Genomic DNA, 57,671 nt, shown 5'->3' on the forward strand with positions numbered 1-57,671 from the left:
CTTCTTGGCGTCGGTGTTCTGGTAGAGGAAGGTGCGAGACGCGCCGGCTCGGGGCCGCGACCGCGGGATAGGCGATCGGGGTTCGCTCGCGGCGAATGGTGCGCTGCGTCGTGTCGATGCGACAGCGCGCGCCGTCCACCCTGTTCGCGGCCGGTCCTCGGTCACCTCGTCCGTGCAATAGGCACGTCAGGCCGGGGCGGGCTTCGGACGCGCGCCTGGCCGGCGGTAGCGATCACCGGGTGGTGGGCTGGAAATCTCCGTCGCATCGATGCAGCGGGAGCCTTGCGGCGGCCGCGATGTGCCCGATGGCCCGCTCCATAGGCGATGACTCATCGATGATGTGCTCGCCGTTGACTTCTCGGTGCGCTCGCCACGAGCCCCGCGCTGCTCTCTGCCTATCCAAGGCATCCACTCACAGCAAATCACCAAGCATCCACGACCAGGGCGGGTCCCGAACTCACGCCCGACGAAACCCGCGGGCAGGTACCGGGACCCAAACTCCCGCTCAAACGGGACCGCTACTCGCGCTCAGAACCACGACGCTGTAGGTCCGGTGCCCCGGCCGCCGCTGCTCATGTTCGGCACCCAACCGGCACCAGATAACGAAGAGGGAGCGCCACGCCGCTCCAGAGCTCTTCGCGCCCACCACGCGGCTAGGGAAAGTTCGCGGATTCGTTGGGTCACAGCGGGCCCGCGAGACGCGACGATCAGGCTGCTTCAGCCGACGGCGCTGGACGTCACCAGTTTTCCGAGAGGACGCAATAGATGCGAAGAGTCCTGGCCCTGCTCGCCTCGCTGGCGGTCACCGCGGGCCTGACGGTGGCCGTGGCAGGTCCCGCCCGCGGCGGCACCGAGAACACAGCGGTCCTCGTCCCCGGGGACGTGCCGGTGCGGGCCGCGCCGACGTCGGTGGGCACGTTCCGGGTGACCGGGACGGGCCGGTCCGCACAGGCTCTGGACGAGGCGACGATGCAGGACCTGACCACGTTCGCCAAGCAGAACGGACAGGACCTGTCCGCCGTCGTCGCGGCGCACCAGGGCATCCACGAGTTCAGTGCCTACACCACCAAGCTGGAGGAGACCGCGCCGGACACGTTCGTACGGGCCGGCCTGGGCACCGAGGGCGCCGGCAACTGGGTCCAGTTCACCGCCAAGCCGGGCGCCGACATCGTCGCCGATCTGGCGCGGCTGCCGGTGGACACCGAGGTGCAGTACGGTGCGCCGGCAAGCTCGAAGGAGCTGGCCGACCTGGCCTACACACTCATTACCTCCTTGGCCGCGCGCCCGGACGTCATCCGGTCGGCGGGGACCCGCTACGACCACGAGCGACGCGTGCTGCGTCTGCTGTACGCGCCGGTCGGGGGTGCCCAGCTGAGCAGGCAAGGCTCGGTCGTCCAGGAGGCGCTGACCGCGGGCACCGCCGGGGGACAGCTTCCCCTCGAGGTCGTGCCCGAACTCGACGCCGACCGGACCGCGGTCGCCGAGCGAACCGTCGAAGGCGGCAGGGACCTCAACCTGGGCAACGGCGACGCCCACTGCACCGCCGGTTTCACCGCGATCCGCAACGGCAACCGGGGTGTGCTGACCGCGGCGCACTGCAATAACGCGCTCCGGTATGGCAACGCCTCGGGAGTCATCAGCACCCACCCGGGCCAGAGCTCGAACGACGCGACCGATCTCCAGTTCCACCGGACCCTAACCGAGAACGGCCACTCGACGAACAAGCAGTTCCGGGCGACCGGCCGGCAGGCCAGCGGAGACCGGACGGTGACAGCCGTCGCCAACGCACCGGTGGGCTCGGCCGTGTGCCACTGGGGCCGGAAAACCGGCTACGACTGTAGCTACGTCGAGGACACCGACACCTGCCAGTCGATGCTGGTGAATGGCGTCATCCATCGATACTGCGGTCTGGATGTCACCCGTCAGGACATTTCGGCAGGTGGTGACAGCGGCGGCCCTTGGTACCTCGGGAACACCGCCCGGGGCGTCCACAGCGGAGCCCAGGATTCCGTGGAAAGCTACTTCACCCGGATCGGTCGGGTACGGGTCCAACTCAACGCCACGGTATTGCAGAACTAGCTGAGAACTAGCTGAGTCGTTCGGCACACCGGGTATCACGGATACTCGGTGTGCCGAGCCGCGCCCGGCCGCCACCGACCCGGTCGAGTCCGAAGGCGCGGTTCGCCGGGCCCTGGGCCCGGGGGACGCGCTGTCCCCCGGGGCCTTGCGCCCGAGTCAGGCGGTGCAGGCGAGGCTGCGCGGCGCTGTGGTGTGCTTTTCGGAGGTGTCGAAGATTCCGATTACGTCGGTGTCAGTCACGCTTCGCCACTGGCTGACCAGCACCGTCGTGCAGGTCACCCGCGCTGTGGCGCGCTTGCCGGCCCCGCCCCCCGGTGGGACCGTCACCGAGTCGGCGCTTCCGACGTTCACCCATGAGCCGTTCCGCAAGATCTGCAACTGGGTGGTCACGATAGCGAGTGGGTAGTCACAGTCGATCCAGTACCACCAACCGTGGCCCGACGCCGTCCGGATTCCCGGCGCCGTCGAGATGTGGACGAAGTCGCCATCGGTCCCGAACACGCAGAACGGCCCGGCGGACTGAGCGGACGCCGTCGACACCGTCACGGCATCGCGGGTCTTGGCGGCCGATGCGGGAGTTGCGGCGACGGCCGACAGCGACAGCGCCACAGCGATGCTGAGCACGTACAACGAGGTCTTTCTGAAACGCGACATCGGTGCTCCTTCTTCGTCTTGCGGACAACAGTTTGTGCCAACTTGCCTGTGGCAGATAGCGGATGCCTAATAGCTGCCGTTGAAACTGCCGAGCGTTTTCACTATTGGCAGTCGCGAACGCCGGGTTGACTGGAATTTTTGGCGGCAAAGAGGATCTCAGGAACGAACCGGATGCCACCCAAGGGGTTGCCGCCCATGCCGATCACCTGCTGTCTGCCGGGGCAACTCGCCGTCGCGAGGAATTTGTCGGGCTCGCCCCCGACCGACTGGCATGCGGTCGTGTCAGGTGCAGAGGGCTTGGCCGATTAGCTGCCAGTTCTCCTCGGTGCCGGGCGCGCTCTCGCGGGCAATCATGCCGACTGTGTTCGTCAGCCGGCTGACGCCCACCGAGGTCACGCTGACATTGAAGTCCGCGGTCGTGCCGAACTCCTCTAGGACAGTGAATCCGGCCGTGATGACGGTGCCCGTGGGGCTGAAACACGGCACCGAGACGTTCTTGGCGTTGACGCTGGTCGCGTTGGTGCGGTTGCTGAACTGGCGGACCGAAACCTGAGTCGAGTCCGCGCAGATGCCGATGCCGTTCAGCTCGACCGTTCCGTCGTAGCCGCCGGCGCTGCCGTCGATCCGGTAGGAGGTGGGTACATCGCCGCCATTGTTTGACGCGATGCGGGACAGGCGGGTCCGGGGTAGGTTGGCGCCGAAGTCGAAGCCGGAGCTGATGGAACCACCCATGCCGACGAGGACCTTGTTGTTGGGGCAGACGCGCTCGATGTTGACCCGGACGGTCTCGCCACCATCGAGGACGGTCTGCGTGTCCCCGCCGGTGACCACCGCGTACCCCGGAAGTGACGACTGCGGTGCGCAGACCGCCGTGGCGGAGAACGACCAGGCGGCCGACACGCCCTCGGCCGGCTCGGCCGCGCGGAACCGCACGAACGAGAACTGCGGGTAGATGGCCAGGATGCGCACCTGGTTGTTACCGGTGATCTGCATGTCCCCGCCCAGCGCGGTCGTCCCGTTCGGGCAAGGGACGTCGAGTGTCTTGCTCGAACTGGAATTGCTCGCCGTCTGGCCGGAAGCGGTGGTGAGGCCGACGATGGCAGCCGAGGCGCTGCCAGGGGTGACCACGACCAGCGCTGCGGCTCCGGCGGCCACCAGCGTCGCGGCCAACGCACGGCGGCGAAGGCGCACGGACGGCGAGCCTACCTGGGATCGGTAGGGGATGACGCGTGGAAAGCGCATTTTCGTTGTTCCTTTCTATTCACGGACGACTATCACGGGCCGGTTGTTCACAGCCGGCTGTCTTCGCGGTAGTAGGCGGCGTAAATCGGCGACCCGGGATACATCAGCGTGTTGCCGTCAGGACGCAGCTCAGGGTCCCGGGGTACGTCGCCTGCACGCACCGTACGCAACGGCGTTCACAGAACCTGCATCGCTCCTGCATCCTCGAGCACTCACGATCACACGTTCTGAATAGCGCTCTCGGCGCATGTGGCGCCGATGTCCGATCCGCCGGTCTCGATCTTCACTCGTTCGGATAGCGCAGGAGACAAACCTCAGTGGCACACGGACACGCTTAAGTGGCAATGGACACCTCGCTGGGTGGTTGCGACGAGCGCGGCGAAGCGGATCGGTGGTGCACCGCACGAGGACCTGGCACGGCTGAGGGTGAGTCAGGATCGGTGTACGGGGACCGATGTCTGTCGCTCGGCCGCGCAGATCTGGCGGGACGACCTGCTGGCGGTAGGTGTTCTGTGCGGTGTTGTAGACCGAGGCGGCGGCCAGCAGCCCGCTCCACCCGGTGATGAGCGACCGCATCGTCGGCGGCGAGCCGCCGGACGCGTTGGTCCGCCCAACGGGTCAGTTCTGGGCTGATTTGAGCGGGAGCCGTATCAGTCGTGGTCAGTCGGCCCGGTCGCGACGCCGCCGTGTGGCTGGCCGAGTTCGTCCAGCCGCTGGTGCCTCGATCCCGGGCTCTGTCAGTGGCCGAGGCCCGCGTCGCGGGCTTTGATGATCGCTTCGGCGCGGCTGGCGACTTGGAGTTTGGCGAAGACGCTGGAGATGTGGTTGGCGACCGTGTTGGGTGAAACGCGGAGGCGGGCGGCGATGGCGGTGTTGCCGAGGCCGGCGGCGATCAGGTCGAGTACCTCCCGCTCGCGCGGGGTGAGTGACTCGAATGGGGTGTCCGGCGGGCGGGGTCCGGACAGGTAGGCGATCGCCCGCTGCGCGATGCCCGGGCCGAAGACGGCGTTGCCGGCCGCGACGCCGGAGATCGCTCGGATGATGTCTTCCGGGTCGGCGCCTTTGAGCACGTAGCCGAGCGCGCCGGCCCGCATGGCGGCGAAGACCGAGTCGTCGTCGTCGAACATGGTCAGCATCAGCACCGCCACGCCGGGCGCCTCGCGGGTGACCTTGCGGGCGGCCTCGATGCCCGAGCCGTCCGGCATGTTGATGTCCAGGACCAGGACATCGGGGCGCAGGGTGACGGCGGCGCGGACGGCTTCGCGTCCGGTCGCGGCGGTGCCGACGATGGTGTATCCCTCGACGGCGCCGAGCAGTGCGCGCAGCCCTTCCCGGACCACCGCGTGGTCGTCGGCGACCACCACCCGCACGCTCATCAGCCACCTCCGCGGCCCAGTGGGATTGTCACGTGGACCCGGCCGCCGTCCGCGCCCGGCCCGGCGACGCAGTGGCCGCCGAGCTCGGCGGCGCGCTCGGTCATCGAGGTGAGGCCGACGCCGCGGCGCCAGGCGGCGGTGCCGTCCGCGCCGTTGTCGTCGACCGTCAGCGTGAACGCGGCTGGCTCGGCGCGGAGCGTCACCGTGGCCCGGCTGGCCCGCGAGTGCCGTACGACGTTGGTGAGCGCCTCGGTCGCGATCCGGTACGCGGCCACCTCGACCGCGGCGGGTAGCGGGCCGAGCGGCTCCGCGGCGTCCACGTCTATCCGTAGTGGACGATCGTCGGGCCGGCCGGCGAGAGTGGCGGCGTGCTCGCGTAGCGCGCCGGTCAGGCCGAGCCCGTCGAGGGCCGGCGGGCGCAGCTCGTTGACCAGGCGGCGGATGTCGTCGATCGCGGCGGTGGTCTGGGCCCGCAGGCCGGCGAGAAGGGCCACCGCGCGGTCCGGGTCGGCGGGTACGAGCCGTCGGGCGGCGTCGGCGTTGAGCACCACCCCGGTCAGTGCCGGCCCGAGCCCGTCGTGCAGGTCCCGGCGGAGCCGGCGGCGTTCCTCCTCGCGCGCGGTGACCAGCGCCTCCCGGGCCTGCCCGAGGTCGCGGGCCAGCAGCGTCGCGCGGACGGCCACCGCCAGTGAGGCGCAGAGCAGGTGCAGCAGCCGCTCGTCGGCCGGGTCCAGCCGGCTCTCCCCGGCCCGCAGTCCCACGGTCAGCTCGCCGACCGGCTCCCCGCCCTGTACCAGCGGGATGGCCTGCCGCAGCGACGGCGCCGCACCGTGGGCGGCGAGACGGTGGTCGCCTGCGGTGATCTCGGCGGAGGGCAGGCGCATCACGACGCACAGCGCCCGCAGCGCGCCGTCCAGGCCGCTTCCGCCCGGGTCGCCCAGGCGGGCGCCGACCTCGGCGATCGCGCGCACGGGGTCGCGGCGGGCGCCGTAGAAGATCCGGTCGACGCGGCGCTGCAACCACAGCCGCGCCGGGTGGAACGCGCCCGCGATCAGCAGCGTGGCGAGCACCGAGCTGCCCAGCCCGACCTGCCGGCGCAGCGCTGAGTCGAGGATTGTGACGAGGGCCGCGTACACGGCGATCACGCCGGCGGTCAGCACCAGGTAGAGCACCGACCGGGAGACGACGAGGCGGATGTCCAGCAGCTGGTGGCGCAGGATCGCGACCATGATGGCGAACGGAACCAGCGCGATCGAGTAGATGGACAGCCAGCTGTCGACGTTCAGGAGGTCGGAGACGGCGAACGAGGCCACCATCACCAGCGCGCCGAGTAGCAGCCACAGCAGCTGGCGGCGTACCCGCTCGTCGCCGCGCCGGTACCGGAGGGCGAGCGAGGCGAGCGCCGCCAGGTAGACGGCGGTGCCGGCGAGGGTGGTGACCGCGCCGACCCAGGCCAGCTGGTCGGCGCCGGCGCTGAGGTAGCCGGTGACGCCGTACTCGTCGCTGGTGAGCGTGTGCGCCGGTATCACGGCCATGGCGGCGAAGAGCAGGCCCGCGGCGGTGGCCAGCCCGGCGGCGGCCCGCCATGCCCGGCCCAGCAGCCGCCCGTCCGGGAAGGTCAGCAGCACTACTGGTAGCACGACGGTGACGGTCCAGGTCCAGGCGAGGTTGGTGACCGTGGCCAGCAGCCGCCAGCCCGCGGCGGTCTCCCCGGGCTCGGTGCCGGCGGCGAGCACGGCCGCCCCGGCGGCGCTGGTCGCGTAGCAGATCCCGCCGGCCAGCAGCAGCCAGCCGATCGGGTTGCCGGGGCGGTGGCGGGCGATCGGCCAGCCCGCGACGGCCAGCGCGAGGCCGAGCGTGGCGTTGCTGACCGCGAAGCCGTCCATCAGCGCGCCGAAGCTCAGCTCGGACACCCACCCGGCCACGACGGTGACCGCGACCTCGGCGAACGCCAGCCCGAGCAGCAGCCCGGCGGCGGTCGTGGCGCGGCGGGTGGTCGTCATGCCACTCATCATGCGGCTGCGGCGGGTCCGGCACGTAGTGGCTGGCCACTACGCGGCCCGGGAGAAGCTCCCGGGTGGCCGATGAGTTTGCAACCTCCCAGCTGGTGCCGTCCGGCAGGGATCGTGAGGCCCGTCGTCAAAATCCCGATGGGAGAACCTCAAATGTCCCGTACCTCTTCGGCGGACGTTGCCGTGCTGGCAGACGTGCGCGGCTTCTGGCGGGTGCTGCTCGCGGTCATCGCGCCGCTGCCTATGCTCGCCAAGGGCGTCTACTACCTGATCACCCCGGTCGAGGGCGGTGCGAGCTTCGACGAGACGCTCGCCGCGTTCACCGCGCACGAGCGCCTCGCCGGCGTGCTGATGTGGCTCGACGTGGTGTTCGTAGTCGGGCTCGTCCCGGCCACGTACGCGGTCGCCTGGGTCGCCCGCCGCGGCGCGCCCCGCCTCACCACCGCCGGCGCGCTCATCTCGCTGCTCGGCTTCCTGGCCGGCGTGGCGCTGCTCGGCGGCGTGATCACACCAGCGGCGGCCACCGTACGCCACGACCTCGACCCGGCCGCGATGGCCGCGTTCAGCGACGCCATCGAGGGCGAACCACTGATTGGCATCGCCGGGCTGCTGTTCATCACCGCCGTGGTCATCGGCCTCGGCCTGCTCGGCGGAGCACTCTGGCGCAGCCGGTACGCGCCCGCGTGGGCCGGCATCGCCATCATGGCCGGCGGCATCACCCACCCGTTCCTGCCCGGTTCACTGGCGCAGGGAATCGGGCTGCTGGTCGCGGCGGCCGGCTTCGCCGGCGCGTCGTACGCGCTGCTACGCACGCCGGACGGCGGCTTCGACCTGCCACCGGCCCGCGCGTCCTGACAAGGTGACGGCCGTGGCGATTCATTGACCCTGCGGGGACGGTGTCTCGCCACGGCCGCGCGGGGAGGGTGCGGCGAGAGCGTCGGCGAGCGCCTGTGCCAGCCACCGCTCGTATTCGTGGGGCGACCAGCCACGGTCGTTGACGAGTAGTTCGTAGACCTCGGGCGAGATCAGCATCCAGACGATGTCACGTGCGCGGTCCGGGTCGAGGTCGGTGCGTAGGCCACCGGTGGCGACCAGCTGGCTTACCATGACACCGGCGCCGACGAGCCGCTCACCGTTGACGGTCGTGCGGAATTGGGTCAGCTCGGGGTCGCCGCCCCGGGCAGCGGCGAGCAGCTTGGCGAGCATCGGTCCCACGCGTTCGCCGATCTGGCGGGCCGCGGAGGCGTATCGGGCGAGCTTGTCGCGGGGGTTGGTGGCGGCGACCACGGCCTGGATCTCGGGGCGGTCGATCATCGGGATGGGCTCGTCGTCGCCGGCAAGCGTGACGTCGTACACGGCCTTGATCAGCGCCGTCTTGGTCCCGAAGGCCTTCTTGACGGTCTCGGCCGATACCCCGGCGCGCGCGGCGACGTCGCGCATGGTGACCGCTGCCGGGCCACGTTCGGTGAGCAGGTCGCGGGCAGCGTCCAGGACACCGCGGCGAGTGAGCCGTGCCAGCTCGGCGCGGCGGGTGTTGTCGTATGCCCGACGAGACATTGCATACCATCCACGAGTATTGAATACTTGCTTAGTGCATCTGATATTACAGAGGGGACACCATGCGCACGATCGACAGTGACGTCTGTATTCGATCCATGACGATCTTGGCCTCCGGTGACCTCGACGAGTTGACCCGGGTAGTCCACCCGGAGGCGGTCAACCGCGAGGCGAAAGACGAACCACCAGCCTGCCGCGGGCGAGGTCCGGGCGCGTTCGCGGCCACCGCCCGCTGGCTGCGAGCCGCGTTCGCGGATCTGGCCTTCGACATCCACGACGTCGCGGCCGACGGCGACCTGGTCGTCGTGCACTGCACCATGTCTGGTCGCCAGGTCGGTACGTTCCTGGCCTACGACGAGCACGGCGAGGTCGCCCAGGCCTTTCCGTCGAAGGGCCGCACGCTGGCGGTCACCCAGACACACTGGTTCCGGACCAGAGACGGTCAGGTCGTCGAGCACTGGGCAAACCGCGACGACCTCGGCATGGCCACCCAGCTCGGCTGGGTGCCGCCCACACCGGCATACCTGTGGCGGATGACCCGCGCCAAACGGCACGCGCGTCGCCAGCCGACCCACTAGGTCACGTCTGGGCCAGGACAGCCCAGCCTGCCCATCCCTGTCCGGCCTCGAACGGTTCGACGCCGAAGCCGGCACGCAAGTCGCTCTTCGGTGCGGCGATGCCCAAGACGCGATCCCGGCGTTGGCCCTGAACGCCCTGTCGCCGGCGAGTCGTGCGGACCGCTCAGCCCGATGCCGCGGGCCGCCTTGAGGGCAGCCGGTGCGTCGGCAGTCAGGCGTCCCGGCTGCGGGCAGCCGGGGTTCCCGGCGTCCGGCACACGGCTCGCTCGGCCATGGCCACCAAAGTGCCGATCGCCTCGTCGATCGTGTGGCCGCGGCCGGTCACCAGCAGGTCGAGGCTCTCGAAGCTCGTCAGCACCCACAGCACGTCGACCGCCTCGTCGACGGTGAGCCCCTCGCGCAGCTCACCCTCCCGCTCGAGGTGCTCGGCCAGGCTCTGCATGCCGGCCCGCCGGTCGGTCTCCATGTGGCGAACGGCGCCGCCGGCGGACTCGGGGTCCAGCCGGTCCATTGCGTGCAGCACGCGATAGACCGCCAACTCCTGGCCCTTCATCCGGCTGGCCGCCCGGATACCATCACGCAGGTGGTCGCGCGCGTTCGTGGCCTCCACCGCCCGGCCGAGCGCGGCCAGCCCGGTGCGCTGCCAGAGATCGACCACGAACGCGTCGAACAGCCCCGACCGCGAGCCGAAGTCGGTGTAGATCGTCGACCTCGACACCTTGGCCAGCTCAGCCACCCGCCCCAGGCTGGGCTGCTCGGTAGGCGCCTCACGCAGGCACTGGCCGACCGCGTCCAGGATCCGACGCCTCGTCTCCTCCGCGGCCTCGGCGCGCAGCACCTGCTCGTACTTCCGGGATGCCATGACCCCATCATGGCATATTCATCCGACAGGCAGTCCACTCAACTGCCGCCCGGGAAGCCGGTGCGACGTTTCGAATCAGGTGTAGCGCAGTTTCCACCAGGCGATTCCGTCGGCGAAGTCGGTGGTGTCGTTGGTGAGCCGGCCTGCGGTGACGGCGAGGTCGGGCTGGGGCCGGCGGCGGCCGCGGTGGTGGTCAAGTGACTCGGTGTGTGGTTCAAGGCGCGAACGGGTCGGTGTCGTCGCGGCAGGTGGCGCCTGCCGGTGGCAGGGTGACGCCGTCGGTCAGGTAGGCCAGGGCCGGTCCGACCAGGCACGGGTTTCCGGAGGTGAGGCTGGCGTGGCCGTCGGCCTGGTGGGTGAGCAGCCGCGCGTTGCCGAGGTCGGCGACGAACTGCCGCGCGCCGGCGTACGGTGTCGCGGGGTCGTGTGTGTTGCTGATGACGAGGATTGGTGCGGCCCGGTCGGGGTTGTGGATGCGGCCGCGGAACGCGTCGTCGTCCTCGACCGGCCACAGTGCGAGGTCGAGGGTGACCAGCCCGTTGACCCACCAGAAATGCGGGAACATCCGGTAGGCGTGGACGCTGTCGCGGACGTAACCGGCCACCGGTCCGCGGGGAAACCGCTGGTCGACGGCGAGCACCGCGAACTGCTGGTCGTAGGTGCCGAAGCCGTCCTGCTCGTCCAGAAAGTCGAGCATTGCTGACGGCTGGCCGGCCGTCGCGGCGGTGAGCGCTGTGGCGAAGTCGCGCCACAGCCGCGGCGTGTACATCGCCGCCAGCGCGGCCTGGCGGACGTCGTCTCCGCTCAGCCGGGGGTGTGCCGGGTCTGCGGTGGGCAGCGGCTGGCCGTCCAGCCGTGCCAGCAGCGTGTCGAAGGCGTCCTCGGGGTCGGTGCCGCCGAATCCACACCGCGGTCCGGCGGCCGCGCAGCGGGCGAAGAAGCGGTCGAGCTCGTCTTCGAAGGCGGCTGACTGCTCCTCGCCGCTGTCGATCGGGCGATCGCGTCCGGTCCGTACGTCGTTGGCGCTGGCGAGGACCATGGCCCGGACACGGCCGGGAAACATGCTGGCGTAGGTGGCGCCGATGTCGGTGCCGTACGAGATGCCGATAGCGGTGAGCCTCTGGTCGCCGACGGCCCGGCGCAGCAGGTCGACGTCGCGGGCCACGTTGGCGGTGCTCATGTGCGGCAAGATCGTGCGGTTGTGGCGGAGGCAGGACAGTCCGTACGCGCGTGCCGTGGCGGCGTACATGTCGGGCTCGACGGCGTCTGGACGGGCGAAGAACGAGGGTGGTGTCGCGTGGCAGTCGACGGCGGGTCGGCTCGCGCCGGTGCCGCGCTGGTCGAAGCCGATCACGTCGAAGCGGCCCAGCAGCGCCAGCAGTTGCGGCGGCGAGTTGCGCAGCACCTGTACACCGGACTGGGCGGGCCCGCCGGGCAGTTGGAACAGCGAGCCGATGCGATGCGCGGGGTCGGCGGCCGGCTTGCGGATCAGGGCGATGGTGATTGTCGGTCCGTGCGGGTCGTCGTAGTCCAGCGGCACACGAGCGTCCGCGCATTGGAAGCCGTCGCCGCAGTCGATCCAGCGCAGCACTGGCGCCGCGTGCGCGGCCGTGGTGTGCGTGCCCACGGCGAGCGCGCCGAGCAGGGCCAGGCAGCCGGCGGCGGCGCGGCGCAACAATGCTTTCACGGTAATGCCTTTCCAGGGTTGATTGGGGCGGCCGTCATCGCAACTCCTTGCTGTCGGGGCGTCGGCTTCGCGCGGGGCGTCGGCCATAGGTACGGCCGAGCCGGGCGCCCGCCGAGGACACAGTGGACATCGAGTTCTCTCTACTTAGGACCGTTCAGAACTCCGTCATGTCGTGCCGAGGCCGTACCGTTCGATGACGCCGGCTAGCCAGTCGGGCTCGGCGAACCGCAGCCCGTAGCGCTCGGCGATGGCGGGGCCCTGCGCTGCGGCGCTCTCCGGGTCGCCGACCAACTCGCTCACCTCGCGGAAGAAGTGTTCGAACCCGGCCGGACTGATGATCTCGATCATGCGCGCGGGCACGCTGCCGGCGTTCCACATCGCGTGGTACTCGCCGCGCGGCTTGGTGATGTAGCCGCCGGCGCCGAGGACGACCTCGCGGTCGCCGGAGCGGAATCCGATCTCGCCCTCCAGGACGATCGAGAACTCGTCTTCGAAGGTGTGCAGGTGGGGCGGGACCAGCGCGCCGACCGGGAACGGGTGCTCGACGACCGACAGCGCGCCACCGGTGTCGCGGCCCCAGAGCTTGAACTGCACGCCGATGGCGCCGAGGTCTCCGGTCAGGCCCTCGCCGGGCCGGACGATCGTCAGCGGCGGCGGGTCTGGTGGTGTCATGTGTGAGCCCCTCAATATCATCGAACACGCTGTACGGTGAAATGATGAGGCCGGGCTGACGAGACGTCAACCAAATTGAGCCAACATGGAGTACCGCGAAAATCCGCGACCACCAACTGGCTGCGGATCATCGAGGTGGTCGGTCCATCCCCGGTCGGCCGCATGGCGCGCGTCTCAGGCAAATTGACTTGACAGCATGTCCGACGAACCCGGACACTCGTTTTCACCGTACAAGATGTCTTCTGAAAAGAGTTCAATGACATGGCTCACCGCAACGCCTCGTCGCACGACCACGACGTCGTGGTCGTCGGCGCTGGACCGGCGTTCTTCGCGGCCAACGACACGAACCTCATGGCTGCCGGCAGCTACCTGTCGGCGCTCGACGTCCTGCGGCGCTGTTCTCGCGGGTGGGCTGGCCTCGCTGATGCGCCGCGACTGGCGCGCGCCGCTCGTGCTCGCCACCGGGCTGGGGAACGCCCTCGCCGTCGGCGTGGGCTGGGAGCTGGCCGCGACCCGCGCGGGGGAGGGACTCGACCCCGAGCTGGCCCGGCTGGCCTTCGACCTCGGCAACCTGTCGTTCGCCACGGCCTGGGTAGCCCTCGGAGGGTTCACCGTCGTGACCGGCTGGCCGCCGCGGGCCCGTGTGGAACATCAGCCTCGGCAGGGCGTACTTGCGGGCGTTGCCGTTGGGCCCTCGGCCGTTCGCTGAACAGGCCGTGCCGACAACACTCGACCCAGTGGACTCCGCGAGACTGCGGTGGCGGGCCATACCGCCGGGTGACCCGCAGTGTCAGCCGGAGCCAGGGACGACCGAAAGCTACGGATCACCCAATAGTCCACCATGGACATGAGAAAGGCTCTGATCCGGAACGAAGCACCAGGTCAGAGCCTGATCACTTGTGCGCCGCCGGGGACTCGAACCCCGAACCCGCGGATTAAGAGTCCACAGGGGACGGTCAACTTCGTGATTTCCTTACAGCACAAGGAAAATCCAACGAAGCGCCCGTCAGCTGTCCGTAAGTCCAGCGAGGTATGCGCTGGTCCGGGCCTAGATTGCGAACGATGACCGCGAGGTGAACGGCTGGACCGAAGCAGAATCCAGGTGACGGGCGGCGGATCCGTCCAGTGTCGCGAACGTCCGAGCGACCACGGAGCGACCCACCCCGCCTGGCAATCGCTGCGGCAGCGGCGTGGCGGCTGGTAGTTTCGCCACAATCGCTCCGATGCGGCTGGCTGACGGATCCGGATTGGCCGCCCGCACGGTGTGGCTCGCTGCGTGGCCACGAGGTGCACCGCCTCGGCGGTCATGAGCTACAGGAGCGATGGGGCCCCAAGCCGCAGCAGACGTCCAGCGACGCCTCACCGCCTTCTTCGACGCCCTTGCTACGCGTCAGCGCCCCACCTCACCAACGGCACAGCACGGGGCGAGTGCTGCTCGTATCAGGTCCTTTGTGCGCCCCGGCCCGCGGTGGCCACGGCCAGTTCCCGACCCACACCACCGACCTGGGGGAGGTCAGGGGCGGTCTGTGCTCCAAAGGACTTGCCCCGTCCGCTCGGTCAGCCGCGCGGTCGTAGAGGAGTACCACCTGCCGGGGGGGTGGCGTAGCGAAGCTCACGACGCCGGCGCCGAACCCCTCGTGCAGGCGCACCCTATGCGCGGACACGGTCAAGATCGGCCAAACCGCATGGACCGCTGGCGCAGACGGGGCCCGGGTCAGAAGCGGCGAGCAACGCGATGCAGGCTTGGCCCATTTCAGGGTTGAGGACCGCGGTAGACGGTGGCGATCAAGCCGCAAGGATCTGGTGGAACTGCGAGCAGAACGTGCCGTACGTCTGTTCGGCGGCCGTGGCAGCCGTTTATTTGGCCCGAAGTGAGTTGGGTCCTCACTGACGTTGGAACTGTCCACCGCCGCTGCGCACGGCCTGCCGCAAGAGGTGATGCCTCTGCCAAGCGTTGTGCTGCTGGAACGGATCCAGCGAACAGGCGTTACGCCGACCATGAGGCGTACGCACGAGCCACGGGCTGGCCCTATAAGCGGTTCGGCACGCTACCCATTGGCAATGGCCGACGGCAGCAGGGTGGGCCGCGGTGGTGGAAGAGATGCGATTCGGATCGATGTAGCAGAACAAGGCGCACAGCGCGGTCGTCGACGATGCGATGCACTCACGGCCGGACCGAACACGACCCAAACGAAGCTCAGTCACCGAAAGTATCGAGCTGATCGCGTCAGGTAAGTAGGATGGTCAGTACCGTCAAAGTGGCGGCCACCTATAACGTTAACTGACGGGATCCCGTATTTTCGTGCTCCATTGAAAGACGGTCAAGCAGGCGGGCATGACGAAACTGATAGACGGGCCCGGCGGTCCGGAGCACTCCGCGCCTGTGAGCATCCTCTAGGAACCTCATTAACCGGACCGGCCCATACCCGGCAAGAAAGATCTGAAAGAACGCTAACCGGGCGTCCCAACTACGTACGAATGTCAGGGCTATAGCTATCCCACCCGCCCCTGCGGCGACCAAGCCGATCGTTAATCCGCGGACGACGCCGCTCAACAAGATGAAGACAACGCCAATCAAGATCCCGCCGGCCGCACCAAAGACGATCCCTACTACGACGCCGGTCATTCGATCTCTCCGCCAGCTCGTAATGGGATCCATGGGGTTGCCGGCGTCGGCGTACGGCGCTGACGTCAAGATAGAAACCGCTGTCGCGAGATAGAATGAGATAGTCGTAGAAATTCCACATGAAAAGCCGAGGGCAGCATCACCCGCGACTCCAAACAGAAGACCGACAACTACTCCGTACCCAAGACCTGTAACCCAGCCGATCATCCGCAATCTGCTGTTTCCGGGCGAACCAATCGCGTGCCAGCGGATCGGCGCGAGCCGTACAGGGCGGTCCTCAGGGCGCCACTCGGCGAAGGCACCAACTAGTGTCCCTGTCGCCAACCCAGCCGCGCCGGCGACAGGCGCAAGATCGAGGCCGAAAGCTGACGCAGCCACGACGGCAAAGACCGATGCGGCCAGAAGCCCATTTGCGACGGCTCGAAAAGCTGCCGGCTGCCAGGTGGGAATAGTCCACCACGCGAAATCGTGTGTGCCGTCTCGGCTCATCCGATAGGCAACGTAGCCTAGCCATCGCTTCGCTTGGGAAACGGTGTATGGAGGCTTCGGGCGGCCATGTCGAGCCATGTAGGCAACTGGGATAACTCTATCCAACAGGAAATCTTCAACGGCGTTGCTGCATGAAAAGCGCTCCGGCTCAAGCAACTCTAGTGTCCCGCGCCAGAAATTCGCCTACAAAATCGGGCGAGTGATTCAAGGATCTCTTCGGCGGTCTTGGTCCAGATGAACGGTCGTGGGTTGCTGTTCCAGTCGGCGATCCACGACCGAATGTCGGCCTCGAGTGACTGGACGCTTTTGTGGGCGCCGCGGCGGATCTTCTGCTCGGTGAGAAATCCGAACCAGCGTTCGACCTGGTTGATCCAGGACGAGCCGGTGGGGGGTGAAGTGCATGTGGAAGCGTGGATGGTTGGCCAGCCAGGCCCGGATCGCCGGGGTCTTGTGAGTGCCGTAGTTGTCGCAGACCAGGTGCACATCCAACTCGGTCGGCACGGCCTTGTCGATCGCGGTCAGGAACTTCTTGAACTCGGTGGCCCGGTGCTGGCGGTGCAGTTCGCTGATCACGGTGCCGTCGGCGATGTTGAACGCGGCGAACAGGCTAGTGATCCCGTTGCGGGCATAGTCGTGGGTACGCCGTTCGGGCATGCCCGGCATCATCGGCAGCACCGGCTGCGAGCGGTCCAGGGCCTGCACCTGGCTCTTCTCGTCCACACACAACACCACCGCCCCTTGCGGCGGGTTGTGGTACAGCCCGACCACATCCACCACCTTCTCCACGAACAGCGGGTCGGTGGACAGCTTGAACGTGTCGGTCCGGTGTGGTTTGAGGCCGAAGTCCCGCCAAATCCTGCCGATCGTGGATTTCGACAACCCGGACCGCTCGGCCATCGACGTACGGGACCAGTGCGTGGCGTTACGTGGCGTCTGTTCCAAGGTCGCCACCACCACCTCTTCGACCTGGTCCAGGGTGATCGACGGCGGGCGGCCGGGGCGTTCCTCGTCGATCAGGCCGTCCAGACGCAACTTCAGGAACCGCCGACGCCATTTGCCCACAGTGGACAAATGCACACCCAGAGCGGCGGCCACATCAGTGTTGGAAGCGCCCTCCGCACACGCCAGGATGATCTTCGAACGCATCGCCAGGACCTGCGCCGACTTCGCCCGACGCGACCATCGGGTCAGCGTCCGGCGTTCCTCACCAGTCAATGTCAACGGCGCGGTGGGACGTCCGGTCCTCGGCACACCACCACCCTACTACTTATCAGGCGAATTTCTGGCGCGGGACACTAGTGCACCGTCTCCAGTTCCCGGACCGGTGGTGCCTCGTCCAGCGGCTCGTGGCCGCCGGGCAGCAGGCGGTCCAGCCACTTCGGCAGCCACCAGTTGGCGTTGCCGAGCAGGGTCATGGTCGCCGGTACCAGCACCATGCGCACGATCGTGGCGTCGACGAAGATGGCGGTGGCCAGGCCGAGGCCGAACATCTTCGTCGACGGGTTGTCCGCGACGGCGAAGGACAGGAAGACCGCCACCATGATGAGCGCGGCCGAGGTGATGACCCGGGCGGTGCCGGAGATGCCCCGCACGATCGCGGTGCGGTTCTCCCCGGTGCGCAGGTACTCCTCCCGCACCCGCGACAGCAGGAACACCTCGTAGTCCATGGACAGGCCGAACAGGATCGCGAACATGAACATCGGGATGAACGACACGATCGGCACCGTGGACTCCAGGCCGATCAGCGCGCCGCCCCAGCCCCACTGGAAGACCGCCACCATGATGCCGTAGGACGCGCCGATGCTCAGCAGGTTCAGCAGCACGGCTTTCAGTGGTACCAGCACCGAGCGGAACACCAGCAGCAGCAGCACGAAGGACAGCGCCAGCACGGCGCCGACGAACGCCGGCATGCGGTCACTGGTCCGCTTCCCGACGTCGGACAGGCTCGCCGCGGCACCGCCGACGTGGGCCTTCGCCGGGCCCGCACCGACCGCGCCGGGCAGGACGTCGGCGCGCAGCCGGGCGACGGTGTCCGTGGTGGCCTTCTCCTGTGGCCCGCTGGTCGGGAACAGCACCAGGGTCGCGATCCCGGTCGCCTGATCGACCTGCGTCCCTGCGACCGACGCGATGCCCCGGTCGGCGGTGACTGCGGTGACGACCCGGTCCAGCGCGCCCGGATCCCCGGCGGTGGTCATGGCGATGATGACGGGACCGTTGGCGCCCGGCCCGAAGCCTTCGGCGACGAGGTCGTACGCCCTGCGCTCCGTCCGGTTCTGCGGCATCGAGCCGTCGTCCGGCAGACCCACCCGCAGGCTGAGCAGGGGCAGCGTCGCGGCGAGCAGAAGCGCGGCGGCACCGACCGCGTAGAGCCCCGGGTGCCGGTTCACGTGCCCGATCCAGCGCACCCACCCGGTGCTCGCGGTGGTAGCGGCGCGCCGCCGGACGACGCGGCGCATCAGCCGGCCCGGGTGGCCCAGGCGGGCACCGGCGAGGCCGAGGAAGGCCGGCAGCAGCGTCACCGACGCGAGCACCATGATCAGCACTACCAGGGCGACCGCGAGCCCGCCGATCGTCATGAACGGCACGTCCGCGACCGCCATGCCGAGGATCGACACGACGACGGTGCCGCCGGCGAACACCACGGGCCGCCCGGCCGTGGCCACCGCCCGCGCCGCCGCCTCGGACGGCTCGACGCCCGCGGCCAGGTACTCCCGGTGCCGGGCCAGCACGAACAGCGCGTAGTCGATCCCGACGCCGAGCCCGACCATGCTGCCGAGCACCGGCCCGAACGTCGGTACCTCGATGAACCTGGCCAGGACCGTCATCGTGGCGATGCCGACGGTCAGCCCGAAGATCGCCATGCCGATCGGGAGCGCGGCGGCGACGAGCGAGCCGAACGCCAGGAACAGGATCGTGGCCGCGGCGAGTAGGCCGACCAGCTCGCCGATGCCGGCGCCGGCATCGGAGAAGGCGAAGAACAGATCCCCGCCCATCTCGATGCGCAGCGGCAGCTCACCGCGCAGCCGTTCCACGGCGGCGACCAGTGCGTCGAGGTCCTTGGCCGACAGCTCGTCCTGCGACGGGTACTGCACCCGGATCAGCGCGATCCGCCCGTCGGCGGAGACCAGACCGGCGCGGACGGCGGCGTCGCCACCGGCGTCCAGCGCCTGGACCGGCTCGCCGGTGCCGAGCACGTGCGGGAGCTGCCGCACCTCGGCCTGCAGCCGGGCCAGCGCCGTCCGCGCGGCACCCTGGTCGAAGAAGCTCACGCCGCCGTCGAGCGGGGTGACGACCACCTGGGCCGTCATGCCGTCCTGGCCGGTGCCGGTCTGCTCGATCAACTCCGCGGCCAGCTGCGAGTCCAGCCCTGGAGCGGTCATCGAGTCGGCGGGCCGCCCACCGAACGCACTCGCGGCGACGACAGCGAGCACGGCGACGAGCAGCCAGGCCGCGATCATCCGCCACGGATGGCGGGCCGCGCCGCCGCCCAGACGGGAAATGGCTTTCGAAAGCATCGGGGTCCTCCAATGACCTCTTCGGCCGCTGTACCCCGGCCGCCGATGCAAAGGCTCGTCGTCGCAGCACCGGCGGGCATCGGCCTGCGAGCCGCAGATCCGTCCCTCCCCGGGCCGAGCGGCCCGCCGTTCTTTCGGCCGATGCGCGCGCCGGTGCGATCCCTAGGCTGGAAAGCGTGCTGACCGATGACCTGCGAAATCTGTGGACCGAGCCGCGGCCCCCCGACGCGCCCGTACGGGTGTGGCGTGACTGGGCGCTGCTCGCCGCGGGACTGGGCACCGCGGTCACCGAGGCCACGCTGCGCGACGACCTCGTGTGGCGGCCGGTGGCCCTCGTGCTCGCCGTCTGGTTGTGCGCGTTGCTCATGTGGCGCCGGACCCGGCCGCTGGCGGCGGTCGCGCTCGGGTTCGGTGCGATAATCCTGCTCGGGCTGTCGTCACTGGTAGCGGACCCGAGCGAGCCGGTCGGGCTGGACAGCAGCGTGATCGTGCTGCTGCTGGTGTATGCGCTGCTCCGGTGGGGATCAGGACGGGAGATCGTCCTGGGTATCGGGATCGTCCTCGCGGCGTTCGTCGTCCAGGCGGTCGAGGACGACATCACCCCGCCCGCCGTGCAGATCGCGGGGTTCGGGTTCCTGTTCATGCCGGCGGTGATCGGGGCGTCGGTGCGGTTCCAGGCGATCGCCCGCGAGCGGCTCCTGGACGGGGTGCGCTCCAAAGAGCGTGAGCGACTGGCCCGGGAGCTGCACGACACCGTGGCCCATCACGTCTCCGCGATCGTCGTCCGCGCTCAGGCGGGCCGGGTGCTCGCCGGCGTGGACCCTGCCGCCGCCGTCGAGGCGCTGGAAGGCGTGGAGGAGGAGGGCGCGCGCACGCTGGAGGAGATGCGGGCCATGGTCGCCGCGCTGCGGGACCGCGGCACCGGCGCCGAGCTGGCCCCCATCGCCAGGGTCACGGACCTGGAGCGGCTGCTGAGCGGCACCGGCGGCCGGCTCCCGATCGACCTGCGGCTCGACGGCGACCTGGACGCGCTGCCAGCGGCCGTGGACGCGGCGGTCTACCGCATCGTGCAGGAGTCGGTGACCAACGCCCGGCGGCACTCCGTCGACGCCAGCGGGATCATCGTCCGGGTCACCGGCGAGCCGGAGCGGATCACGGTTACGGTGCGCAACGACGGGGTCCGCGCCGGCAAGGGCCGCGATGGGTATGGTCTGGCGGGGCTGCGCGAGCGCGCCGCGATGCTCGGCGGCGAGCTGCGGGCCGGGCCGGGCGCCGAGCACGGCTGGCAGGTCGAGGCCGAGCTGCCCCGGGGGAGGACGCACAGTGCAGCCCATTCGCGTCGTCATCGCTGACGATCAGGCCATCATCCGCACGGGGCTGCGGAACATGCTGGACGTCCAGCCCGACATCGAGGTGGTCGGCGAGGCGTCCGACGGGCGCGAGGCCGTGCGGCTCGCCCGTGACCTGCGGCCCGACGTCTGCCTGTTCGACATCCGGATGCCGGTCCTCGACGGGCTGGAGGCCACCCGGCAGCTCGCCGGACCCGGCGTCGCCGACCCCATCGTGGTCGTCGTGATCACCACGTTCGACCTCGACGAGTATGTCTACGGTGCACTGCGCGCGGGCGCCCGCGGGTTCCTGCTCAAGGACGCCGGGCCGGAGCTGCTGGTCCAGGCCGTCCGGTCGGCGGCGGACGGTCAGGCGCTCATCGCCCCGAGCGTCACGGTGCGCCTGCTGCAGGCGTTCGCTGACGTGCCGGTCGGGCGGCCCATGACACAGCCGGTCGTCCCGGTCACCGCCCGCGAGGAGGACGTGCTCATCGCCGTCGCCCGAGGGCTGACCAACGTGGAGATCGCCGACACCCTGCACATCAGTCTGAGCACGGTGAAGACCCACCTCGCGAGCCTGATGGGCAAGCTCGGCGTCCGGAACCGGGTTGAGATCGCGATGTGGGCGTACGAGACCCGCCGCATCGTCCCCGGCGCCTAGCTACTTCGACCTGAAAAGTCGGTGTAGTGGCGGGGCCGGCGTGGGCTGCCGGCGTGCCCGGAGGGCGGGTGGCCGGTTATGCCGTATGCGCGGCTTCCAGGGGTGATTTTGGTCAGGTTGTGGGCGAAGACGGATGACCGCGCTGCACGACCTCACGTACACCCGCCGGGCCCAAGGCGACCTCGATGAAGCCGAGCAGCTGTTCCAGCAGGTGCGGGAGTACCGGTCAGACAAACTCTGCCGCGACCACCCGAACACGTTGATCACTGAGCACAACCTGGCGTGGCTACTGCACGCCCCGGGGCTAGCGTTGCTCGGCGATTTCCCGTGTCGGCTCAGTTGTCTCCGGCCAGATCGTCTTGGCGTAGCGCAGGGCGGGTTTGGCGGTCAGTCCGAACATGGCTGCGATGTGCAGTGGGTCGCCGTCTGCGGCGCGGGCTTCGTCGAGGATGCGGTCCTCGCGGAGCTGTGCGGCAGTGGCGGGTAGGCCCCGGAAGAGACTGGTGAACCAGTAAGCGCTGACCGGGCCGCGTTCGTGGGCGGTGCGGCGGGTCAACATCAGATGGGCGTTGCTGGTGTCGGGCCAGCGGCTGTGCCGGTAGTCCAGGTAATCACTCAACGCCGCTGCCGTGAAGGAATCGAGCGACCGGCTGGTGGCGTCGAGTTTGAGCCGCATGTTGGGCAGGTCGATACGGTCCAGTGTCAGCTGTCGGGCCTGGTGCGGGTGCAGCGCGTGAACGCCAATGAGAGCAACGGCGACCTGTAGTGCCGGGTTGTGTTGGGCGGCTTCGCCGATGGCGTGCAGGGCATGACTGTCCAGTGTGGTGGGTGTGCTGGGGTTCTTGCCGCTGACGCGGACACGTCGGGTCGGGTTGGCGAAGACGAGGCGCTGGGCCTTGAGCCCGCCGAACAGGTCCCGTAGCGCGTTGGCGTCCGATGCCTGGTGGGTTCGTCCATCCAGCCAGGCGACCACATCGTCGCGGGTGACCTGCCGCAGCGTCGTGTAGCGGGCGGCGACGTCGAGCAGGAACGGGCGGGCGGCTGCGAGGAGCGTGAAGGCGGTGACGCGAGGTCTGGCCCGGCGGCGTGGGGTTCCCTGCCGCAGGACCGCGATCCGTGCGAGCTCATCGCGCTGACGGTGCTGGCCTTGACCGGCTCGCCGGGGTCGTGGCAGCTAGCGAGCATCCGCAGACCACGACGGACCTGCTGCAGCGTTCGTGGTGGCCAGCCGTTGTGCTCGGCCAAGGCGTCGGCGTGGCGCAGGGCGAGGTCCAGGAACCGGGGATCGCGAGGTGGATCGAGGCTGCTGGCATGCCGGCAGTCCCGCGGCGGGTCGACCAGGACCAGCTGAGTCCGTTCGGGCGCCGGGACCGATCTGGTCACCACGGTCAATGTCGGTGCCGTGGCGGGTGATGCCGTGGCGTGCGCCGCTGGCCGGCGGGTGCGCAGCGATCGGTGCGTGTCGGCCAGGAACAGCTGCTGCCCGGTGATCGCCGCAGTGGACAGGTCGACGGCGGTCTTGTTGCCCGGGCCGGCGATAAGGCCGGCTTGTCGGCGGCAGAGCCGGCAAACGCCGTCCCGGACAGGAACGCCTCGGCGGGCGCAGGTCAGGCATAGTCCGGTGGGGTACTTCGCGGCGAAGTTCGCGCAGCCGCGGCAAAGCCGCTGCCGCAGCACACCCCAGGCCAAGCAGTGCGCGCAACTGCGGGCGGGTCCCCGATACTCGCGTGGCCGGCGCCGCTGTGGGCTCGTACTCTCCCTCATACCGGCGGTTTCGTGCGGCCGGCATGCCAGCGTTGGATGGGGGCCTCGCCGGCGACGGCCTTGAGGGGAGCCTGCTTGGCCGGCCGCTGCTGATTGGCGGGTGTCTGTTCGAGCACGAGCAGGTCGTTGGGTGTGCAGCCCAAGACGGTGCAGATGATCTGCAGGTCCTCCAGTCGGATCGTCACCGGCTGGCTGGACCACAGGTGCGACACCTTGCCCGTGCTGATAACCAGGCCCGCGTCGGCGAGCATGGCCTGTAGCTGGGACGCCTTCCAGATGTCCCGTTGCGCGGCTGCCAGACGCAGGTTCCACTTCATCGTTGTCGGCTCCCAAAGCGGTCGGCGGCGCGCTGCCCGGCGCTGGCCCAGGCATCCTCGATGTGGGTCTTGTCGACGTGGACGTAGATCATTGTGGTGTTCAACCACGCGTGGCCGAGAACCTCCTGGATAGCCACGACATCCATCCCGTTGCGGTAGAGGTCGGATGCGGCGAAGTGGCGCAGCAGGTGCGGCGACAGCCGCCCCACCTGCGCGGGCAGATGGGCGGCGACGGCCTCGGCCAGGCCGTCACGGAGGGCATCAGTGGTGGCGAAGCTGCTGCTGCCATCGGCGTTTCGCCGCTCGGACGGGAACAGCGGCGCCAGCGGGTCGTTGACTCGGTCGTCGAACTCCCAGCGTGGGCCGTGCACCCACCAGTCCAGCAGCTCTCGGGAGCCGTTGATCAACGGGACCAGTCGCTCCTTCTTCCCACGGCCGTTGCTGCCCTTGCCCCGCAGCAGCACCTTGCCGAACCGGCCCAACTCCCACCGCAGGTCCCCCATGCGCAGCAACGACAGCTCCGAACCCCCGCGGGCCGATCAGGCTAACCATCCGGAAAGCGGTGTAGTTACGCACCGACGGGGCGTACTTGCGTGCACTGGCCAGACTGTCCTGCCAGCCCGTGAACAGCTGCGCGACCTCCCGCGGCGCCGGCGGGATCCGCAACCGGGAGGCAGTGCCACCGCGGGGCCGGTTGACCTCGTCCAGCGGAGACTCGACCACGAACCCGGTCGCGGCGTGGATCTCCGCCTTGTGACGCAGCTCAAGGAACTCGAAGTACACGGCGAACGCCGCCGCCCTGCGGACCCTGGTGCCGGGCATCGCCTCGCGCAGGTGCCGACCGAAGTAGGCGTCCGCATCGCTCGGCGCCATCGTCCACAACGGACGGCCAAGCCACTCCCGCAGATCCTCGACCGCTGCGACGTCGGCCCGGATCGTGCCGTCAGCGATCCCGGCCGAGGACCGCGCCAGCACGAACTCGGCCAGCAGATCCTGCTCGAAGGCCGCGACATCCGCCGGCGCCCCCAGCCGCAGATGCGACCGCAGGTCCCGCACCACCGCCAGCGCCACCCGAAGCCTCCACCTCAGCTATCCATGCCAAGACTCACGATCCCCGGCGGAGTCTCAGGAATCGTGAAGCTGGATCATAGATCGCTGGGGCTGAGCTGTCCACAAGGGAGCTCCTGGTCGAGTCCCTTCCCAGCCAGGCTCCCGGATCGACAGACCGATCGGAACTCGCCGGAACATGGGTTTAGTGGGAACGGACGGCGGTCCACCTGTCGGCCTCGACCCGCTGGCGGGAGAACCCGATCACGCCCGCGACGGCGGCCTTGAGGTTGTCGTAGCGGATCTTCCCGGTCGGTACCCCCGAGCACGTTGAAGGCGTGGACGTGACCCTCGAAGAAGGCTTCCTGCCCAGCCGAGGCACTGACCCTGTGCACGGCCTTGCCCGAGTAGGAGAGCCGAAGGCTGAACAGCGCGCAGGTTACGAGCTCGCCGCGCAGGCGGATGGCGACGTCGCCGAAGTCAACCTCGGCCTCGCGGCCCGGGAGGTGCTCTTGCGGGATGAACGCGTTGGCAGGTTCCCGTCCGACCTCGACGCGAATCTCACGGCGTCGGGTGGCGACGTACTCGCGGACCATCCAGTACGACACCACCCCGGCCCCGTCATGTTCGTCAAGCAGTCGATCGAAGATCCGCTTCGCCGTGTGTCGCTGCTTCCGCGGCGCGTCGAGGTCCGAGCGCAGCCAGTCGTCGATCACCACTCGGTACGCGTCAAGCCGTGAGCCGCGTTTGGGCGGTTGCCTTCTCTCCTTCGGCCATGCAGATTCCAGCGCCGCTGTCACGGTTCGGAAGCCGACGCCGTGCTTGCGCTGCAGCGCGCGGTTGGACATCCCAGATCGGGCATCCCGTCGGATCGCCGCGTACAGGTCGACCCGGGAACGCGGCTGCGTCATCGGTGGCACTCCTGACGTGAGCACGCCGTGGGCACGACTTTCGGCACCGGGCCACCGCCCGGGAACGGTGACCGCATGCGACCACAGCCCGGAATCACTGGCCCTACCGAGGTGCCTGGTCATGTGCTGCGCAGGGCTTCGATGGGCAGTACTGAGTCGGCCCGGAGTGCGGGGTACGACCGACGACGGAGCCGATGAGCAGCGAGTAGGCCAGGTCGAGTCCCACTGAAGCCCAGGTCAGTACGACGGCCCGGCCTTGCGTGGTGACGAAGACGTTGGTGACGAGCACGCCCAGGATCAGGCCTGTGATGCCGCCGACGACATCAACCTCGACACCACCTGTCCGCCCCGTGTCCCTGGCGCGACGAAGATCTGCTTGCGCGGTGCCTAATCGGTCTTCCCGCAACACCTCGCGGGCCCCTCAGTGTTCGCTACTGAAGAACCGTAGCAACAGCGGGCCGACGGTCTGTGGGTCGACGACGTGATCCGGCCCCTCGAGGGTCTCCCGTTGAGCGTGGGGTAGTAGGTCTGCAAGCTCGTCGGCTGCGCGGTCGAAGAAGTCCGAGGGCAGGCCTGCCATATAGGGGACCGTGATCGGTCCTCCGGTGGTGACCAGGACCGGTTGGGTGACCGTTGCCAGTCGATCGGCCGGCAATTGGAAGCGGTTGAGGAAGACGCTGTCGTGGACCAGCGTGGGCGCGAGGGCGACCGAATGCGCCCAATGCGCCGTCTGCTTGCCTGCCGCTTTCCTGGCCGCGATGTTGTCGTCGGAGGCGCCGGTCACGCGCATGAACAGTTCGAGAACCTCCTCGTCTCGCCCGGCGTCGAAGGCGCGTCGGGTGTCCGCGACGTACTCCTCGAATCGCGGGCGTATGTCGTCCCCGACCGCGTAGGGCACCTCCCACACGGCGATCGTGTCGATGGCTGACCCGGCCGCGGCGGCTTCCAGCGCCAGCGCGCCGCCTGAGGACGCCCCGAACACGTGTGCCGAGCCGCCCGCCTCCGCGATCAACGCATCCAGGTCCTCGATCTCCCGCTCCACGGCGTAGGGCTCGGTGAAGCCGCTCGCGCCGCGTCCCCGACGGGCATAGTTGTAAACCGTGAAGTGCTCGGCGAGAGCCGGCGCCAAGGGAGCGTTCTCGGCTCCGTCGTCCAGTCCGCCGCCCACCAGGATGACGGCCGGACCGCTTCCTTCCCTGTCGTAGGCGATGGTGGTGCCATCGTTTGATGTCACGCGAAAGGCCATCTCGTTCATCTCACATCTCCGTTCGAGAGGTTTGTCTCAGCGCCTGAGCAGCGTGCCGACGACGGCCTCGGTGCGCGACCACCGCGCCCTTGCGATCACGGCCGCCACGACGAGAAAGGCGAGCGGCAGCCAAGGGCTCTGCTCGAGCACGAACTGATCGGTGATCACAGCACCGGTCAGCAATGCCGCCAACCCGAGACTGGCCAGGCCCGCCAGAGCCGGGACCAGAAGTCCAACCCCTCCCGCGACCTCCAGCGCTCCGACCAGGTACCGGAGCCACTGGCCAGCCCCGATGTCGGCGAACATGTCCACCATGACCGGGTCGCCGGCGAGCTTCGAGATTCCGCCGCCGGCGATTATCGCCGCCAGCACGACTTGCAGAATCCAGACCCCGATGCTGCTCGCCCGCCCGGGCGTGTGCGCAACGGTTTCCGAGTTGTTCTTGGGGATGGTGCTCATTCGGCTCTCCTTGTCGTGTCCGGGCCTGGTACCGGTGATGGCGTTGGCCGAGTGGGCCGGGTTGTCGGAGTTGATTTCGACCAAGTGCTCGCGGTAGCGGCATCTACTTCTTGTTGCGGTAGAGGACCATGGTGATGGGACCGAAGACCGCGACGAGAAGTACGGACGAGACGAGCACCCAGCCGATTTCCCCGGCGGGCACCGAGCCGTCCATCAGGCCGCGTACCACGGTCGCCAGGTGGGTGATCGGGTTGACCTCGATGACCGCCTGCATCCACCCGGGCATCGTCTTCGGGTCCACGAAGATGTTGCTCACGAACGTCAGCGGGAACATCACCATCATGCTGACCCCCGCCACCGAGTTCGGCGTGCGCAGGATCAGGCTGAGCATCGTCCACAGCCACGACAGGCAGAACGAGAACACCAGCAGCAGCGCCACCGAGAGCACCACGCCGACGGCGCCACCCTCCGGCCGGAACCCTAGGACCAGTCCGAGCGTGATCACGATCGCCGACCCGATCGAGTAGCGCACCAGATCGCCGAGCAGGGCGCCGACCAGCGGCGACGGTCGCCACACCGGAAGTGACCTGAACCTGTCGAACACCCCCTTCTGGATGTCGGTGTTCAGCGTTATGCCGGTGTTCATGGTGATCATGACGTTCGCCTGCACCAGGATGCCGGGCAGCAGGAACTGTAGGTACGCCTGTGTCGACCCGGCGAGCGCGCCGCCGAACAGGTAGGTGAACATCAGCGTGAACATGATCGGGAACATGGTCACGTCGACGAGCTGCTCCGGGACGTGTTTGATCTTCAGCAAAGCGCGCCAGCCGAATGTCAACGAGGTGAGCACCGGGCCGGGGCGAGACGGCCGCTCGCCGGCCAACAGCACACTGCGCAGCGCGTCCTCGGTGACCGGCGCCGACGCCGGTTCTGCGGTCGTGGCATTCATGCGGCATCCTCCTCGGGTGTCTCCTCGGCGGCGTGTCCGGTCAGGGCGAGGAACACCTCGTCCAGGCTCGGCTGACCGAGCGCGAACTCGGTGACGTCGATGCCGCTGCGGGACAGCTCGGCCAGGGAACGGGCGACCCGCTCGGGGTCGGAGATCCGCGCGGACAGCGCGGCCGGGTCGGCGGACGGCTCGGCCGGCACCTCGAGGACGCCGGCGAGGACCCGCTCTGCCTCGGCCCGCTGCTCGGGCGCACGTAGCCGTACGTGCAGCGAGCCGGCGCCGACCGATGCCTTGAGCTGGCCGCTCGAGCCCTCGGCGACCACCTTCCCGTGGTCGATCACCGCTATCCGGTCGGCCAGCTGGTCGGCCTCGTCGAGGTACTGCGTGGTCAGCAACACGGTGGTGCCCTCGGCGACCATGCCCCTGACGATCTCCCACACCTGGTTCCTGCTGCGCGGGTCGAGCCCGGTCGTCGGCTCGTCGAGGAAGATCAGTTCGGGGGTGACGACCAGGCTGGCCGCGATGTCGATGCGCCGGCGCATCCCGCCGGAGTACTTCTTCACCTGCCGGTCGGCCGCCTCGGCAAGACCGAACGCGTCGAGCAGGTCGGCCGCCCGCTCCCTGCCTCGGCGGCGTGAGTAGCCGAGCAGCCTGGCGAGCAGCAACAGGTTCTCCACCCCGGTGAGGTCCTCGTCGACCGACGCGAACTGCCCGGTGAGGCCCACCCTGCTCCGCACCGCCTGGGCGTCACGCACGACGTCGTAGCCGAGCACTTGCGCCTCTCCGGCGTCGGGGCGCAGGAGCGTGGCCAGCATGCGGATCGTGGTGGTCTTGCCCGCCCCGTTCGGACCGAGCACGCCGTACACGCCCCCGGCGCTCACGGCCAGGTCCACACCGGCGACCGCGTGGGTCGTGCCGAAGCTCTTCTTCAACCCTCTCGTCTCGATCGCGAACTTTCCCATGGGTTCGATTCCTTCTCTCGGTGTTGCGAACGGATTGGTTGAGCTAGTCAAGTTTGATTACTTGGCCAGAGTACGCGAGGAGGAAACGTCTAGTCAAGTTTGGTTAGAAGCGCATCTTGAGGTGATCGGGGACCGTTCGCCACGAACCCGGATCATCGGCCATGGTGTAGGCGCCCTCAGACAGTCGTTTGCTCAGGCTCTTCGCCCACTCCAGTTCGGTGCGTGCGTGTCCCGCCCACAGTTCGGCCTGATCGCGGACGTGCTCGGGGGTGTCCCGATTGGGGTGCTCCCGCCACTTGGCCTGCTCTACGAGCTCCGCTTCCAGGCGCGTGACCCGCTCGTTAACGTGCGCGATGGCATCTGTCCTGGTCAGCATGGGCAACATGGCGATGGACGCGTTGAGCATGGCCGGGTCGTGGGTGCGCCGCAGACCGTCGCGGACCAGTTCGACTATCTCGTCACGTCCCCGAGCTGTCGCGCGGTACAGAACGCGCTCCGGCCCGGAGTTGCCCGGCTCGGCGTGTTCGGTGAGGAGGCCATCAGCCGCCGCCTTCTTCAGCGCGTGATAAATCGAGCCGGGCTTGATCTTGGCCCAAATCTCCGCACGCCAGCTCTGCAGTTCGGACCGCACCTGGTAGCCATGCGCGCCGCCGGAGAGGTGCACGATACCGAGTACCAGGAGCTTCGTCGCCGACATGCGCCCACCTCCGCTCAATCTGCTCGGACTCGCTCCGCTTGCGCGCCCGCCAGGGTGGTGTCAACTCCCACCAACAGTAGGGTGCCCTCCTGGTCCGGGTGGTGTCAGCACTGACCTACAAACGGTGCTGGTGGAGACCTCCAAAGCCAGCTCGGCCGCCGGGAGTAGCCATAGTCTGTCGGTCTGCCAGAAACGACTCAAGGTAACCTCGAGCGACCTGCAACGGTGAGACGACCTCACGCGGCGATGCCCAAGCCGCGAACCTGGCAAGGCTGACCAGGTAGCCGCGAACCGTGCTGGCAGCCAGATTCCGGGCGCGAAGGTGGCGCCGCCACTGCCCGGCATACAGGTCCCACTCAGGCGCGCCCGCGACTTGGCAGATCGCCGGCATCGTCGAAGAAGGCGACACCACCGGCGGCGGCGTCTACACCACCCCCGATGGCCTCGCCGCCGCCACCGGCCAACCCACACAGGTCAACCGCATCCGCCTCATCACCACCCAGCACGACGAACCAACCCGAGACACCATCGCCACCACAGTGGACAGAACACTCACGGCCGCCGGCCTCGACGTCGAAAACGCATCCTCGGTCAGCCGCACCGACGCCGCCTCCGCCGGCCACATGGGCCCCGTCCTGCTCGTGCTACTCGGCATCGCCCTCCCCCTCGGCAGCATCGGCGGCATCGGCCTCGCCTCCACCATGAGCGCCAACATCCTCGACCGCACCCGCGAATTCGGCATCATGCACGCCATCGGCGCACCACCCAAAGCCGTACGCCGCATCGTCACCACCGAAGGTGTACTCCTCGCCCTCACCAGCTGCGCCGTCGCCATCCTCCCGACGCTGGCCTTGACCGCCATCCTCGGCGACGGACTCGGCAACCTGTTCGGCAACGCACCCCTGCCCTACCGCATCTCACCGCTAGCCGTCGGCATCTGGACCGCGCTCGCCATCCTCGGCGCCATCCTCGCCACCGAAACCGCCGCCACCCGCGCCTCCCGCATCACCGTCCGCGAAGCCCTCACCTCTGACGACCTCGTCCCGCGCCGGTGCTCGACGGATGCGCCCAGGTGCTGCGGTAACGGAGAAGGCTGGCCAGTAGTACCAGGGCCAGGGTGGCTCCGCCGTCGTCACCGATCCCATTGGGCAGCACCCCGGGCCATCCCGTACCGGTCATAGGTCACCGCCCACATGCGGGGCCCGGCCATCACCCAGCCCAACCTCGTACGTGACCGATGGCCGCGGACGTCGACAAGGCGCAGCCCGGCCTCAGGGTGGCGGCGAAAGTTGCGACCTTCGAGACCTCCAGCCGGCTGATTGCCCTGCAAGGATCACGTTGCCGCAGCCCTGCGGGAACGGTGGGGACGAGGTTTGGCGGCGCCACGGCCGCGTCGCGCGGGTTCGGTCTCAGGCCTGTGCGGCACCGTCCAGGCTCAGCCGAATACGGGCATGCGACAGCAGCAACTGCGCGGTGGCGGTCACGGCTGCCTGGGCCGCCTGTCGGAAGACAGTCCAGTAGGTGTCCGCCGTGGTCACGCAGCTGCCGTGGCCCATGTCGTGCTGGATCACCTTCAACGGCGTTCCCGCCGCGCCAGCCAGGCTCGCCGCCCCATGCCGCAGGTCATGCAACCGCACCGGCGGCAACCCCAACTCCCTGACCAGGGCGGCGAAGCGGCGGGTCAACCAATCCGGGCGCACCGGCCGCCCGTTCGCGTGCAGGAACACCCGACCCCGTGGATCCGGTGCCCGGCCCAGTTGGGCCTTCTGCGCCCGCCACAACTCCCACAAGATCTCCACACTGGCCTCGTCCAGCGCGAGCACCCGCAGGCCCGCTCCGCCTCCGCCCGGCTGCCGAACCCACCCCGACGCAGCCGCGCCCGACGGCCATCCACACCGTCAACCTGCACCGCGAAATACCACCGACCATGCCCAGCCTCAGCCAACAGCGGGCACCGCGCCCCGATCTGCCGGCCGCTTTTCGGGCTGCGGCACCCGCACCGCTTGAACACACGACCGCCACTCTCATGTCCTGTTGTTGCCAACGTTCCTCTCCTCCAACAGAGAAGCGAACTCGCAACCCACAGGCCCGAGGTCCGAGACCCCGGCGGTCACCCTCCGTGATCCGCTGCGCCCGCGCCACCAAGGCCAGGCCAGCACGGTCGCGGAGGTCACGGAGCGTGAGTCACCGGCGTGACTCACACGTGCCTCACACAGACCCTGGGCGTATAGCCAACCGGCTATACGCCCAGGTCACGGAAGGTGCGCCGCCAGGGACTCGAACCCCGAACCCGCGGATTAAGAGTGCGATCTTCAACGGGCGCCCTCCTCAACGTCAGGTCTCGGTGGTTTCGAGCTTCCCGTGTCGCTGGGCCTGGATCCCGGCGAGGACGGTGGCCACCAGCACCGCGCCGACGAAGCCGATGCTGGCGAGAGGCGGCAGCCCGCCCGCGAGGCCGACCAGTACGACGGCGGGCACTGCGGCAATGGGCCACGGCCAGGCCGAACGCCACCGTCTTGAGGTTCCGACGATGACCGCTGCCGTACCGGCGAGGAACAGCACCACCCCACCGTGCAGCGCCCACCGGCCAGCCGTGGGCACCCCGTTGGTCGGGTGCAGGATGAACTGCTCGATGCCGACAGCCACCGCGGCCAGACCCAACGTCAGTGGAAGATGACCGTAGATGTAGGCGTCGGCCACGCCGCTCTCCTGGTCTTCGCCGTCTGCCACGAGTGCCTGCTTCCCGGCCGCTCCGCCGAGATCGAAGTAGTTCCACCACAGCGCGGCGACCGCGACGAAGCTGACCGCGGCCAGCAGAGCCGCTCGCAGGTCCCACTTCGTGTCATGGACGCCGAGGACGACGGACGCCACCGACTCGCCGAGGACGAGGATGACGAGCAGGCCGAACCGTTCGGGAAGGTGTTCCAGGTGCAGCGGCACGCCGCCACCGAACCGGGTCGCCATCACTGGTGCCGACGCCTCTACGAGAATTCCGGCCGCCCATATGACGAACCGGAGATTGCCCGGAACCGCCAGCGACGCTGCCCACAACGCAGCGCTCGCACCGATTCCTGCCAGGTAGATGCGTACCGTGGCACGGGCCTCGGTCACGTGCCGGTAGGCCCGTGCGTACAGGGCGAGCAGCAGAACCCTGGTCGCGAGGTAGCAGATCGCGAACGTCGTCGCCCTCTCACCCACGGCCTCCGGACCGCTGGCCGCCATGCCCATCACCGCGGCGGTTCCGCCCAGCTTGGCCAAGCGGTAGATGACATCGTTGGTGTCGAAACGGTTTGCGTACAGCGTCGTCGTCACCCATGACCACCAGGTAACGGCGAACAAGCCAGCGAAGACGGCGGCACCGTGCCAGCTGAGATCCTTGGCGAACGTCGTGGCCAGTTCGGCAAACACGAGCACGTACGCGAGGTCGAAGAACAGCTCCAGCCGGGAGGCGGTGCGGTCCTCGCTGGTGCGCAGCTGAGGTGGGCGGATCAACGGTGCGGCCCGGGCGCCGCCGGACGGCTCCCGGTCAGCCGACCGAGTCTGCGGGGCGACCACCGGTCGGCCGCCTATGCCGTGATGAGTTCGTCGCGCTTTGCCGCGACGCCGTCGAAAAGCTCCTGGAACGATCCGGCGAACGCCGCCACACCTTGGCGTTCGAGCGCGGCGACCAGATCGTCGTAGTCGATGCCCGCCCGCGCGAAGCGGTCCAGTGTGCGTTGCGCGCCATCGATGTCGCGTTCGAGGGTGTCGGTCACCTGGCCGTGGTCGGCGAAGGCCTCGAAGGTGGCCCGGGGCATGGTGGTGACCGTGTTCGGGCCGATGAGTTCCTCGACGTATCTGACGTCGCGGTAGGCCGGGTTCTTCGTCGAGGTCGAAGCCCACAGGCACCGCTGTGGTGACGCGCCGGCGGCTTCGAGCTCGGACCAGTCTGGCCCGGTGAACACCTCGCGGTACGTCTGGTAAGCCAGCTTCGCGTTGGCTATGGCGAGGGTGCCTTTGAGCTCCTCGGGTCCGCCGACCTCGTCGAGGCGCCGGTCGGCCTCGGTGTCTACCCGCGAGACGAAGAAAGAGGCGACGGAGGCGACCGTGCGCAGGTCTCCGCCGTCGGCGTGCAGCCGTCGCAGCCCTCTGAGGTATGCGTACGCCGCGGCATGGTGGCGCCGAAGGGAGAACAGCAGCGTCACGTTGACCGGGATGCCGCGGGCGACAGCCTCCTCGATCGCAGGGATGCCGGCCTCGGTCGCGGGGATCTTCACGAACAGGTTTTCCCGGTCGATCATGTGGTGCAGCCGGGCGGCCTCGGCCACGGTGCCGGCGGTGTCGTGGGCCAGGTTCGGGTCGACCTCGAGCGAGACCCAGCCGTCGCGGGAGGAGTCGCCTCGGTGGAACACCTCTCGGAGGAGATCGCAGGCCCCGCGAATGTCATCGCGGGCGAGGGCCAGGAACACCTCCTTCGGGTCGGTCTCGACCGCGAGGACCTCGCGCAGCTGCTGGTCGTAGGCGTCGCCCTCGGCGATCGCCGCCTGGAAGATGGTGGGGTTCGACGTCACCCCGACCACACCGCGACCGATGAGGGCGGCGAGGTCACCGTCGCGGACGAAACGTCGGGACAGGTGGTCAACCCAGGCGCTCTGGCCGTGTTCGGCCAGCGCGTTCAGCGGTGTGGACATGAGGATCCCTTTCAGCGCCGGTGCCGTTGTCAGTTGACCCGGCTGGATCGGTGGTCGGTCGCGGCGAGGTCGAGGCGGGCCATTAGCCGCGGGTTGTCGAGGGCCTGTCGAGCATGGGTGAGTGCTTCGGCCTCGATGCGATGACGCAGCCGCGCCAGGTCGGCGTCTTCGGTCGTGCGGACGGTGACGTCGAGGCTCGGGTCGGTGGGCGTGCCGGACACCCGGACCCGGGCGGCGTGTACACCACGGTAGGTCTCCAGCTCGGTCGTTAGCGCGTCGCTCAGCGCGCCCGCGCGCAGGGTGGTGGGTCCCGCGGAGCGGTCTCCGGGGATGACGATGTCCGCGGCGCGGGGGGCGGCGCTGAGCACGCCGATGAGCCAGCGCAGCGCCAGCAGGGCGAGGATGGCGGCGGCGAGCGCCGTTACAGGCCAGAACCAGGCGCTGTTGTCCCCGACGAACCTGCCGACGGGGTTGTCCAGCAGGTGACGGCGGTCGAGGTCGTCACCGATGGCCCCGGCCCCGGCGAGCAGACCGGTGGCGCCGCCGGCGAGCAGCAGCAGCCCGAGCAGTGCCAGCAGGACACGGTTGGTGCGGTCGGCGTGCATCAGCGCTCCTTCGGCGACACCCGCACGGAAAGCGCGGGCGGCTTCTCGAGCGTGAGGGAGTCCACGCGTTGCCGGGCGGCCAGCGTCGTGCTCTCGCGTACCGCGGCGATCTGGGACGGCTCTCTCAGCGACGTCCGGGCAAGGACCTGGATCCGGCGGCGGCGCACCTTGACCCGGGCGTCGGCGATCCCGTCGACGCCGGTGACGGCGCTGCGGACGGCTCGGGCCAGCCCGCGGCGGCTGACGGCCGCGTCGGTGGCGGTGCCGTCGCTGTGCACGGCCAGCCGGTCGGGGCGGCGCGGAGCCAGCTGCGCCAGCAGCAGCGCCAGACCGCCGAGGGCCAACAGGCCACTGATGATCCGTACCGGTGCGGAACCCCAGGTGGTGCGCTGCGCCCACCGATAAGGGGCGGGCCAGTCCAGCAGGGCGGGCCCGGACCCGGCACGTTCGGCGATCACCTCCACAACAACCGTCACGCCGGCCACGATCACGGCCAGGCTCAGTACGAAGGCCATCAGGCGGTTGACGTTTCTCATGCCAGTGTCTCCTCGGCTACCGCACCCGGCCGGTCGGCGCGACGTTGGTGACCAGGTCGTTCACGGTGATACGCACCTCGGCGACGGTCAGTCCGGTCAGCGCGTGCAGCCGCTCGCGCAGGTGGTCACGGAGTTGCTCGGTGACCTGCCGGATGGACACTGGCCACCGCACGCTGATGGTGACCTCGACGTGGGCGACGGAGCCGTCCACGTCGGCGGACGCCTTCGGCGCCGTGGCCAGGCTGGTCTCGCGGATGCCCAGATGCCCCGCACCGGGTACCGCCCGGCCGAGCACCCGCCGCACGGCACCACCGGCGTCGGGCACCTCGAGCACGGCCCGCGAGGCCAGCTTCGCGACCACCGCGTCGCTGATGGTGATCGTTCCCGACGGCTCGTCGGTGGCTGCCGCTGAGGCCCCGGAGTCGTGGGTGACCAGGGCGCTCGTCACCGCTCGCCTCGCCGGCCGGACAGGTACGGCGCCAGGTCGACGTCACCGGCGAAGACCTTGGCTACGCCGAAACCGATCGCGCCGAACACCGCCACGATCAGCATTTGACCGAAGCTGCCGAAGGCCAGGGCAAAGCCAAGTGCCAAACCGACCGCGGTACCAGAGACTTTTCGGATCATGTCAGCTCACATTCACAATGCCGGGAAGTTATCAATGTCGATCAGCGGTCCGGCCTCAGCGCACCCGTGGTCGACCGTGTCGATGGCGCAGAGCCCGCCAGATCCGCACCAGGATCGGAAGGCGGGCGACAATCACCACCCGCACGCGGTCGGCGTCACGTTCGCCCCGCTCGACCCGGTCCAGGTTCGCTAGGCCGGCGATGAAGGCGGCCGGGTCGCCGCCACGGTCGGGATGGTGGGTTCGGATGAACTGTCGTCGTCGCGTCCGGTGTAGGTGTTCGGCTCGGTCCACGAACCCCGCCTCTCCGGCGCCGACCTGGCACCAGGGGTGGTTGCTGGCGCGGGTGGCGATGGCGGCGGATCCGCCACGTCAGCCCATACGATGTCGATCCGCCTGCCAGCGGCCAGGGGCCTGAGCGCGGCCCGGATCTGCGCCGACAGGTCGGACACGGGTGTACCCCACCGCGCCCGCACCTGCACCGCGACGGCCCACTGGTCGATCCGTACCCCCTCGACACGGCGACCTGGCAGGTAGGTGGCGATCAACTGCGGGGGACCTCCGTGCAGGTCCAGCACCCCGGGGCAGCCGCGTACCGCCGTGGCCACGGCGTCGACATCGACACCGTCGACGAGCGCGTCGCTCACCGCCATCACGGGCATCGCGGGGTTCACGACACCCGCGACTCGGACTGGTCTTCGTCGGTCCCGGGCAGGTGCACGTCATCGACGCTGACGTTGACCTCCACCACGCTCAGGCCGGTCATCCGCTCGATGGACTGCTTGACGTTGCGCTGGATGGACCGACCCACATCGGCGATGCTCACGCCGTACTCCACGACGATCTGGAGGTCGACGGCGGCCTCGCTCTCGCCGACCTCGACGCCGACGCCCTGCGCCACGTTGGGGCCGGCGCTGCCGGGGATCCGTTCCCGAAGCGCGTTGAACGCCCGGGTGCCGCTGGTGCCCATCGCGTGCACGCCGGCCACCTCCCGGCAGGCCACGCCGGCGATCTTCTGCACGACGCCCTCCGCGACGCTGATCCTGCCTTCCTCGGTGTTCAGCCGGTCCAGCCGGCCCGGCGTCGACTCCACGCCCCGGCGGTCACCGGACACCGCCTTTTCGTCGCTGTTCACAGCGGTCTGGGTCATCAGGTGGACTCCTTCGCTGGGGATGACAGCCAACGCGGTCATCGCTTGCCCTTCGTCACCGAGTTAGACACCGGCCCAGCCCGTACATCGCACAAATGTCCAAGATTCTTTCGAGTTCGCGGTCTCAACCCGTCCATTCGGGGAACCCGTAGGCCCCGCCGATCCCTCACCGACGCTCCGCCGGCGATATGAGCGCGCGGCTGACAGCGGTGAGGAGAGCCGAGCCCACGAAGGGGGGCAACGTGGACACCGTCGACGACGCCTACCTCGTTCGCCGGGCGCGAGACGGCTACCTGGACGCCTACGAACAACTCGTCGCCCGCCACGCCGCGCGCGCCTACCGGGTAGCGCTGCGGATGCTGGGCAACCACCACGACGCGGAGGACGTCACACAGGAAGCTCTCATCGCCGCCTGGCGGGCGCTGCCGACCTTCCGCAGCGACGCGACGTTCTCCACCTGGCTCTACCGGATCGTGACCACCCGAAGTCTCAACCGCATCAACCGCACCAGGATCACGTACCCGCTCGACGCGCAGCCGGAACCGGCCGCGCGCAGCGGCGGACCCCCCGAGCACGTCGAACGCAGCGCCGCCGCGGACGCGGTCGCCCGGGCCATCACCACCCTGCCGGGTCCGCAACGCGTCGCCCTGGTCCTGTACCAGTTCGAGGAGCTCAGCTACGCCGACATCGCCGAGGTGACCGGCACCAGCGTCCCGGCCGTCCGTAGCCATCTTCACCGCGCACGGCGCACACTAGCCTCACTGCTGCGGGATTGGAGGTGAGCATCGATGACCGCCGGAGCACCGCAACCCACACCGCCCGACGGCCGGCTGGACCTCGCGCAACGGCAGGTGCCCTGCGGGATCGACATCGACACCCTCCTCGAACAGGTAGCCGAAGGCCGTGCCACCGAGCGCGACAAGCACCAGAGCCACTGCCCGCACTGCCAGGCGGCACTCATCGAACTCGCTGATGTGTGGGCACCCGTCCGGCAACTGGCCGAGCAGCCGGTCACCACCCCAACCAGCATGCTCGCCGCCGTCATCCGTCACATCGACCGACTCACCCACGACATGTGGTACACCCTGCACCAGGCCGAAGCCGGTGCCATCAAGGTGGCCGCCAGAGTCATCGCGGTCACCGCACGCCAAGCCGCCCTACAGGTCCCCGGGGTCCGCATCGCCTTCGGACGCAGCACCGCCACGGCCCGCGCCGCTGAAACCGACACCCGCCAGCATCGCCCCCCACACGCCGCCGCCGGTGTCATGGGCCACACCGCAGTCGTCGACCTCGCCCTCACCGTCACCCACGGACAGTCGATCGACGACGTCGCCCGCCAGGTCCAACAGCGCGTCATCGCCGACCTGCGCGGCGCCCTCGAGCTGCGGCATGTCACCGTCAACATCACCGTCGACGACGTCCTAGCCCCGCCCCCCAACGCAGCTTGCTGACGACGGCACACGCCGAGCTCCCACTGCACCGTCCTGGCTGATCCAGTTTGTCTACCGGGTTGAAGGGTAATCGCCACTAGGCCTTTCCTCCGTAGCCGACGCCTATCGCGGCGGCCCCCTTGATGCCAACCGCGAGCAGGCACGTCAACGTGCCGAGCATCCCCCTTCCGCGCCTCGACGCATCCGTTCCGGTACGCCGACTCGCGCGGGCGCCACTTCCTCCTCACCTCACCCCGAGCGTGAAGGACCACGAGAAGGTATTGCCAAGCTGATGGATGTCACCAAACACAGCGTCCGCCGGCCGGTCCGGTCGGCCGTCGTGGTCAATCCCTCGAAGGTCGACGACCTCGATGACTTCCGTTCGCACGTCGACGCAGCGCTGACCAGCGCGGGATGGCCCACCCCGCGTTGGTACCACACGACGCCGTCATCCCCCGGCCGCGAACAGACTGGGCAAGCCATCAAAGCGGGCGCTGAGATCGTCTTCGTCTTCGTCTGCGGCGGCGACGGCGACGGCACGATCCTGTCAGCAGTCTCCGCGCTCGTGGACACCGACACAGCCCTGGCTGTCCTGCCCGCCGGTACCGGCAACCTGCTCGCCGCCAACCTCGGCCTGTCCGACGACCTGACCGCTGGCCTACAAGTCGCCCAGGCGGCCGACACCAAGAGCGCCGCGGCCCAGCTCGGCCACGCCAGTGAGGGAATCACCAGCACCTACTACATCGCCAAGCCCGTCCTCGTCCCGGACGTCTCCGACATCCTCGAACAGTTCGGTACCAGGTAGGTAGGGTCTGACCTTCGCACTCGAACGGTCCCTATCCAGTGACGTTGATACGGCCGTCGTTGGCCTCGTCGAACAGTCCGTGGTGGACGCATAGGAGGGTACTGGCACTGGGCGCCGGGTCGTGCAGACTGCCGTTCGTGAAGTGTACGTGGGCGTCACGGAGGGCGACTGGTACCGGTTCCTGGCCGACCGGCAGCGCTCCATGAGGTCGACTTCTGGCGCCCCGGCGGTGGCCGTGGTTTCGGTGTCCTCGCGGTCGGCGAGCCGTTCTTCTTCAAGACCCACCACTCGCACAACCGCGTGGTGGGCGGCAGCGCCGAGAACACGATTGGAGGGCCGGCCTGGGCGAACCTCCGAGCGGTGTGGAAGCCTTCAGCCGAGGTGCGTGGTCTTGCGTGGTACGAACGCGGCGGTGGCTTCGGCTGCCCGCTGGCCGATGGTGCCGATGAGGTGCCGTACGTGGATCGGATGAGCGCTGGGCTGGCGTGCTGAGGTTCGTGCCTGAGCCATACCAGGGACCGTCGACGTCAACACCGCGATACGGAATTGGAAGGATGGTCGGCGCTGTCCGGTCGCCGTTTACGGTGGGGACATCGGGTGATTGGGCGGTGCGATATGGCGTGTAGATATGCCTTTGAACGGTCTCCGCAGGAGATTCGTGGCGGGCAATTTGGCCAGGTTGCTGAGATGGCGAATCCTCGTCCCAGGTAGCCCTGGCGAGTACGTCGCAGGCGAGTATTTTCCACTGGCGCGTCGTTCGCCGGGGCCCAGCGACGATTGCACGGTCGATCCCTTGAAGCATGGTTCGTGGCCTGCGTCCGTATTGCTCGCGATCGAGCCACATGACCAATCTGATCTTGCGAACATCGATTCATACCTCTGGTGCCTGTTGTTCGATCGTTTCCGCCTAGTGTCGATATGTGTCCCGGGCTTGTCGAATCTTTGAGGAAACTCTTGGGATAGGCGTTGACATCAATCCTTTGCGTGGCGCACTGTGTCGATCACTTTGCTCAGTGTGGCACGGGGAGGCACCGTCGTGGCTGGCCGTTCGACAGACTTGGGTACCGCGGGCCGGACACGCCGTGGCCTTCGTCCGCTTCGGCGGGCTGCCAGGCGGCGTCTTCTCGACGGCATGTCGTGGTGCACACCGTCGTTCGGTCGTTCGTGGCGGCGTCGCGCCGTTCCGGTCGTTGTCGCTTTGCTCGTGGGCACCGTGCTGGTGACTGTGGACAGTCCCGCGAGTGCCGAGCCGGTGTCGCCGAGTGGGTCGTCGGCCACGCAGCCGACGGAGACGCTGGCGGCGTTCGATGAGGCGTCGGCGGCATTGCTGGCGTACCGCAAACGGCGGCCGGTGGTCGTGACCAGCCTGATGTCGGAGACGTCGCAGACGGTCGCGCGTCCGGATGGGTCGTTCGAGACGACGAGGCATATGGCGCCGGTGCGGATGCGTAGCGAATCGGGCTCGTGGGTCGATGTGGACCTGACGTTGCAGCGGCAGCCGGATGGGAGTGTGGCGCCGAGGGCGCATCCGCGTGGGCTGTGGTTGTCTGGGGCCCGTGCCGCGGGTGAGGACGCCTTGGTGGGCTTGGGTCGGGGGAGTAAGCGTACGGAGCTGGGCTGGTCGGGGGCGCTGCCGGAGCCGGTGTTGGATGGTCGCAAGGCCACCTACGTCGATGTCAAGCCGGGTGTGGACCTGGTCGTGGAGGCACGGCGGATTGGCTTTGAGTATTTCCTGGTCGTTAAGGATCGGCAGGCGTCAGCTCAGGTGGCCTCGGTGGCGATGCCATGGGATACGGGCGAGTTGGTGGTGGCGCCTCGCCCGGCTGGTGGTCTGGAGCTTCGGTCTGGGTCTGGTGCGGTGGTGGACGTGCCGCCGGCGGAGATGTGGGACGCGCGGCGCTCGCCGTTGGGGGAGCCGGTGCGCCGGGCGGAGGTGGATCTGTCCACGACCGGCGCTGGGGACAGCACGGAGCTTGTGGTGACACCGGATGCGGGGTTCTTGGCCGATCCGCGGGTGGTGTATCCGGTGACGATCGACCCGTCGATAAACCTGGAGCCGGCGTTCGACGCGTATGTGCAGGACACCATCGTCAACACTGACAAGTCCGGTGATACGCAGTTGCGGCTGGGTTACAGCGACGACGCGGACGAGGGTTGCGGCTCTGGTTGCACGGCCCGCTCGTTCCTGGCGTTCGGCGGCCTCGCCGGCTACGCCGACGCGACTGTGCTGTCAGCGGAGCTGTTCCTGTGGAACTTCCACTCCTGGTCGTGCACCGCCACGCAGTGGGAGACCTGGCGTACCACGTCGGTGAGCAGTAGTACGCGGTGGGGGAGTCAGCCGTCGTGGGCTGCCCGTGCTGGCACGTCGACGGGTACGAAGGGTTACAGCTCCAGCTGCGGCGACGGGTGGGTGTCCTCGTCGGTGAAGGATGTCTTCCAGTACGTGTTCAACAACAGCGGCAGCACCGCGACGGTGGGTATCCGGGCGACGAGCGAGACGAACCACAACGGGTGGAAGAAGTTCGACTCCTCCGAGGGCGCCCATTCGCCGTATGTGCAGCTGGTCTACAACCGCACGCCGCGGTTGCCGACCGGCCTGGCCATCAACTCCTGCTACTCCGCGTGCGCGTCGCCGGCGGTGGTCCGGTCGGGTGCACCGCAGGTAGCGGCGGTGGTATCGGACCCGGACGGTGGAACGCTGCGGGCCGAGTACGAGGTGTGGGACAACGCCAAGACGACGCGGAAGGCGGCGTCCGGCACGGCGGTGACGGGCGTGGCATCGGGCACCTCGCGACCGTGGCGGGTGACACCGACATTGGCGGACGGCACATATCACTGGAAGGTGCGCGCCTGTGACAGCCACACGTGTGGTGGCTTCTCCGGCTGGTTCACCTTCACCGTCAATACGCAGGATCCATCCCTGCCGGCGGTGACGAGCACCGCGTATCCGGAGAAGCAGACGGGAACCTGGAACGGGGCTCCGGGGCAGGCGGGTGCGTTCACGTTTGGGCCGAACGGTGCCGCGGACGTGCAGGAGTACATCTACAGCCTCAACGACGCGAACCCCATCACGGTGCCCGCCGGTGCACCGCAGACGGAAAAGCTGACGGCGAACCAGCAGCAGGTGGGTACCGATGAGACCGGGTTCACGGGTAGCTCCAACGCGACGATCTGGCGTAGCCCGAACCTGGGTCACGGTGGCAACGGCGCCCTGAAGGTGACCGTGGCGACGACGGCGGGCAACACCTATGGCCCGCAGGGCGACACGTACGCGACGATGGGCGGCGACTACGGTGGCCTGCGGCTGGGCATGCAGGCGGGCAAGAAGTACCTGATCACCGGCTGGGTTTGGGTTCCGGCCGCGACCGGCCTCAACCCGGGTGGCACCTACGGAACGACACGTGGGCAGCGGATCGTCGCGTTCTACAACTCGGGCTCGGCGCACATCGAGGTCCCGTCGGGCAAGGCGACCGCGACGGAGGCCTGGAACTTCGTTTCGGTCGCGGTCACCATCCCGAGCAATGCGACCGAGGCGTTCGTGCGCCTGTACAACGGTTCACCAACCGGATCCGGGAAGTCGGTGTACTGGGACCACCTGTCGCTGCGGGAGCTGGTCGGCACGTCGACGGACGCGTCGATCACGCCGCCGAAGGATGGGCTGAACGTGCTGTCGGTGCAGTCCCGCAACACCGCCGGGTTCACTTCAGACCCGAAGGTCTACCAGTTCCTGGTTACGCCGAACACCGACGTGTGGCATTGGGCGCTGGACGAAGGCGCGGGGACCACCGCGGTATCCGTGCCGAACACCCGACCCGCGACCGTGTCTGGGACGGGCGTGACGTGGGCCGAGTCTGGATTCGTGGGCGATTCCGCGGTCACGTTGGCCGGTACGGGTGCGTTGCAGACCGCGTCGCCGGTGTTGAACACCACCCATACCGGTGGCTTCACGGTGGCGGCGTGGGTGCGGCTGACGGATCCGACGAGCTGGCGTACCGCGGTGGGGCAGGACGGGACTGACACGTCCCGGTTCCGGCTCGGGTTCCGCGACGATCGTGACCTCGACGGCGACAGCGTCGCGGATCCGGCCTGGTGTTTCACCCTCAAGCAAACCGACTCCTCCGGGGCGAGCTCGGACGCTGCCTGCACGACGGACTACGTCGTATCTGGCGACTGGGTGAGCCTGGTCGGCGTCTACGACCCGATCGGCAGCAAGGTCAAGATGTACGTGAACGGCATACCGGCCGTGTCCGGCGCGTACGCCGAAGCGGCCGTGACCGGGACGTGGGCGGCCACGGGCCCGTTCACGATCGGCCGGGCGATGCATCTGGCCGGGGCAGGCGACCTGTGGATCGGCGACGTCGACCACGTGTACGCGGCCCAGCAGGTGTGGGATGACACCGAGATCCAGCAGTTCGCTGCTCAGTAGCAGGGCTTTACAGCCGGTAGCAGGTTGGTGCGGTTCGCGAGATGGGGAGGCGCCGTGGGCGCTGTGCGTAGCTCACGTCCGTTCGCGGGAACGGCGATGACCGTGGCGGGCCGGTTCGCGCGACGCGCGGCGGGAGTCGTCGCTGCCGTCGTGGCCGCCACCGTGGCGCTCAACGCGGTCGCGGTGGCCGCACCGCCGTCGTGGCAGCCGCCGAAGCCGAAGGACGTCACCGGGGTAGCGGTGACCCCGGTCAAGGCCAAGCACCGTCCAACGTGGACTGCCGCCGGCCGTGAGGTCAAGGCGCCCCCGATGGTCGCCTGGCCGGCGCCGGGCTCGGCAACGGCCGACCTGGCCGCCGCGGCCATCTCGGCGCGTGACCTTTCCCGTGCACCGGAGGCACGGGCCGGGTCCCTGCCGGTCTGGGTCTCGGCCGCACCGACTCCCGCCGGCCAGGACAACAAGCGAACCGTTCCCACGCCGACGGTCGGCCGGGTCGCCGTCGAGGTCCTCGACCGGGGTACCGCCGCGAGGGTGGGCGTCTCCGGTGTGGCGCTGAAGGTCGGCCGCGCCGACGGTGTGCGGTCGGCCGGTGCGGTGACCCTGCGGGTGGACTACTCGTCGTTCGCTGGTGCGTATGGCGGGGACTGGGCATCCCGGTTGCGGATCGTGTCGCTGCCGGACGGTAGGCCGATCCCGAGCCGCAACGATCAGACGGCCAAGACGGTTTCCGCGGTTGTCCCGGTCGCCGCCACCGCCACGATGGTGGCGTTGACGGGTGGCGCGTCCGGTGACAACGGGGACTACAGCGCGACCAGCCTCACCCCGGCCTCGACGTGGCAGGTGGCGCAACAGACCGGCTCGTTCGCCTGGTCCTACCCGGTGCGGATGGTGCCAGCGGTCGGCGGCCCGGAACCGACCGTGGCGCTGTCCTACTCGTCGGGCTCACTCGATGGACGCAGTGGCGGCACCAACACGCAGGGCTCGTGGGTCGGTGACGGGTGGGACCTGTGGCCGGGCTATATCGAGCGGCAGTACCAGGCGTGCGGGGAGGACAAGGACGCGGTCGGCGGCGTCGACCCGAACAACAAGACCCTGAACACCGGTGACATGTGCTGGCACAAGCCGGACGGCAGCGCCTCCATCTCCCTCAACGGCCGGGGGACCGAGCTGGTCAAGTCGACCGGCAACACCTGGAAAGGCGTGTCCGACGACGGTTCGAAAATCGAGCTGCTGAAGAACACGTCGTTCGGCAACAGCGACGACGACGGCGAGTACTGGAAAGTCACCACCGTCGACGGCACCCAGTACTTCTTCGGCCGCAACACCGGGCCCGGCGGCGCCTCGGCCGCGACCGCGACCAAGTCGGTGTGGACCGTGCCGGTCTACGGCAACCACCCGGACGAGCCCGGCTACACGGCCGGAGACTACGTGGCCTCCCGACGGACGCAGGGATGGCGGTGGAACCTCGACTACGTCGTGGACCCGCACGGCAACACCATGACCTACTTCTACGAGCGGGAGACCGGCGCCTACGCCCGGGACGGCGACGTCGACAAGCGGACCACCTACGACCGGGGCGGCTATCTGACCCGGATCGAGTACGGCAACCGCGCCGACGCCGCGTCCACGGTGCAGGCCGCGGCCCGGTTGCTCTTCGACGTCGCGGAACGCTGCGAGAGCAACTGCTGGTCCGGCACCGACCCGGTGGCGGCGTCCTGGTTGGACACTCCGTGGGACCAGTACTGCAAGGCCGCGCCTTGCACCGACCAGCTTGCTCCCACTTTCTGGACGCAGAAGCGGCTGTCCCGGATCCGCGCCCAGGTGTACTCCGGCAGTGGCACCACCTTCAACGACGTCGAGTGGGTGACGCTGCGCCACACCTACCTCCAGTCCGGGGGCAACGAGGGCAAGCCGATGTGGCTGGCCGGCATCACCCGAACCGGCAAGGTGACCACCGCCGGCGGCGGCGAAGTCACCCAACCGGAAATCGTGTTCGACCCCGGCGCCGAAGCCCTCGCCAACCGGGTCGACGGTCCCGCCGACGGCCGCACCAACCTGTTCCGGTACCGCATCAACACCATCACCACCGAGACCGGTGCCCAGATCGCCCTCACCTACAGCGACCCGGAATGCGTCCGGACGGCGCTGCCGGCGGCGCACGCCAACACCAAACGGTGCTATCCACAGTGGTACGGACCGGACGGCGAGGAACCGACGCTGGACTGGTTCCACAAGTACGTCGTCGAGCGCGTCGACGTGTACGACAACACCGGCGGGTTCGCGCACGAGCAAGTCAACTACGACTACCTGGACACTCCGGCCTGGCACTACGACGACTCCGAGCTGATCAAGCCGAAGAAGCGCACGTGGAGCCAGTTCCGCGGCTACGGCCACGTCCAGGTCCGCAAGGGCCTGGAGTCCGGTGTCCAGACCGTCGCCGACTACCTGTACCTGCGCGGCATGGACGGCGACAAGCAACCAAACAACGGCACCCGCGACGTGTGGGTCACCGACTCGCAAGGCGTCGCTCTCGAGGACCACGAGGCGTACGCGGGCATGCTGCGAGAGCAGAAAACACTCGGCGTGGGCGGGTCGGTCGTGACCGGCACCATCAACACACCGGTCAAGCAGGGCCCCAAAGCCACCTCCGGTCCGCTGAAGTCGTGGATGACCAACGTCGGCACCGTCCGCACCCGGACTCCATTGTGGAACGGCACGACCCGGTGGACCAAGACCGTGACGACGTACAACGCCGACAACCTCCCCACGCAGGTGGACGACCTCGGCGACGAGGGCACCGCCGCCGACGACATCTGCACCCGCACCCAGTACGCCCGCAACGAGACCGCCTGGATCCTGGACAAGGTAAAGAAGGTGGAGAAGGTCGGCGTCAACTGCGCCACCACCCCCACCCTGCCCGGCGACATGCTGTCCAGCCAGCGAATCACCTACGACCTCGAGACCAACGACTGGAACACCTACCTGCCGGTCAAGGCCGACGTCGCCAAGGTCGAGGAGATCGACTCCTGGATCGGCACCACCCCGCAGTGGGTGACCACCGCCCGGACCAAGTACGACCCGAACGGCCGCGTCAAAGAGGCCTACGACGCCCTATCCCGCAAGGCCACCACCGCCTACACCCCGGCCACCGCCGGCCCGGTCACCTCCACCACCGCCACCAACCCGGCCGGGCATACCGCCACCACCAACTACGCCACCGCCTGGCACCTGCCGGTGAGCATCACCGACACTGCGAACAGCGCGGTCAGCGAGCTCACCTACGACGGCCTCGGCCGCCGCACCAAGGTCTGGTTCCCCGGCCGCGCCAAGGCCACTAACCCGACCACACCGAATGTCGAGTACCTCTACCTGGTCCGCAACGACGCGCCAACCGCCGTAACCACCAGAACCCTGACCGCGTACGGCACCAGCACCTACAAAACACAGATCACCTTGTACGACGGCCTACTACGCCAGCGGCAGACCCAAACTCAAGCGCCCGGCGGGGGCCGCACCCTCACCGACACGGTCTACGACTCCCGCGGCCTCGTCGAATGGACCTCGAACCCGTACTACGACACCACCAATGCCCCGCCGGACACCACCCTGGTCGGCGGATCCGGCACGCCCGCAGTGCCCGCGCTGACCGAGAACGTGTACGACGCCGCCGGCCGCATCACCGCCGCCATCTTCAAAGTCAACGGCGTCGAACAGTGGCGCACCACCACCTGGTACGGCGGCGACCGCAAGGCTGTCACACCCCCCGAAGGTGGCACCAAGAGCGAAACCCTGCTGGACGGCCGGGACCGCACCCGCCAGGCGCGTCAGTACCACTCCCACACCGCGACAACCTTCGACGCGACGACGTATACGTACACCGACCGCGGCGAGCTGGCCACCGTCACCGACCCGGCCGGCAACACCTGGCGCTACACCTACGACCAGCGCGGCCACAAAATCAAGGACGAGGACCCAGACCGGGGAGAAACCAACTCCACCTACGACGCCGCCGGGCAACTCACGACCGTCACCAACAGCCGCGGCATCACGCTCGCGTACACCTACGACAACCTCGGCCGGAAAACGACCGTCCGCGACGGGAGCATCACCGGAAACAAGCGCGCCGAGTGGGTGTACGACACTCTCCAGTACGGCGTCGGCAGGCTCACCAAGTCGATCCGGTACGAGCCCGCCGGCTCTACCAACGCATACGTCAACGAGGTCGGCGAATACGACGTGGCCGGCCGACCGAAGAGCACCAAAATCACCGTCCCGGCCAGCCAAGGCACCCTCTGCGCCGCCGGCGGCACCACTCCCTGCACCTACACCTACGCCGCGACCTACCGCAACGACGGCCAGGTCGCTACTACCACTCTGCCCGCCGCCGGTGGCCTGCCCTCGGAGAAGCTGACCACCACGTACAACGAGGTCAGTGCGCCCGACGGGCTGCTGTCCGCGGCGCAGATCTACGCCGACGCCACCTACAACAAGCTCGGCCAGCTCACCCAGCGGACGCTCGGGGAAGACGGCAGCCACACCTGGCTGACCTACACCATCGACCAGAACACCGCCCGGCTCACCAACGCCAACGCCATCCCCGAGCTCAAGCCAGAAGTCTTCAACGCCACCTACACCTACGACGACGCCGGCAACGTCATCACCATCGCCGACCAACCCGCCGGCGGCGCCACCGACACCCAGTGCTACTCCTACGACTACCTAGGCCGCCTCACCAACGCATGGACTCCCAATACCGCCGCGTGCGGCACACCCGCGGTCGCGCAGCTCGGCGGCCCCGCACCCTACTGGCACTCGTACGAGTACACCGGCCCAGCCGGCCTCGCCGGCAGCCGCACCAAGGAAACCTGGCACGCCAGCGCGGGCGACACCACACACACCTACACCTACCCTGCCCAGGGCGGCGCTCCCGGCAGCCACCCGCATGCCGTGCAGACGGTCGCACACGACTACCCGACCGGCACCGACACCACCGACACGTACGCCTACAACAACACCGGCGACACCATTTCCCGGCCCGGCACCCCGGCGAACCAAGCCCTCACCTGGGACAACGAGGGCCACCTCGCGACCGTCGCCGACAACAGCAAGAACACCAGCTACATCTACGACGCCGACGGAAACCGCCTCATCCGCCGCGACCCGACCGGCGCCACCCTCTATCTACCCAACGGCACCGAAGTCCGCTCGCCCACCACCGGGGCCGCCTCGGCCACCCGCTACTACACACACCTCGGCGTCGCCATCGCCGTGCGCACGCTCACCGGCCTGACCTGGCTCGCCGGCGACCACCACAACACCACCGAAGCCGCTCTCAACGACACCGATCTCAGCCTGGCCCGCCGCCGCACCCTGCCTTTCGGCGACACCCGCGGCACCACCACCGGCACCTGGCCGTCCGCAATGGACAAAGGCTTCGTCGGCGGCACGATGGACAACACCGGCCTGACCCATCTCGGCGCCCGGGAGTACGACCCGAAGATCGGCCGGTTCATCTCCGTCGACCCAATCCTCGACCTGGGCGATCCGCAGCAGTGGAACGGCTACAGCTACGCCAACAACACGCCCGTCACCCACAGCGACCCCTCAGGTCTCTGCCTCACCGACTCGCCAGGCTGCTTCTCCGAGATCGGCAACGACCCGATACCCCCGCCACCACCCACCGGGAACGGCGGGAACGGCGGGAACGGTGGCAACGGCGGCAACGGCGGCAACGGCGGCTCTGGAAATGGCGGAGGCGGCGGCAAGAAGGGCTTTTGGGGCCAGATCGGAAGCGGACTCAAAAAGGGCTTCACCAACGCAGTGGTCGATCCTTTCCTCGGCGCGGTAAACACCATCACCAGCAGCTACGCCCGCGCCTACCACGACGTCAACGGCGTCTTGACCGGCGAAATGTCCGCCCTTGACGCCGCCCTCGACATCGGATCTATTTACGTCACCAACTACAAAGACTCCGTCGTTGGACTCGTCAAAGCACCGGTCGAAGCCATCGGCAACCTCATCGAAACCCCAGGCCACATCATCAAAGGCGACTACGAAAAGGCCGCCGAAAGCTGGTCGGAAGGGGCCATCGGAGCAGCTCTCATCGCAGCGGGAGGAAGAGGTGGATTTAAGGGGCCAAAAGGTTGCAAACACAGCTTTGATCCAGCCACCCCGGTTCTTCTCGCTGAGGGCACCAAACCTATTGCGGAGGTGACGACCGGTGACCTGGTAGTCGCTGAGAATCCCGAAACAGGCGAAGTCGAGCTCCGCGACGTTGTCGAAACACATACCAACCTCGACACCGATCTAACTGACCTCACCGTTACGACTCCCGACGGCGGGATCAATACGCTCGAAACGACACAGCATCATCCGTTCTGGAGCGAAGACCGTGGGGCATGGGTGGACGCCAAGGGCCTCCGAGCCGGCGAGCGGCTTCGTACCTACGATGGATCAACAGTCATCGTTCTGGCGTCCCGGTCCTATGGCGGCCTCGCCATCATGCATGACCTCACCGTTGATACACTTCACACCTACTATGTGATTGTCGCCAACACGCCGGTGCTCGTTCACAACTGCGGCGGCAAAGCTACGGTGAATTGGGAAGGCGGTCACGCGTCAATTGATGTCGAAGTCGATGGTCAAGTGGTTAGTACACACCGCTGGGGCGCTCCGGGTACCGGAACCCGGCCCGACTACTTCCATGATCCAGTGTCCCCCCGTGCTCGACGAATTGAGGTAGACCTTCCGGATGCGGCCGGCGCACAGCGCTATCAGGATGACACGATAGGTCGTGAGCAAGGACCTTATGACGTGGAAACGAATAGCTGTTTGACATACTGTGGCGACGTGCTACGCGCGGGCGGTGTGGATGTCCCAGATACATCCACCGGGCTAGCACGCTGGCTGATACGCAACGGAAGAAAGGTTGGGTGATCTGGGTGGATGACCGAACCCCCGAAAGTAAAGGGCTGACCGCGTTGCTTTCGGAAATCATGGCCTCGGCAAGGGTTGGGCTGGACCTAGTTGAGGCTGCCGGGGAGTTGGCTGCCGAAAACGCGCGTTACAATAAGTGGGTGCATGGTCGAAAGCCCACCTCAACTTCGGCTGAATTGTGGAATCTGGCCGCTTTGGCGAGGAAGCACGAGGAGGCTCTGTCGATCACATGGGATCGCTATCAGGTGGCGGCTGATGAAATCCGCACCGAGAGAGGTCATGAACTGATCGAATTGCTCAGCGCCCAGCAAGATGAGCTTCGCCGAAGCCGAGAATCTGACGCTGTCTTTCATCAAGACCCTGACATGCCTCCGGAGCTCCTCGATTGGTAGCTGCTAATATGGCAGGAGTTAGAGAACTGACAGTGACACATCGTCTGTTTGCTCGTTGTGAGCGTCCAGGCATGCTTGCCAACAGGTAAACATCGGCGACCGGGGGTCGCCGGGCATCCGCACAGCGACGTGGCAGGCGCAGCAGGGCGGACATGATTGGGCCGGGTGCCGAGCAGCGGCGGCCTGCAGGCCGATAACGGTTGTTATGTCAGCCTAAGGGCTGTCTTGTAACTCGGTGCGTGCATTGGCCGGTCGGGCGACCCGACCATGGGGACGTTCGCCCTGCTTGGCGAGCACCTCAGTGCGAACGATGGCGCACTCGCAATGGTGCCGCTAGGCGAACAACCTTGGCGGTACCCGGGTGGTCTACCGGACCCGCAGGACAGCCCACTCTGGACCGCCAAGGCCATCTATCTGGCCTCCTCGAACGGCTACATCGAAACCGACGACGAACTCTGGCTAGTTGCCGCAGGCGGAGCAGCGGATCTGTACGCCGCAGAAGGCCCGGCTATGCAAGGCTATGTAGTGCCGGGACGAGGCGGCCTCCGCGGCGCCGGCGGATGTAGTTTCGCTGGAGAGACACGGGTGCTGATGGCCGACGGCAGCGTACGCCCCATCAACGAGATCAAGGTCGGCGACCTCGTCCTAGCCAGCGATCCAGAAACAGGAGAGCAGGCGCCGCAGCGAGTTACCCACCTGTGGACGCACGAAGACGACGTGCTTGCGCTCTCGGTCAGCAGCGGCACCATAACCACTACAGAGGACCACCTGTATTGGGACGCGGTGCACCAGAGATGGACGCGCGCCGATGAACTCGGTGTGGAAGCCGCTCTGACGACGGCAGATGGGAACACGGTCCTGGTCAACGGCTTGAACCAGAACTCTCGTCGTTCGGTCATCGCCTACACTCTGACCGTCGAAGACATCCACACCTTCTACGTCTTGGCAGGCCGCAGTTCAGTCCTCGTTCACAATTGCCCCGGGGATGGTGCCGTCGGTGGGCCCAAAGCTGGCGGTGGCGCACCCAAGATTGGACCGACGTCAGGAAGGCCAAATTGGCAGGATGGGTCGGTTTCACCTGGGCAGGGTTGGGAATGGCGTGGTCCAGGCGACCCTGGAACACCCAACCGAGGAGTCTGGTTCAAACCGGATACCAAGGAAACGCTGCATCCTGACCTCGGCCACCCCGCGCCGATCGGGCCACACTACGACTACCGTGCCCCCGATGGGACGTTCTACCGTATATTCCCAGACGGAAGGGTTGAGCCGAAAAAGTGACGCGAGTAGCGGAAATCAGCATTGATGTCGTCGAGTACGTGAGAGCAAGTCTGCGAGAGGGGCTCTCGCTAGCGAGGGCTTCGATACCTCTCTTGGACGAAATGACGACGGTTGCATTGGTCCCCGAAGGCACAACAATCGACCGTGCGCTCAATCTAGGTAACGGCGGCCTAGGCGGATCCGACATGCGCGAGATCGCCGCGCTACTTGCCCGGGCGTATCCGGAAGCCGTCCTGGTCGTTGAGCTACCGCTTTGGCGTCCCGAGGACCCAGGAATTCGTGAAACAGATCTGAGTGTAGCTATAAGCGGCGACGAGATCTATTCGGTCCGACCACTTAACAGCGGCCCCAATCTCGTCGAAAGGACGCTGCGGCTGGCTGATCCGTCGTTTATGTACAACGCATTTATTTTGGAGCCCAAAGTTAATTTGGTTGCGGAACTCGTATTTCCGAATCTGCTAAAGTCTGGACAAGTGGTAGTAAAAGGCGTATTGGTCGGCGCATACGACGGCGAGGGATTCGTGCTAGCGAGTTCTCGCCATTGATCGCGGCCGACGACGACCCGAGCAATGACGGACGAGTAGGAGCTGGTGGACCCGGCTGACGGTCTCAGTGCGGGCCTGTCCTAGTTCGTCGCGGCGGGGGTCCCCAGCAGCTGCAGTGCGAACTGTCATGTCGTTCGATCTGGATCTGGCGCAGCCCAAGGGGCTGCGTAGGCCGGCTACGGCAACGCTGTGGCATCGACCGGATCGGTCTTACGGCCCTGGCCGGTGTCGACCGCACCACCCGGGCGGACAACTTCGCCGGCACGTCCACGACGGTCTCGCCGTCGACGAGGCTAGCTGAAGCTTATGGCCGACGACGGTAGATCTCGATCGCGGCGTCCCCAAGCATCGATCCGAAGCGCCCGGCGTCCGGATCCTTGCGCAGGGCTCTGCATCGGCACTCTCCGTACTCCGTGGGGTCCAGGGAGACGAAGTCGCCGCATCTAGCGCATCGCGCCATCAGGTCGGGGCGCATGTTCCAGCCGTCACCGTCACCGGTCGCCGTCGGCCCGCTACCGAGGTATTCAGACTCCGTGAGCCGCCGTTGCCCCATGAACCGAGGGTTTAACATGCCGCTATTCGTCTGCCTTGGCGACCCAGTACAACTGCTTGTGGCCCCGCGCCTCCATCGCTGCTGCGAGGTCTTCGGCGTCCGCGCGTGAGTCCCTCCGCGCGACTTCAAACTGATGGCCGTTGTCGTCCTGCCGCCATACAATCCATCGATCGGATGAGCCAGAAGTTGCCGGGCCATGGTCGTCCACGGCCGCAATACGCTCGCTCGATATTCGAGCATCATGCCCTGCCGGCCGGTCCTGCCAGCAGCCCGATCTGCCCCAGCCGCGTACGACGTCGGCGGCGTGTCGATGACGTCCAAGCGAGTGATCTTGGCATCCTCTTCTGCCGCGATCCGGGCGCCTATTCCTGCTCATCACGGATGGTGATCATGGTCCTGTTCGTGTGCAGTTCGGGCAGCCACTGCCCGACGGGGTCGTCCGGCGCAGCTCGACCTCGGTGCCGGCCGCAGCACCACCGTCGACGATGTACGTCTTCGTACACTTCCTTCGCGGCGGCCGCCGTCTGTGGGTCCCGACGCGCGTGGAGGGCTTGCGTCGTGCTGCTCTACGGCGGCGCTCTGCGGCAGCTATCTGTCGCGGACGTGCATGGTTCGACTCCCCCGCGGGCTGCCACTTGGTGAGAGCGAGTATCAGCCTGGGGTGGTTAACGGGAGAACTTCGGCCGCATCCAGGACGGCCCCCCATGGAAAGGTGTCGATGCGATTTCCGCCAGTTCCGGGCGAATGTGGCTCCCATTTACCCGGACCGAACAGCACCCTTACGCCCTCGGAGCACAGCGACTCAACCGCCGCCGCGAACGGCTTCCTCGCGGCCAGTGCCGTATTCACGAACGGCAGCACCGCCACGGGCACGCCGCGTCCGATTGCCTCCGCCAGTGTGCCCAGAGCGTAGGTGTCGTTGATGCCAAGAGCGAGCTTGCAGATCGTGTTGTACGTTGCCGGCGCGACGACGACCGCGTCCGCCTCGGGCAGCGAGCGGGTCGGCGACTCGCCTGGTTTCCGGTATTCGCTGCGGACCCGATTGCCGGTCAGCTCTTCAAGCTTCGGCACGTCCAGGAACGCCAGCGCGGCCGGCGTGGCGGTGACGGCGACGGCCCATCCTCGGGCCTGCGCCAGTTCGACCAACCGATGTACCTGCGGTGCGGGCCCCGCGCCGCAGACCACGACCGTTACGAGGTGACGCGTCGCCGGCTCTGTCACACGTCTACCCCTGTCCGTTCGGCGAACTCGCCTACGGCCCGCTGAACGGTGTGTGGGGCGGTCAGCGCGAGGTCGCGAACGAGGCGGCGCACTGTTTCGCTGGTACGGATTTCTTCCGGCGCGATCTGCTCCGCCGTACGCAACGCCTGATGCGCGTGCTCATGTTTGCCCCACTGGGCGAAGGCTCGGGCGGTGTCGATGAGCAACCCAGCCTTGCGCTCGGCTAGCGGTATCCGGCTCAAATCGACCCGGCGGGCCAGATCGATAGCGGTCCCGGCGTCGCCCAGGGTCATCGCTATGTGGACCCGATGCTGTACGACGTTGGTCGGTCCGAATGCGGTCCACTGCGCGTTGTCATCGTGGCCAAGCCGCCGGCTAGCCTGCTCGGCCTCATCGAGCAGCTGCCAAGCGCCGGACCGGTCCTCGGCGATAGCGGCGGCAACGGCACCCCGCAGGAGAAGGGCACCGTAGACGGAAAGGGCATTCGGCCCGGGCTTGGGTACGTCGGCGTCGAGCCGTGCGGCGCCTTGGGCCGCTAGCTCCTTGGCGTGGGCGGCATGACCGCCCGACATCAGCCAATGTGTGACGGCGCGTGTGCTGGCGGCCAGGACGATCGGCTCCTGGCTTCGTATCGCGGCCTCCATACCCCGGTCGGCCGCGAGCGCGGCCAAGCCGAGGTCGCCGACTTTGAGCATGACGCCGGCGGTCACCTGGTACGCGAACGCCGCCAGCGCCCAAGCCTTCGTTGAGGCGTCCCCGGAGGCGGTCGAGCAAGTAAGCTGAACCGACTTCAACAGGCGCGGCAGGACGTCGAGCACGGCAGCGTACCGACACGCCTGATAGTCCCGCTTGGCGTTCGCTGCGGCCATCGACAGTTCCACGACCGGCGGGATCGGGGTCTGTGCTACAGCCGTGCCGTTCAGCAGGTTGTATGACGTAAGCGCGCGAGCCACACCGCCGAGCCGGTCGACCGGACCGGACGCCGGGACCGCGACAGCACCTAGCGCGGCGCCTCCCAATCCCAGCACGCCACGTCGATGCACGTCGCCTTCCATCGTTGGCTCGACAACACCGCCGCTCCCAGTATCCGGCAGACGTGGGCGGGGAAGATCACCACGTGCCGCATCCGGACGCCGCACCTGACCATGCGATGCGAGTCCAAAAGTCAGGTGAGCATCGCTTGAGGCCTCCAGGAAGCGAACACACGCTCAGCTACCTCGATCGCCGCGACTTCCCGCGACCCGGTGGCGACGCCGCCGCACCGGTCGCTATCCCGGGGCCCGGCCGCGGGAGGACCGAGCAGCGCGTCAAGGCTGCAACCCCAGAAGGCTTCTGCCACACGTTGCATCACCGGGCGCGGCTTGTCCACGTTCCCGCTCATCCAGCGCGAAAGCTGGCGGGGCGACAGGCTAGCCTGCTCTCCGAGCTCGCGTGCCTTCCGTTCGAAGGCGTGGCATGTTTCCTCGATCGTCCACCGGTCGGTTCGGACGAGCTCTTCCAGAAGGGTTCGATGGGTAGGGCGGCCACATCCCGACGGTAGGCCAGCCAGCCGGCGGACACGACACGACAACGGCGCATCGCGGCTAACGGCCGACGGATGTCATGGAAACGGCAGTTGCTAGGCCGCCCCGCGTCCAGGCTGACCGACGAACGTTGCCAAGTGAACGGCGGTCCAGACCGGTCTGAGCTGCTCACCATCGACGCGAACGCGGTGGTGCTCCCGCCCTCCGGGCGGCGGCTCAACGGGCCGAGGCGGCGTCCGCGCGGTTTCGTGCAGCCTGCTGGACCGCGCGCCGAGAGATCGCCAACCGCTACCGTCCCGGGTCCGCCCGTACCCGTCTGGTGCGACGTGTCGCGGCATGATCGACGATGTCAGCCGGCGCGGGGATCGGCCGGAAGCTACAGATCACCCACAGATCACCCATCGGTCCACAGTAGACATGAAAAAGGCTCCAATCCGGCATGAAGCACCAGGTCAGAGCCTTGATCATATGTGCGCCGCCAGGGACTCGAACCCCGAACCCGCGGATTAAGAGTCCGCTGCTCTGCCAGTTGAGCTAGCGGCGCTCGCTGACAACGGCAGCAACCTTAACACGGCCCTCGATCGCCCTTCCAACCGGTTCGCCCAGCCACGCCGGACCGGTTGGCGGAAGCGACACACGTTCTTGATCTGGCAGGGTGCTGGACTGGCCACCGGTGGCTGCGCGCGTAGTGCACCATAAGCGCAGGCGCACGCCGGGGTTCACGAGCCACACACACCGAACGGGGTTGACATGAGGGGCACGCGGGGGTTGGTGAAGGCTGCCGTGCTGGCTGTGCTGGCTCCGTTGGCTCTCGCCGCATGTGGCGGGGGCGGCGGCGAGACGCCCCGGTTCGTCGACGGCACCACGGCCGGGCCCTCCGCCAGTGCCGATGCCAGCCCGAGCGCTGGGCCGCAGCCCGCGGCGTTCGCGTTTTCGATCACGCCGGCGGCCAACGCGAAGAACCTGCCGGTGAGTTCCGAGATCGGCGTCAAGCTGGCTGGGGGCGAGGTCACCTCGGTCACGCTGGCCGAGGCGGGTGGCGCCAAGGTGTCCGGCACGATGCGCGACGACGGCTCCGCCTGGGTGCCCAGCAGCCCGCTGAAGTACGGCAAGACCTACACCGCGACGGTGGTCGCCGCAAAGGATGGCGGCACGGCCACCAAGACCACGACGTTCACCACGATGGGGCAGCCGGGCAGCCGGGTGGGCACGGGGCTGTACCTCTTCGACGGCAAGACGTACGGCGTGGCCATGCCCGTGGTCGTGGAGTTCAGTCCGGGCATCGC

Annotated in this window: 45 protein-coding genes, 1 tRNA gene and 2 pseudogenes (2 of these 48 running past the window's edge); 18 read left to right on the forward strand and 30 right to left on the reverse strand. The window is 68.1% G+C overall.

Going from position 1 to position 57,671, the window contains the following annotated elements; all coding sequences use genetic code 11:
• Nucleotides 1-165 carry the beginning of a hypothetical protein gene (locus tag ACTMTJ_RS32205; protein ID WP_441222413.1) on the reverse strand. Its footprint begins 408 nt before the window's first position, so the window shows 165 of its 573 coding nt (coding positions 1-165); the start codon lies at nt 163-165; its stop codon lies beyond the left edge, outside the window.
• A 600-nt stretch (nt 166-765) separates the two neighbouring features.
• On the opposite strand from ACTMTJ_RS32205, the gene ACTMTJ_RS32210 reads away from it, so the two are divergent.
• The gene (locus ACTMTJ_RS32210) at nt 766-2,079 is read left to right on the forward strand and encodes a S1 family peptidase (RefSeq protein WP_441222414.1); all 1,314 of its coding nucleotides are present in this window, start codon (nt 766-768) and stop codon (nt 2,077-2,079) included.
• 156 nt (nt 2,080-2,235) lie between these two features.
• Here ACTMTJ_RS32210 and ACTMTJ_RS32215 read toward each other — a convergent pair whose 3' ends face one another.
• The 4 genes from ACTMTJ_RS32215 to ACTMTJ_RS32230 form a co-directional block, all read right to left on the reverse strand.
• A complete protein-coding gene (locus ACTMTJ_RS32215) occupies nt 2,236-2,733 on the reverse strand; it encodes a hypothetical protein (protein WP_441222415.1) in 498 nt (165 codons plus the stop codon).
• A gap of 282 nt (nt 2,734-3,015) precedes the next feature.
• Complete coding sequence (locus tag ACTMTJ_RS32220) at nt 3,016-3,903, reverse strand: hypothetical protein (protein WP_441222416.1); 888 nt, start codon at nt 3,901-3,903, stop codon at nt 3,016-3,018.
• Nucleotides 3,904-4,712: 809 nt separating this feature from the next.
• The gene (locus ACTMTJ_RS32225) at nt 4,713-5,351 is read right to left on the reverse strand and encodes a response regulator (protein ID WP_441222417.1); all 639 of its coding nucleotides are present in this window, start codon (nt 5,349-5,351) and stop codon (nt 4,713-4,715) included.
• The gene (locus ACTMTJ_RS32230; protein WP_441222418.1) at nt 5,351-7,354 is read right to left on the reverse strand and encodes a sensor histidine kinase; all 2,004 of its coding nucleotides are present in this window, start codon (nt 7,352-7,354) and stop codon (nt 5,351-5,353) included. The genes ACTMTJ_RS32225 and ACTMTJ_RS32230 overlap by 1 nt, the downstream gene beginning before the upstream one ends.
• A gap of 162 nt (nt 7,355-7,516) precedes the next feature.
• Here ACTMTJ_RS32230 and ACTMTJ_RS32235 point away from each other — a divergent pair, with 162 nt between their 5' ends.
• Nucleotides 7,517-8,218 (forward strand): hypothetical protein, encoded by a 702-nt coding sequence (locus ACTMTJ_RS32235; protein ID WP_441222419.1) that lies wholly within the window; start codon nt 7,517-7,519, stop codon nt 8,216-8,218.
• A 21-nt stretch (nt 8,219-8,239) separates the two neighbouring features.
• Here the strand turns inward: ACTMTJ_RS32235 and ACTMTJ_RS32240 are convergent, their stop codons facing one another.
• The gene (locus tag ACTMTJ_RS32240; protein WP_441222420.1) at nt 8,240-8,920 is read right to left on the reverse strand and encodes a TetR/AcrR family transcriptional regulator; all 681 of its coding nucleotides are present in this window, start codon (nt 8,918-8,920) and stop codon (nt 8,240-8,242) included.
• Nucleotides 8,921-9,018: 98 nt separating this feature from the next.
• On the opposite strand from ACTMTJ_RS32240, the gene ACTMTJ_RS32245 reads away from it, so the two are divergent.
• Nucleotides 9,019-9,498: an ester cyclase gene (locus ACTMTJ_RS32245; RefSeq protein WP_441222421.1), complete on the forward strand. Its 480-nt coding sequence runs from the start codon at nt 9,019-9,021 to the stop codon at nt 9,496-9,498.
• 211 nt (nt 9,499-9,709) lie between these two features.
• On the opposite strand, the gene ACTMTJ_RS32250 is transcribed toward ACTMTJ_RS32245, so the two are convergent.
• The 3 genes from ACTMTJ_RS32250 to ACTMTJ_RS32260 form a co-directional block, all read right to left on the reverse strand.
• Nucleotides 9,710-10,360: a TetR/AcrR family transcriptional regulator gene (locus tag ACTMTJ_RS32250; RefSeq protein ID WP_441222422.1), complete on the reverse strand. Its 651-nt coding sequence runs from the start codon at nt 10,358-10,360 to the stop codon at nt 9,710-9,712.
• Between the two features lie 214 nt (nt 10,361-10,574).
• Nucleotides 10,575-12,047 carry an alpha/beta hydrolase gene (locus tag ACTMTJ_RS32255; protein ID WP_441222423.1) on the reverse strand — a complete coding sequence of 491 codons (1,473 nt, stop codon included), beginning with the start codon at nt 12,045-12,047 and terminating at the stop codon, nt 10,575-10,577.
• A 165-nt stretch (nt 12,048-12,212) separates the two neighbouring features.
• Nucleotides 12,213-12,719 carry a cupin domain-containing protein gene (locus tag ACTMTJ_RS32260; protein ID WP_441222424.1) on the reverse strand — a complete coding sequence of 169 codons (507 nt, stop codon included), beginning with the start codon at nt 12,717-12,719 and terminating at the stop codon, nt 12,213-12,215.
• A gap of 424 nt (nt 12,720-13,143) precedes the next feature.
• Here ACTMTJ_RS32260 and ACTMTJ_RS32265 point away from each other — a divergent pair, with 424 nt between their 5' ends.
• Entirely contained in the window at nt 13,144-13,428 is a 285-nt protein-coding gene (locus tag ACTMTJ_RS32265; protein WP_441222425.1) for a hypothetical protein, read from the forward strand.
• A gap of 2,564 nt (nt 13,429-15,992) precedes the next feature.
• Here the strand turns inward: ACTMTJ_RS32265 and ACTMTJ_RS32270 are convergent.
• Both ACTMTJ_RS32270 and ACTMTJ_RS32275 read right to left on the reverse strand, forming a co-directional pair.
• Nucleotides 15,993-17,085 (reverse strand): annotated as a pseudogene (locus ACTMTJ_RS32270) (IS630 family transposase).
• Between the two features lie 44 nt (nt 17,086-17,129).
• Nucleotides 17,130-19,349, reverse strand: coding sequence for an MMPL family transporter (locus ACTMTJ_RS32275; RefSeq protein ID WP_441222426.1), 2,220 nt, complete (start codon nt 19,347-19,349; stop codon nt 17,130-17,132).
• A gap of 176 nt (nt 19,350-19,525) precedes the next feature.
• Between ACTMTJ_RS32275 and ACTMTJ_RS32280 the strand changes: the two genes are divergently transcribed.
• From ACTMTJ_RS32280 to ACTMTJ_RS32290, 3 genes and pseudogenes are all read left to right on the forward strand, one after another.
• Nucleotides 19,526-20,701 carry a sensor histidine kinase gene (locus tag ACTMTJ_RS32280; RefSeq protein ID WP_441222427.1) on the forward strand — a complete coding sequence of 392 codons (1,176 nt, stop codon included), beginning with the start codon at nt 19,526-19,528 and terminating at the stop codon, nt 20,699-20,701.
• Between the two features lie 34 nt (nt 20,702-20,735).
• The gene (locus ACTMTJ_RS32285) at nt 20,736-21,338 is read left to right on the forward strand and encodes a response regulator (protein ID WP_441222468.1); all 603 of its coding nucleotides are present in this window, start codon (nt 20,736-20,738) and stop codon (nt 21,336-21,338) included.
• Between the two features lie 133 nt (nt 21,339-21,471).
• Nucleotides 21,472-21,624 (forward strand): annotated as a pseudogene (locus ACTMTJ_RS32290) (tetratricopeptide repeat protein); the annotation flags it as partial.
• Nucleotides 21,625-21,642: 18 nt separating this feature from the next.
• On the opposite strand, the gene ACTMTJ_RS32295 reads toward ACTMTJ_RS32290, so the two are convergent.
• The 3 genes from ACTMTJ_RS32295 to ACTMTJ_RS32305 all read right to left on the reverse strand — a co-directional run bounded on the left by ACTMTJ_RS32295 (nt 21,643) and on the right by ACTMTJ_RS32305 (nt 23,922).
• Nucleotides 21,643-22,311, reverse strand: a complete 669-nt coding sequence (locus tag ACTMTJ_RS32295) for a hypothetical protein (protein WP_441222469.1) — start codon at nt 22,309-22,311, stop codon at nt 21,643-21,645.
• 787 nt (nt 22,312-23,098) lie between these two features.
• Entirely contained in the window at nt 23,099-23,419 is a 321-nt protein-coding gene (locus ACTMTJ_RS32300) for a helix-turn-helix domain-containing protein (RefSeq protein ID WP_441222428.1), read from the reverse strand.
• A complete protein-coding gene (locus tag ACTMTJ_RS32305; protein ID WP_441222429.1) occupies nt 23,416-23,922 on the reverse strand; it encodes a tyrosine-type recombinase/integrase in 507 nt (168 codons plus the stop codon). The genes ACTMTJ_RS32300 and ACTMTJ_RS32305 overlap by 4 nt, the downstream gene beginning before the upstream one ends.
• 882 nt (nt 23,923-24,804) lie before the next feature.
• Here ACTMTJ_RS32305 and ACTMTJ_RS32310 point away from each other — a divergent pair.
• Complete coding sequence (locus ACTMTJ_RS32310) at nt 24,805-25,206, forward strand: hypothetical protein (RefSeq protein WP_441222430.1); 402 nt, start codon at nt 24,805-24,807, stop codon at nt 25,204-25,206.
• Between the two features lie 592 nt (nt 25,207-25,798).
• Here ACTMTJ_RS32310 and ACTMTJ_RS32315 read toward each other — a convergent pair.
• The 5 genes from ACTMTJ_RS32315 to ACTMTJ_RS32335 all read right to left on the reverse strand — a co-directional run bounded on the left by ACTMTJ_RS32315 (nt 25,799) and on the right by ACTMTJ_RS32335 (nt 29,690).
• A complete protein-coding gene (locus tag ACTMTJ_RS32315; RefSeq protein ID WP_441222431.1) occupies nt 25,799-26,632 on the reverse strand; it encodes an alpha/beta fold hydrolase in 834 nt (277 codons plus the stop codon).
• Between the two features lie 27 nt (nt 26,633-26,659).
• On the reverse strand, nt 26,660-27,082 hold the full coding sequence (locus ACTMTJ_RS32320; protein WP_441222432.1) for a DoxX family protein: 423 nt from the start codon (nt 27,080-27,082) through the stop codon (nt 26,660-26,662).
• Between the two features lie 103 nt (nt 27,083-27,185).
• Complete coding sequence (locus tag ACTMTJ_RS32325; protein ID WP_441222433.1) at nt 27,186-28,031, reverse strand: ABC transporter permease; 846 nt, start codon at nt 28,029-28,031, stop codon at nt 27,186-27,188.
• Nucleotides 28,028-28,993, reverse strand: a complete 966-nt coding sequence (locus tag ACTMTJ_RS32330) for an ATP-binding cassette domain-containing protein (protein ID WP_441222434.1) — start codon at nt 28,991-28,993, stop codon at nt 28,028-28,030. The genes ACTMTJ_RS32325 and ACTMTJ_RS32330 overlap by 4 nt, the downstream gene beginning before the upstream one ends.
• A gap of 103 nt (nt 28,994-29,096) precedes the next feature.
• Entirely contained in the window at nt 29,097-29,690 is a 594-nt protein-coding gene (locus tag ACTMTJ_RS32335; RefSeq protein WP_441222435.1) for a PadR family transcriptional regulator, read from the reverse strand.
• Between the two features lie 293 nt (nt 29,691-29,983).
• Between ACTMTJ_RS32335 and ACTMTJ_RS32340 the strand changes: the two genes are divergently transcribed.
• Nucleotides 29,984-30,871 (forward strand): ABC transporter permease, encoded by an 888-nt coding sequence (locus ACTMTJ_RS32340; RefSeq protein WP_441222436.1) that lies wholly within the window; start codon nt 29,984-29,986, stop codon nt 30,869-30,871.
• Nucleotides 30,872-31,099: 228 nt separating this feature from the next.
• On the opposite strand, the gene ACTMTJ_RS32345 is transcribed toward ACTMTJ_RS32340, so the two are convergent.
• From ACTMTJ_RS32345 to ACTMTJ_RS32380, 8 genes are all read right to left on the reverse strand, one after another.
• Nucleotides 31,100-31,513, reverse strand: a complete 414-nt coding sequence (locus ACTMTJ_RS32345; protein WP_441222437.1) for a tyrosine-type recombinase/integrase — start codon at nt 31,511-31,513, stop codon at nt 31,100-31,102.
• Between the two features lie 511 nt (nt 31,514-32,024).
• Nucleotides 32,025-33,245, reverse strand: a complete 1,221-nt coding sequence (locus ACTMTJ_RS32350) for a low temperature requirement protein A (RefSeq protein ID WP_441222438.1) — start codon at nt 33,243-33,245, stop codon at nt 32,025-32,027.
• A gap of 11 nt (nt 33,246-33,256) precedes the next feature.
• On the reverse strand, nt 33,257-34,360 hold the full coding sequence (tal, locus tag ACTMTJ_RS32355; RefSeq protein WP_441222439.1) for a transaldolase: 1,104 nt from the start codon (nt 34,358-34,360) through the stop codon (nt 33,257-33,259).
• Between the two features lie 29 nt (nt 34,361-34,389).
• The gene (locus ACTMTJ_RS32360; protein ID WP_441222440.1) at nt 34,390-34,965 is read right to left on the reverse strand and encodes a hypothetical protein; all 576 of its coding nucleotides are present in this window, start codon (nt 34,963-34,965) and stop codon (nt 34,390-34,392) included.
• Nucleotides 34,965-35,501: a DUF6286 domain-containing protein gene (locus tag ACTMTJ_RS32365; RefSeq protein ID WP_441222441.1), complete on the reverse strand. Its 537-nt coding sequence runs from the start codon at nt 35,499-35,501 to the stop codon at nt 34,965-34,967. Before ACTMTJ_RS32365 ends, ACTMTJ_RS32360 begins: the two co-directional genes overlap by 1 nt.
• A 16-nt stretch (nt 35,502-35,517) precedes the next feature.
• Entirely contained in the window at nt 35,518-35,949 is a 432-nt protein-coding gene (locus ACTMTJ_RS32370; protein WP_441222442.1) for an Asp23/Gls24 family envelope stress response protein, read from the reverse strand.
• 368 nt (nt 35,950-36,317) lie between these two features.
• Nucleotides 36,318-36,788 (reverse strand): hypothetical protein, encoded by a 471-nt coding sequence (locus ACTMTJ_RS32375; RefSeq protein ID WP_441222443.1) that lies wholly within the window; start codon nt 36,786-36,788, stop codon nt 36,318-36,320.
• Nucleotides 36,789-36,796: 8 nt separating this feature from the next.
• Nucleotides 36,797-37,276, reverse strand: a complete 480-nt coding sequence (locus ACTMTJ_RS32380) for an Asp23/Gls24 family envelope stress response protein (protein ID WP_441222444.1) — start codon at nt 37,274-37,276, stop codon at nt 36,797-36,799.
• A 242-nt stretch (nt 37,277-37,518) separates the two neighbouring features.
• Between ACTMTJ_RS32380 and ACTMTJ_RS32385 the strand changes: the two genes are divergently transcribed.
• The 8 genes from ACTMTJ_RS32385 (at nt 37,519) to ACTMTJ_RS32420 (ending at nt 53,088) form a co-directional block, all read left to right on the forward strand.
• Nucleotides 37,519-38,058 (forward strand): RNA polymerase sigma factor, encoded by a 540-nt coding sequence (locus tag ACTMTJ_RS32385; RefSeq protein ID WP_441222445.1) that lies wholly within the window; start codon nt 37,519-37,521, stop codon nt 38,056-38,058.
• Between the two features lie 6 nt (nt 38,059-38,064).
• Nucleotides 38,065-38,727, forward strand: a complete 663-nt coding sequence (locus ACTMTJ_RS32390) for an Asp23/Gls24 family envelope stress response protein (RefSeq protein ID WP_441222446.1) — start codon at nt 38,065-38,067, stop codon at nt 38,725-38,727.
• Between the two features lie 271 nt (nt 38,728-38,998).
• Nucleotides 38,999-39,511, forward strand: coding sequence for a diacylglycerol/lipid kinase family protein (locus tag ACTMTJ_RS32395; RefSeq protein WP_441222447.1), 513 nt, complete (start codon nt 38,999-39,001; stop codon nt 39,509-39,511).
• A 1,861-nt stretch (nt 39,512-41,372) separates the two neighbouring features.
• Nucleotides 41,373-43,937: a DNRLRE domain-containing protein gene (locus ACTMTJ_RS32400; protein ID WP_441222448.1), complete on the forward strand. Its 2,565-nt coding sequence runs from the start codon at nt 41,373-41,375 to the stop codon at nt 43,935-43,937.
• Between the two features lie 96 nt (nt 43,938-44,033).
• On the forward strand, nt 44,034-50,873 hold the full coding sequence (locus ACTMTJ_RS32405) for a polymorphic toxin-type HINT domain-containing protein (protein ID WP_441222449.1): 6,840 nt from the start codon (nt 44,034-44,036) through the stop codon (nt 50,871-50,873).
• Nucleotides 50,874-50,878: 5 nt separating this feature from the next.
• On the forward strand, nt 50,879-51,265 hold the full coding sequence (locus tag ACTMTJ_RS32410; protein ID WP_441222450.1) for a hypothetical protein: 387 nt from the start codon (nt 50,879-50,881) through the stop codon (nt 51,263-51,265).
• 267 nt (nt 51,266-51,532) lie between these two features.
• Nucleotides 51,533-52,543: a polymorphic toxin-type HINT domain-containing protein gene (locus ACTMTJ_RS32415; protein ID WP_441222451.1), complete on the forward strand. Its 1,011-nt coding sequence runs from the start codon at nt 51,533-51,535 to the stop codon at nt 52,541-52,543.
• Nucleotides 52,544-52,635: 92 nt separating this feature from the next.
• Nucleotides 52,636-53,088, forward strand: a complete 453-nt coding sequence (locus ACTMTJ_RS32420) for a hypothetical protein (RefSeq protein ID WP_441222452.1) — start codon at nt 52,636-52,638, stop codon at nt 53,086-53,088.
• Nucleotides 53,089-54,292: 1,204 nt separating this feature from the next.
• Here the strand turns inward: ACTMTJ_RS32420 and ACTMTJ_RS32425 are convergent.
• The 3 genes from ACTMTJ_RS32425 to ACTMTJ_RS32435 form a co-directional block, all read right to left on the reverse strand.
• Complete coding sequence (locus tag ACTMTJ_RS32425) at nt 54,293-54,862, reverse strand: flavoprotein (protein ID WP_441222453.1); 570 nt, start codon at nt 54,860-54,862, stop codon at nt 54,293-54,295.
• Nucleotides 54,859-55,917, reverse strand: a complete 1,059-nt coding sequence (locus ACTMTJ_RS32430; RefSeq protein WP_441222454.1) for a hypothetical protein — start codon at nt 55,915-55,917, stop codon at nt 54,859-54,861. Before ACTMTJ_RS32430 ends, ACTMTJ_RS32425 begins: the two co-directional genes overlap by 4 nt.
• Before the next feature lie 939 nt (nt 55,918-56,856).
• A tRNA-Lys gene (locus tag ACTMTJ_RS32435) sits at nt 56,857-56,929 on the reverse strand.
• A gap of 206 nt (nt 56,930-57,135) precedes the next feature.
• Here ACTMTJ_RS32435 and ACTMTJ_RS32440 point away from each other — a divergent pair.
• Nucleotides 57,136-57,671 carry the start of an Ig-like domain-containing protein gene (locus ACTMTJ_RS32440; protein ID WP_441222455.1) on the forward strand. The gene runs 697 nt beyond the window's last position, so 536 of the gene's 1,233 nt are visible here — the first part of the coding sequence; its start codon is at nt 57,136-57,138; the stop codon falls past the right edge of the window.

The sequence above is a fragment of the Phytohabitans sp. LJ34 genome, from assembly GCF_052068095.1.
Lineage (GTDB): Bacteria > Actinomycetota > Actinomycetes > Mycobacteriales > Micromonosporaceae > Phytohabitans.

Coding starts and splice junctions, on each gene's coding strand:
- ACTMTJ_RS32210 (WP_441222414.1), top strand. CDS start 766: ATGCGAAGAGTCCTGGCCCTGCTCGCCTCGCTGGCGGTCACCGCGGGC.
- ACTMTJ_RS32215 (WP_441222415.1), bottom strand. CDS start 2,733: ATGTCGCGTTTCAGAAAGACCTCGTTGTACGTGCTCAGCATCGCTGTG.
- ACTMTJ_RS32225 (WP_441222417.1), bottom strand. CDS start 5,351: ATGAGCGTGCGGGTGGTGGTCGCCGACGACCACGCGGTGGTCCGGGAA.
- ACTMTJ_RS32230 (WP_441222418.1), bottom strand. CDS start 7,354: ATGACGACCACCCGCCGCGCCACGACCGCCGCCGGGCTGCTGCTCGGG.
- ACTMTJ_RS32235 (WP_441222419.1), top strand. CDS start 7,517: ATGTCCCGTACCTCTTCGGCGGACGTTGCCGTGCTGGCAGACGTGCGC.
- ACTMTJ_RS32240 (WP_441222420.1), bottom strand. CDS start 8,920: ATGTCTCGTCGGGCATACGACAACACCCGCCGCGCCGAGCTGGCACGG.
- ACTMTJ_RS32245 (WP_441222421.1), top strand. CDS start 9,019: ATGACGATCTTGGCCTCCGGTGACCTCGACGAGTTGACCCGGGTAGTC.
- ACTMTJ_RS32250 (WP_441222422.1), bottom strand. CDS start 10,360: ATGGCATCCCGGAAGTACGAGCAGGTGCTGCGCGCCGAGGCCGCGGAG.
- ACTMTJ_RS32260 (WP_441222424.1), bottom strand. CDS start 12,719: ATGACACCACCAGACCCGCCGCCGCTGACGATCGTCCGGCCCGGCGAG.
- ACTMTJ_RS32265 (WP_441222425.1), top strand. CDS start 13,144: ATGCGCCGCGACTGGCGCGCGCCGCTCGTGCTCGCCACCGGGCTGGGG.
- ACTMTJ_RS32275 (WP_441222426.1), bottom strand. CDS start 19,349: ATGCTTTCGAAAGCCATTTCCCGTCTGGGCGGCGGCGCGGCCCGCCAT.
- ACTMTJ_RS32285 (WP_441222468.1), top strand. CDS start 20,736: ATGCTGGACGTCCAGCCCGACATCGAGGTGGTCGGCGAGGCGTCCGAC.
- ACTMTJ_RS32300 (WP_441222428.1), bottom strand. CDS start 23,419: ATGAAGTGGAACCTGCGTCTGGCAGCCGCGCAACGGGACATCTGGAAG.
- ACTMTJ_RS32305 (WP_441222429.1), bottom strand. CDS start 23,922: ATGGGGGACCTGCGGTGGGAGTTGGGCCGGTTCGGCAAGGTGCTGCTG.
- ACTMTJ_RS32315 (WP_441222431.1), bottom strand. CDS start 26,632: ATGAACGAGATGGCCTTTCGCGTGACATCAAACGATGGCACCACCATC.
- ACTMTJ_RS32320 (WP_441222432.1), bottom strand. CDS start 27,082: ATGAGCACCATCCCCAAGAACAACTCGGAAACCGTTGCGCACACGCCC.
- ACTMTJ_RS32325 (WP_441222433.1), bottom strand. CDS start 28,031: ATGAATGCCACGACCGCAGAACCGGCGTCGGCGCCGGTCACCGAGGAC.
- ACTMTJ_RS32330 (WP_441222434.1), bottom strand. CDS start 28,993: ATGGGAAAGTTCGCGATCGAGACGAGAGGGTTGAAGAAGAGCTTCGGC.
- ACTMTJ_RS32335 (WP_441222435.1), bottom strand. CDS start 29,690: ATGTCGGCGACGAAGCTCCTGGTACTCGGTATCGTGCACCTCTCCGGC.
- tal (WP_441222439.1), bottom strand. CDS start 34,360: ATGTCCACACCGCTGAACGCGCTGGCCGAACACGGCCAGAGCGCCTGG.
- ACTMTJ_RS32360 (WP_441222440.1), bottom strand. CDS start 34,965: ATGCACGCCGACCGCACCAACCGTGTCCTGCTGGCACTGCTCGGGCTG.
- ACTMTJ_RS32365 (WP_441222441.1), bottom strand. CDS start 35,501: ATGAGAAACGTCAACCGCCTGATGGCCTTCGTACTGAGCCTGGCCGTG.
- ACTMTJ_RS32375 (WP_441222443.1), bottom strand. CDS start 36,788: ATGCCCGTGATGGCGGTGAGCGACGCGCTCGTCGACGGTGTCGATGTC.
- ACTMTJ_RS32380 (WP_441222444.1), bottom strand. CDS start 37,276: ATGACCCAGACCGCTGTGAACAGCGACGAAAAGGCGGTGTCCGGTGAC.
- ACTMTJ_RS32390 (WP_441222446.1), top strand. CDS start 38,065: ATGACCGCCGGAGCACCGCAACCCACACCGCCCGACGGCCGGCTGGAC.
- ACTMTJ_RS32395 (WP_441222447.1), top strand. CDS start 38,999: ATGGATGTCACCAAACACAGCGTCCGCCGGCCGGTCCGGTCGGCCGTC.
- ACTMTJ_RS32405 (WP_441222449.1), top strand. CDS start 44,034: ATGACCGTGGCGGGCCGGTTCGCGCGACGCGCGGCGGGAGTCGTCGCT.
- ACTMTJ_RS32415 (WP_441222451.1), top strand. CDS start 51,533: ATGGGGACGTTCGCCCTGCTTGGCGAGCACCTCAGTGCGAACGATGGC.
- ACTMTJ_RS32430 (WP_441222454.1), bottom strand. CDS start 55,917: ATGGAAGGCGACGTGCATCGACGTGGCGTGCTGGGATTGGGAGGCGCC.